Source organism: Nitratidesulfovibrio sp. HK-II (assembly GCF_003402415.2).
Classification (GTDB): Bacteria; Desulfobacterota; Desulfovibrionia; order Desulfovibrionales; family Desulfovibrionaceae; genus Cupidesulfovibrio.
Map to the genome: position 1 here is coordinate 1,172,755 of NZ_AP036014.1, position 57,671 is coordinate 1,230,425.

The following is a 57,671-nucleotide window of genomic DNA, read 5'->3' on the forward strand; positions in this document are numbered from 1 at the left end:
CGGCTGCCGCAAAAGTTTTCCCCCTTCCCCCATATTTTCTTTCCCTTTCTTTTTTACAACGCGGGGCGTTCGCGCAGGTCCTGCACGCGTTGGGCCTTGCCTTCGCTTTTGGGCAGGCTGTTGTGCTGGACCAGGTCCACCTTGGGGGTGACCAGGATTTCGTCGTGGATGCGGCGGGTAATGCGTTCGCGCAGGCCGTGCAGCTTGCGCATGTCTTCCTCGAAGAATTCGTCGCGGATTTCCACCTTCACGCGCAGCACGTCGCGGAAATCGTCGCGTTCCAGCACGATCAGGTAGTTCTGCCCCACTTCGGGGAAGCCCATGAGCACCTGTTCCACCTGCATGGGGTAGATGTTCACGCCCTTGACGATGAGCATGTCGTCGGCGCGGCCCAGGATGCGGTCCAGCCTGCGGTGCACGCGGCCGCAGGGACATTCGCCGGGCAGGAACCGGGTAAGGTCGCGGGTGCGGTAGCGCAGCACGGGCATGCCCTGGCGGCACAGGGTGGTCATGACCAGTTCGCCCACCTCGCCGTCGGGCACTGCTTCGCCGGTGGCGGGGTCGATGATTTCGGCGATGTAGGCGTCTTCCCAGACATGCAGGCCGTTCTGGTGCACGCACTCGAAGGCCACGCCGGGGCCGTTCATCTCGGACAGGCCGTAAGAGTTGTAGGCTTTCAGGCCCAGCATGTCCTCGATGCGGCGGCGGGCCTCCTCGGTGTGGGGTTCCGCGCCAATGAGGGCGATGCGCAGGGGCAGTTCGGCGGGGTTATCGCCCTCGTCGCGCAGCGCGGCGCCCAGATACAGGGCGTACGAGGGGATGATGTGGGCCACGGTGGTCTTGAAGTCGCGCACCAGCTTGACCTGGCGGCGGGTGTTGCCCGCCCCGGCGGGGATGGTCAGGCAGCCCAGGCGCTCGGCCCCGTAGTGGATGCCAAGGCCGCCGGTGAACAGGCCGTACCCGGCCATGTTCTGGAACACGTCCTCGCGGCGGATGCCCACCATGTACATGCAGCGGGCCATCAGGTCCGCCCAGGAATTGAGGTCGGACTGGGTGTGGTAGACCACGGTGGGGGTGCCGGTGGTGCCGCTGGAGGCGTGCATGCGCACAAGCTCGGCCTTGGGCACGCAGAGCAGCCCGTCGGGGTACTGCGAGCGCAGGTCGTCCTTGCTGGTGAGCGGGATGCGCCGCACGTCGTCCAGCGAGCGGATGGAGCCGGGGGTGACGCCCGCCTCCTTCAGCCGCTGGCCGTAGAAGGGCGACTTCATGGCCTGCTCGACGGTGTTGCGCAGGCGGACGATCTGGGCGGCGGAGATGGCCTCGCGGCTCCAGGTTTCGGCGATGTCGAAGAAATCCATGGCACCCCTCTCTTATGGTTGCCCGCGTGGCGGGCCGTGTTGGCCGAAAAAACGTGTGTCCGGGTGGCGTTGCAACCGGCAGGCGTTGCACGTGCCCACCGCCTGCGAACCGGGCAAAGCCGCCGCACGGAGGCTGAAACTTGCCGCTCGGTCGGTCAGCCCGGTCGCGTGGTAGGCATGACGCTGTTAGGCCCCGCCGCGCAGGGCCAGCCCGTGCAGCAGGCCGTGGCAGCCCGCCAGCATCATGTCGCCGTGCGGGGCGATGAACTGGCCGTGCCCGCGCAGCATCTCGCGGCGCGGCCCCAGCACGAAGGCGGGGCGAAAGCCCTCGGTCTCCGGCGGGATGTCCGGGGCAAAGGCGCTGCCGTGGCCCCCGGCGGCCCGCACCTGCTCGTCGGGCAGCCAGCACAGGCGGAATTCGTTCAGGTCGTGCAGCAGGCTTTCGGTGGTCAGCATGCCGGTATGGTGCTCGTACACGCCCCAGACCCGTTGGCGAAACACCAGAAAGGCGATGGTGTGGCTGTTGCCCGCGTTGACCACCAGCACACCTTCGCGGGCGCTGCGGGCCTGCACCTCCGGCAGGGCCAGTGCGCCCAACACGGCGGCCGCGCCGGTATCGGCCACGGGGCCGCCGCCGATGGCCCGCTGCAAGGTTGCCAGGCGGGTGAAGTGGGCTGGGGGCGCGGCGTAGATCAGGCTGGCCGGGTTCGCGCCGGCTTGGCCGTCACCGGACGGGCCGTCCGGGGACGTATTGAGGAAGTCGCGCCATAGCTCGAAGCGGCCCACGGTGTTGGACCCCTGCGGATGGTGCCCGTGGTCCTGCGCGGCGGCCACCACCAGGTGCGGCTGCGGCAGGCCGCAGGTGTCCAGCAGGGCGCGCCAGAAGCCGGGCTCGTAGTCGGCCAGGCGCACCGGCGCGAAACCGGCGGGGCAGGCGTCGGCAATGTCCACGCCCAGGGCGCGCACCCGTTCCGGATTGTCGTGCAGGGCCAGGGCGGCATCGGGATGGGCGACCATGCGCAGCCCGGCGGCCACGTGGGCCTTCACCGCGCCAAAGAACCCGCCGCCCATGTTCTCGCCGTGCAGCCAGATGTGACGGCCTTCGGCGGTGAGTTCGGCGATGCGTTTCGCCACCCGGCGGGCGGGCGTGGGCAGCACGAAGCGCGGCCAGTTCTCCGGGTTCAGGCCGGGCATGGTCAGCAGCACGTCCTGGGTGCCGCTGCCGATGTCCAGGCACAGGATGCTGCCGGTGGCCTGCGGGGCGGGGCGGAAGTTGGGTATGTTCATGCGTCGGTGTGGTTCGCTGGTGTTCGGTGTACCCGTCGTGGCCGGGCCGCACGACAGGGCAGGACGCCATGCCCGTGGCATGGGCGGCCCGCAAGGGCGGCGGCCACCGGAAAAACGGCCGGTGCCGGGGCGGATGAAGGCAGGGCTCGACAGTACATGCAAACCCGCAACCACCGCAAGCCGCTGATGGCGCGATGGAATCGCCACGCGGGGGGGACGGGACTGTCGTGCGCCATGGGCTCCGTACCTCCATGGGAGTGCCGGAAGGGTGGCGCGGGTATCCGGTCTCACGCCGTCCTCGTTCTGCCCTGTGGCGGCTGCCGTGCCGACGTGCGTTCGCCGTGGGCCGGGTGTGAACGGGGTGCGGGCCGGATGCTGGCCCTGTGCACCGGTGGCACGCCCATGTCGTCCGTCTGCCCGTGACAGTCATCGGGGCGCGGAAAAACAGCAGAAAACGCTTGCCAAGCCGGGTTGTCCAAGGCTATACGGTCGTTCCCCGTGCCGAGGTGGTGGAATTGGTAGACACGCTATCTTGAGGGGGTAGTGGGAGAAATCCTGTAAGGGTTCGAGTCCCTTCCTCGGCACCATATTTTGAAGACGCCGCAGTGGAAACGCTGCGGCGTCTTCGTTTGCGTCTGGCGTGCGCAGGGGCCGCCCGCGCTGGCCCGAGGCCGGGTGGGTGAGCGGAGGGTGGGCGGCTACGGTCGGAACACCTCGCGCAGCACCCCGGCGAAGAATACTGCCGCGGCCGCAATGCGCCGCTGCGCGGGCAGGGCCAGCAGCACCGGGGCACGGAGCGGCACGTCGGCCAGGGCGGAGGCGTCCAGGGCAGAGGCGTCCAGGGCGCACAGCACTCCCCGGTCCACCTCGTCGCGCACGGCGCACAGCGGGACCACCGCCGCGCCCAGCCCGGCGGCCACGCAGCGCCGCACGATGGAAATGCTGGAGCATTCCAGCACTGGCCCCGGCTGCACGTGGGCGGCGGCCAGGGTTTGTTCGATGGCGGGGCGCAGGCTCCACACGTGACGGGTGAGCACCAGCGGCTGCCCGGCGAGATCGGCGGGCGTCACCCGGTCCAGCGCGGCCAGGGGCGAACCGGGCGCGGTGATGCACACCAGCGGCTCCTGGCGCAGGGTTTCCATGTTCACTCCTTCGGCGGCGAAGGGGCGGCCCAGCAGCAGGGCCAGGTCCACCTCGCCGTGGCGAAGGTCCGCCGCCAAGCCGTGGCGCGAGGCCGTGGCCACGTGCACCCGAGTGGCCGGAAAGCGCGTGCGGAAGCGGCGCAACGCCTCGGGCAGGCAGAGCATGCCTAGGCTCTGCGACATGCGCACGGAAAGTTCGCCCGAATCCGCGTCGTGGGTCACGGCGCGGCGGGCGTCGTCGGCCATTTCGGCAATGCGCCGGGCGCGGGGCAGCAGCCGCCGTCCGTGGTCGGTAAGCAGCACGCGGCGGCCGGTGCGCTCGAACAGCGGCGTGCCCAGGTCTTCCTCCAGCGCGCGGATCTGCGCGGTGACGGTGGAGGGGGCATAGTGCAGGGCCTCGGCCGCCTTGCGGAAGGAAAGCCCGGCGGCCACGGCCAGAAAGGTCTTCAGGTGGCGGATGTCCATGCGGGGTCTCCGGTGCGTATCGTCCGGTGCACACTGTTCGGGGCGGTGCGTCTGACGACGGTATCATTCGATTTTAATGAACAACGAATTCACGACGATTCGTTTGTCTCGCAGGGTGGCACGGGATATCATGGCAGGCAAGGAGAGATGTGCTCCTTTCATCATTCGGAAAATGCGAATCAAAGGAGAACGCCGTGAACGATCAACTGCGCGCGCTGACAGTGCAGCGCAAGCGCGCCCATTCCCGGCTTGCGGGGTTGCGCGCCCCCGTGTACGCCGCCTTTCTGGACATGGAGCGGGCCGCCTACGCCGACGGGGCGTTGCCCAAGCGACACAAGGAACTGATCGCCGTGGGAATTTCCGTGGTGCTGGACTGCCGCTCGTGCATGCAGTGGCACATCGAACAGGCGACCGCCGCCGGGGCCGACGCCGCCCAGGTGTTGGAGGCGGTGGAGGTGGGCATCGAGATGGGCGGCGGACCGGCCACCGTTTCCGCCCGCTTCGCGCTGGAGGTCATGGACGACGTGTTCGGGCCGCAATGGACGGAAGACGTGAAGCGGCGCATCGGTGAGCGGGCCGCGATGCCCGTCGCCGACGGCGGCGCGGGGGCGGCATGACCGGCCTTGCCGCGCAGGCCGCATCCGTTCTTGCGGGCCTGTCCTCCCTGTTTCCCGGCCTCGCGGATATTGTCGGCACGCTGGACGCCGCCGGGCTGCGCTCCCCGGACGTCATGGGGACCATGGGGACCGTGGGCGCGGTGAGCGCGGCCGCGCTGGCCGCCGGGTTCACCCAGGGCTTTGCCGGGTTCGGCTCCACGGTCATTGCCCTGCCCCTGCTGGTGGCCGTGCTGGGCATGCGGGTGGCCGTGCCGCTGGGCTGCCTGATGGCTCTGGCCATCAACGTGGCGCTGGTGGGGCGCATGCTCGGCCACGTGCGGCGCGGTCCGTTGGCCGTGTTGCTGCTAACGTCGCTGCCGGGCATGGCCGTGGGCGGCAGGCTGTTGTCCGTGGCCCCGGAAGCGTGGCTGGAAGGGCTGCTGGGGGCCATGGTGCTGGCGTTCACCGTGTTCGCCGCCCGGTCCGCGTCCGGCGGGGGCAGCGCCCCGGCACAGGGCGAAGGGGAGGGCGCGGCACCCCCGGCGGGTGGGCCCGCCCCTGCGCAGGATGCGGTTCGCGGATGCGTATTCTTGCGCCACGCGGTCACCGTGGCGGTGGGGCTGGTCAGCGGCGCGCTGGGCGCGGCCGTGGGCATCAACGGCCCGCCGGTCGTCGCGTGGGCCATGCGCCAGGGCTGGGGCCGCCACGCGCTGAAGGCCACCCTGGCCGGATACTTCCTGCTGGCTGGCGTGGGCATCGTGGGCGCGCAGGGGGTGCACGGAGAAATCACCGGGCGGGTGCTGCTGCTGTTCTGCGTGGGGCTGCCCGCCTTGGCCGCCGGACTGTACGGTGGACATCTGTGCTTCGGGCGTCTGGACGAGGCCGCCTTCCGCAAGGTGCTGCTGGGGTTGTTCGCCGTATCCGGGGCGGGCCTTTTGTGGCGCGCGGCAGGGCTGGGGTAGCCGGCATTTTTCCTGCCGCGTGTCTGTAGCCGCAAACGATGAAGGCCGGGAGCGTATTTGCTCCCGGCCTTTGTCGTTGTTGTCGCAGGTGTCTGTCGTACGTGTCTGGCGGCTAGTTGGGGAAGGCCCAGAACATGGTCATGACGGCGCAGACCGTGGTGATGAGCACCGAGATGACGAAGGCGGGCCGGATGGCCTGCGACGCCTCGCGGATCCGGTCGATGCTGGCCGCCGCGTTCTGCAGCTTGGCGGGCGAAATGACGCTGGCCAGCCCGCCGCCGATGCCGCTGGCCGCCGCGATGACCAGCCCCGACGCGCCGATCTTTTCGGCCGTGGACAGGTGCAGCTTGGTCAGCATGGCGATGGACGACGATTCAGAGCCGCTGATGAACCCGCCCAGCAGGCCCAGGTACGGGGCCACGAAGGGGTACATCTTGCCGAACAGCGCGGCCGAGGCGTCGGCCATGACGTAGACCATGTTGTGCAGCGGCTGGGCCAGCGCCCAGTCCGCGCCCTTGCCGGAATGGTTCATGACGTAGGCGATGGCGAAGAACACCGAGGCCGACATGAACGGACGCCCGGCGCGCTTGCCCGCCTTGACCAGCGCGGTGGACACCTGCTGGCGCGTGGCCTTCATGAACGGCAGCGCGGCGGCGGTGCAGACGATCACCCAGAAGTAGGCCTGCCAGAAGATGCGCAGCCGTTCCGGAGACTTGGGGATGATTTCCAGCGGCATGGACCACTGCTTGAAGGTCAGGTCGAAGAACGGCAGGAACGGCGCGTTGAGGATCAGCGAGACCACGGTCAGGATGATCCACGGCGAACAGGCGGCGGCCAGCGAGTGGCGGCGCTCCGCCGCAAGGTCGTTCTCGTTCAGCAGGGTGCGGTCGCGCAGGGGGCGCCCGGTAAGGCGGATGTACAGCATCAGCGCCACGATGACCGCGAGCCCGGCGGCGATGCCGGTGATGGTCACAAGGCCCAGCTTGGCCATGAAGATGGCCACTACCCCGGCGGTGATGCCCGCGATGAGCGCGGGCACGATGCCCTCGCGCACCATCTTCATGCCGCCGGTAAGGTACAGCATGCCCAGTGCGATGCAGGTGGAGATGGCGGGCATGAACCGCGCGAAGTAGCCGCCCACCTCGGTGACCGGCAGGCCCACGAAGTTGGCGTAGACCACGGCGGGGATGCCCAGCAGGGCGTAGGTGCACAGCGCGTCGTAACCCAGCGCGGGCAGGATGATGGCCGCGAAGGTGGAATACCCCAGCGCCAGCATGATGGGCGGCAGGATGGACACCGTCACCGCGCCCAGCGAGGTGAGCAGGATGCCGAAGCCCACGTTGATCAGCATGATCTGCACGGCCTGCTGGCCGGGGGCCACGCTTTTCATCAGGGCCACCACGCGGGATACGGCCCCGGTTTCCTGCATGACGGTGATCTGCAGGATGCTGGCGGACATGACCAGCGCGATGGGCAGCGAGGCCACGAGGCCCGCGATGCTGGAGTACAGGATGACCGTGGGGGCCGTGTCGAAGTACAGCCAGGCGATGGCGGCGGCCACGGCCCAGCCGATGTACCCGGCGGTGTCGGCCGCCACCCGGTACACGAGCAGCAGCACGAAAATGGCGATGACGGGCATGAAGGCGAGCAGAACGGACAGGGCATACATGGGGTGCTGGACCTCCTCCTGAAAAGTGTTCACCGCGTCCGGACGCGGTACGCCGCGATCGGATGTGCTCCGATGCGGGGCGTTTGTCCGGGCCGGTCGGCCCGCCGCGCACCATGCCGGTCACCCGTGGCGGCCAGGGGGCGACGCCTGCCTCGGGGCGGAATGGTGGGCTGCTGTGGCCGTATCCTTGTGGTCATGTCCCTTTCCTTGCGGCGTTCGGCCGCCGTTTCCGTCCGTGTCGTGCCTTGTGGCCGCCGCGCGGCATGAAAAAAAGCCGGGTGCACCTGCGGTGCGCCCGGCCATGCATGCCATGCGAGACGCCCGCCTATGCTGTCCGGCAAAAGTAATAGAAGTAAAAAAACGCCCCGTTGGAACGGGGCGCTAGGAATACTTCACGGGAACCGGCCAAGGTCTGGCGGGACGTTGCGGCCACGGCGCGTTTGGCGCACGGGCGGGAAAGGGCCACGGAAGCCGAAACCGGTCCCATGCCCGCGTCGGCGGGGTCCTGCGCCGGACGAAGGGGGGCGTGCTGCGCGGCGGCCGTGGTGGGCCGCGTTGCGGGGCGGTGTTCGGTGCTGGCGGTCATGCGGTACCTGCGTACGTCGTCGGGGGTCCGTTGCCGTGCCTTCCGTGCCGCGCACCGTTTCGTGATGCTTGCTTCGCGCCGTGCGAGGGCGCGTGCGAAGCGGTGCGGCGGTGTCCCGAGAGCGGCACTGCAAACGTGCGGAGCGCCACCCGGCGGGATGGGAGCGAGAATAGGCGCGCACGCGAGGGAAGGCAAGCGGAAAAGTTCCGGAATCACAAAAACGTGAGAGGTCGCGCGGCGCATCGCGGGTGGAGCATGCCCCAAAATGGGGCGCGGCGCTCCGACCGTCGGAGCGCCGCGCCTTGGCCGTGGCCGGTGCCGCGATCCCGCACGGTGGGATCACGATGCGCCGGACGGCAACACTCCACTGGGCTGCGAGGGGGCGGGGGGCATGTCGTCGCCGGATTCGGGACGGTGGGGCGGCCGGTCGTGTTCCGGGCCGTGGGCAGGTCCCTGCCCTCTGTCCGGCCCTCTGCCCGGCCCCATGCCGGGCCTGCCCCCCAGCAGGCCCAGGGGGCCGGGCACGGGGGTGCGGATGCCGGTTTCCTTGATGATGCGCTGGCGCATCTCGATGGCGAGGTCGTGCTGCTTCGCGGTCACCTCGCGCAGGGCGTGGGCGGTGCGGGCCGTCTCGTCCGCGTCGGGGGTGGCGCGGGTCAGCGCCGCCTCCAGCGCCACCCAGGCGGCGTATTGCTCCTGGCGCAGTGCGTCGAAACGCGCGGCGAACCCGTCGCGAATGCTCCTGACGGCCGAGCGCTGCTCTTCCGTGGGCGGCGCGGGCGGCGGCGGGGCGTCATAGGGGCTGTCCTGCCCCGCACCTGGAGGCGGCGCGGGGGGAAGGCCCATGGCGAAGGGCGGCAACGGGGGCGGCCCGAAATCGGGTCTGGGGCCGGAATGCAGCGGCCCCACGGCGCGGGCGGTCACGGCGGCAAGGGCCATGCCCGCCAGCAGCAGGGCCACGCAGGTCCCTGTACGGACGGTGGCTGGCAACATTTCCATCTCCTGTACCCGGCCGCGCCCAGGGCGTCGGCATGCGCGGATCGCCGCTGCGTCCCGTGGCGGATGGGGCCGGTGCATGGGAATGCTATCGTCCGTTTCCGATGCGGCTCAACCCGTGATATGGTTAAGAAATGTAAAGGAGCTAATGTGCCGTGCCGCGAGCGCTTTTCGCGGCCGCCGGATACATTTTCGCGGTGGTTCGAAGGGGGCAATGCAAACCCCCGTGCGGCTATGCGCACGGGGGCGAGGTGGGGCGGCATGGCGGGTCGGGTCGGCCAGTCAGAAAAGGCCGGACCAGCAGGATAAGGACGGGCAGGGCCGAAGCGGGGCGCGGCCGGAAGCGGATCAGGCGATGGCCGTGGGGGCCTCGCCGTCCAGCGCCTGGTCGTCCTTCAGGTTCACGCCGGACAGGCCCAGGGACAGCGCCTTGCCCAGCAGGTAGTCCAGGGTGCGGGCGGCCTGCGCGGGGGGGAAGCCTTCGGGGCGGATGTTGGAGATGCAGTTGCGCCGCTCGTCGGTCAGGCCCACGCTGGGGGCGTAGGTCATGTAAATGCCCATGCTGTCCGGCGAACTGAGGCCCGGCCGCTCGCCGATGAGCACGGCGACCACCCTGGCCTTCAGGCATTCTCCGGCCTCGTCGCCCACGGCCACCCGGCCCATGTCCACGAAGCAGGGCGGGGCCAGGGCCAGCCCGCGCGCGTCGGCCAGAGGCAGGAACGCTCGCAGGAAGGGGGCTGCCTGCCGCTGGATGGCGGCGGTGGACAGCCCGTCGGCGATGACGATGCCGAGGTCGAACAGGGCGCCGTCGGCGCTGGGCGCTGCGGGGGCGGCGTTGGCCGCCGCCTCGCGCAGGCGTGCCGCGGATGCGTCGTCCAGCCTGCGGCCCAGGTCCGGCCGGACCAGGTATTCCTGCCGGTCGCGCACCCGGCTGCGCACCTCGAGCAGGGGCAGATTCCGTTCGCCGAACAGCGCGCGCAGGTCCGCGAACAACTCTTCGCGGGCCAGCGGCAGGTGCACGGCGTCGCGGGCGCGGGCATGGGCCAGCTGAAAGTCGAGGCAGGCGGCCGTGGGCAGGCTTACCCCGGCCCGGCCCAGGGCAATGCGCGCGTCGGTGTGGGCGCGCAGGGCTGCCCACGCGTCCCGTGTGAGGGCACTGGGGGGCGTAAGGGCCGTGGGGGAAGACGCGGCGGCAGGTTCCGCCACGGGGGCGTTGCCCCGGACTGCGGGTGAGGGGCGATTGTCCGGGCGCGTGTCTGGGCGCGTGTCTGGGCGCGTGGTCATGCCGCACCTCCGCAACTGGTCGTGCCTGGGGGGATGTCCGTGGTGTCTGCATCCGCCAATCCCGCCAGTTCCGGCGGTAGCTGCAGCGGCAGGGGCGCGCCGTCGGCCAGGCTCGGGCGCATGCCCGCGTCGAAGAAGCCCACCGAGGCCAGCCACTTCTCGAATTCCGGCGCGGGCCGCAGCCCCAGCACCCGGCGCAGGTACAGCGCATCGTGGAACGAGGTGGACTGGTAGTTGAGCATGATGTCGTCCGCCCCCGGCACGCCCATGATGTAGGCGCAACCCGCCACGCCCAGCATGGTCAGCAGCACGTCCATGTCGTTCTGGTCGGCCTCCACGTGGTTGGTGTAGCACACGTCCACGCCCATGGGCAGGCCCAGCAGCTTGCCGCAGAAGTTGTCCTCCAGCCCGGCGCGGATGATCTGCTTGCCGTCGTACAGGTATTCCGGTCCGATGAACCCCACCACCGTGTTCACCAGAAAGGGCGCGTAGGCGCGGGCCACGCCGTAGGCGCGGGCCTCCAGCGTCTGCTGGTCCACGCCGTGGTGGGCGTTGGCCGAAAGGGCGGAACCCTGCCCCGTCTCGAAATACATCACGTTGTCGCCCCGCGTGCCGCGCGCCAGCGAAAGGGCCGCCGCGCGCCCCTCGGCCAGCATGGCCAGATCCACGCCGAAGCTGGCGTTGGCGGCCTGCGTGCCCGCGATGGACTGGAACACCAGGTCCACGGGCGCGCCCTTGGCGATGGCCTCGATGGTGGTGGTCACGTGGGTGAGCACGCAGCTTTGCGTGGGGATGTCGTAGCGGGTGCGCACGTTGTCCAGGATGTGCAGCAGGCGCGTCACCGCGTGCAGGTTGTCGGTGGCGGGGTTGATGCCGATGCAGGCGTCGCCGCTGCCGTAGGCCAGCCCGTCGATGACCGAGGCCAGCACGCCCTTCGGATCGTCGGTGGGGTGGTTGGGCTGCAGGCGCACGGCCAGACGGCCCGGCAGGCCGATGGTGGTGCGGAACGCGCTGACGTTGTGGATTTTCGACGCCGCCAGCACCAGGTCCTGGTTGCGCATCACCTTGGACACGGCGGCGGCCATCTCGGGCGTCAGGCCGGGGGCCACGGCGCGCAGGGCGACCCCGTCGGCCAGGTCGGACAGCAGCCATTCGCGCAGCTGCCCCACGGTCATGTGGCGCACCGGGGCAAAGGCCGTGGCGTCGTGGCTGTCGATGATGAGCCGGGTCACCTCGTCCGCTTCGTAGGGGACAAGGGGCTCCTCCAGAAAGGCGGTGAGGGGCGTGTCGGCCAGCAGCAGTTGCGCGGCCACGCGTTCTTCGGCGCTGGCGGCGGCGATGCCCGCCAGCACGTCGCCCGAGCGGTGCGGGGTGGCCTTGGCCATCAGGTCCGCCAGTGAACGGAAGGAAAAATGCCGGGTGCCAAGGGTGCAGGTGCGCATGGGGGCTCCGGGGTTCACCGGCCGGTGTCGGCACGGGGAGGGAAGGCGAAGGCCCCGCCGCCGTGGGGCGGCGGGGCCGGTATGGTCCTTGGGCTTCGGAAGGCCGCAGCGGCATTGCCGCCGGTGCGGTTCCTAGTCCTTGGTGGCGGCTTCGGCCAGCGCCGCGCCTTCCAGGTCGTCCGCTTCCAGCCCGGCGGCGGAACCCGCGAACAGGCGGAAGTAGGCGTAGGACGCGGCCAGGATGGCCGCGTAGATGGCCGCCAGCTTGAGGTTGTAGTACGTCACGGCGGCCAGCGCAACGAGGGCGATGACCAGCCCCACCGTGGGGGCCAGCGGGTACAGCGGGGCCACGAAGGGCCGGGCCATTTTCGGTTCGTTGACCCGCAGCGAGAAGAACGACAGCAGCGAGATGACATACAGGGTCAGCGCGCCGAACACCGACAGGGTGATGATGTCCGCCGTCTTGCCCGAGAGCAGGGCGATGATGCCCACCACCATGTTGGCGACGAGCGCGTTGGCCGGTGTGCGGAACCTGGCGTGCACGCGGCCCAGGATGGGCGACATGTAGCCCACGCGGCCCATTTCCAGCACGGCGCGCCCGGCCGCCAGGATGATGCCGTGGAACGAGGCCACCAGGCCGAACAGGCCGATGAAGATCAGCATGTGGTACAGCACGTTGCTGTCGCCCACCACGCGGCCCAGGGCCAGCGGCAGGGGCGAGTCGGACGGGGCCGCGCCGGGGGTGGGGTAGACGATGGCCTCCCACCCGGCCACGCCCGTGGCGCAGATGAAGGTGAACACGGCCAGGGCTACCAGGGTGATGATGGCCGAGCCGAAGCCGATCAGGATGTTGCGCTGCGGGTTCACGGCTTCTTCGGCCACGTTGGCCACGCCCTCGATGGCCAGGAAGAACCAGATGGCGAAGGGAATGCAGGCGAACACGCCGCTCATGCCGTTGGGCAGGGCGTTCATGGACAGGTTGGCCCAGGTCACGCTGGGCGCGGTGACGCCGCAGAACACCAGCAGTTCGCCCACGGCCAGCACGGTGATGAACAGTTCGAACTGCGCCGCCGCCTTCACCCCGTAGATGTTCAGCGCGGTGAACAGCACGTAGGCCACGATGGCGATGTGCATGGCCGGAACGTCGGGCAGGAACAGGTTGAAGTAGGCCCCGATGGCCGCCGCGATGGCGGGCGGCGCGAACACGAATTCGATGACCTGCGCGATGCCCGCCAGAAAGCCCATCTGGCGGCCGAGGGCGCGGGTGCCGTAGACGAAGGCCCCGCCCGCGCGGGGGATGGCGCAGGCCATTTCGGTGTAGCAGAAGGTGAAGCACAGATACATCAGGATGATGAACAACGTGGCGATGGCGAGGCCCAGCGTGCCGCCCTGCTCCAGCCCCAGGTTCCACCCGAAGTATTCGCCCGAAATGACGTAGCCCACGCCAAGGCCCCAGAGCATCCAGGGGCCCAGCTTGCGTTCCAGCGTTGCCGGTGTGGCGGTGCCGCTCATTGTGTGTCTCCTTCTGGCCGGTTGCGTGTTGCGTGCCGGTTGCGGTTGATGCGTGACCGGCCACGGCAAAGCATCATGCATGCCAGCGGCGGAGGAGGGCGAAAGGTCGGGGGGAATCGGGCGCGGCCAGATGGTGTTCTTGCCGTGCCTTGGGGCTTGGGCCCCAAGGGCGCGGGCTTTGGCCATGACCGAAAGCAGGGAAGGGATGAAAGGGGGTACGGTGTGGAGAGGAGAGGGCTTGCTCTGCCTTTTTGAATACAAAAATGGTATTTTTTTCTAGAAATAAAATGCAAAAAAGTAAAATATGCGATTAGGTGCAGATAGCATGAGTTTCCGGCTGCCAAAATGCGGGTGACGACAAGCGTTCTGGCGCAGCGGCGCGCCACTTCCCCGTGTCTTTGGGTGTGGTGTCTACCCGTCGTTGGTTGGATATGCTAAGATATTAAAGGGTATTGTGAGTATGTATGCGCCCGCTGCAAAGTGACGGCCGCATGCACATGTCGCAATTTCAAAAATGTGAACAGAAGTTCCGGCCACGCACAATCGTTGCCGGTGCGCACAGGGCGGGGCTGGGGAGGGCGCGGGAGAAGTGGCGGGCTGATGGCGAATAACCGCCATGGGCGGAGGACGGAGGGGGCGGGGGCTCCATGCCCGGCTGCGCGTGAAGGCGTGCGCACGGTCGACTTGTCGGGGGGCGGCAGTGGGATTGGTGGGGCAGATGAAAACCGGCGAAAATCGACTGCCCCCGCGCACGGGGTTATCGCATCAGCAGGGTGGCCACGGTGATTTCCAGCAACAGTGCGGCGGTGATGAGCAGGGTCAGGTCTTTCATGGCAGACTCCTGAGCCGGGCGGTGCGGTTGCGCCGCCGCCCGGCTCGGTCGTGTGGGCTGATGGAGGTGGGCGCGGGACGCGCTATGCGTGTTCCGCGCCGGGCAGCACGGAGGACCGGTCCGCCGCGTCCGCGCCGGTGTCGGGGCAACCGCCGTCAAGGCCGGGCCGCGCCGCCAGGGCGAGGTCGTGTTCCCTGCGGTCGTCACTGGTGATGAGGCGGCGCAGCGAACCGGCGAAGCGCCGGGCCACCACGCGGCCGGAACCGATGGAGCAGGCAAGGGTCATGGTCGGGTCCTCCGTGGAATTGTGATGCAGCGGGTTCGTCTGCCGGGTGAGCCCGAAGGGGCCGCCCGGCGGTCGTGCGGGGCCGTGGCTACAGGGCGGCCGTCACGCGGCTGGCCCAGGCCGAGATGTCGTCGCGCATGGTGCGCGGGTCGCCGTCGATCTTCAGCGAATCGGCCACGATGTCCGCGCCGAGGCTGGACAGGCGCTCCTCGATGGCGTCCACCGCGCCGCAGAAGTAGGTGTAGCTGCTGTCGCCGCAACCGAAGCAGGCCGCGCGGCCCTTGCCCGCGCCCGTGGCGTCCAGCGATTCGTACAGGTGGATGAAGTCGTCCTGCAGTTCGATCTCGTCGTCGCCCCAGGTGGAGCAGCCGAACAGCACGAGGTCGCGTCCTTCGCACAGGCCCTCGGCCTCTACCTGGCCCGCGTCGCGGATTTCGACGGCGTGGCCCGCCTCGGCGATGTCGCGGCCGACGGTTTCGGCGACCCAGGATGTGTTGCCGGTGGTGGAGCCGTAGACGATGAGCACGTTGGCCATGGGAATCCTCCGGATGGATGGTGTCTGTGTACGTGCCGTGCCGCCCGTCAGGCGGCCCGACTACACTGTTTCCGAAGGCGCGTGGGGTGTGCGCCCCGTGCTCCCCGCATGGGTGGGGTGACATTCCCCGCCCGCCCCGGGTTGCAAGGCCGAAGCGGACGGGAAATGCCGGAGGCTGGAAGGCTTGGGAGTGTCGTGGGCATGCGTAGGGCGTCGTTGTGGTTGCTCGTTGAGGCGACCATAGTGAAAATGAAAATCCTTTTCAAGATAAAAGCGCGCGGTGTCGCAAAAAAGGCGGGGGTGAGGGATTACGCGTTCCGGTCGCGCTGGCCCAAATTCGGCTGCTGTTCGGGTATGCTCGCCATTGCCTGCCCTTGCTGGCCTTGCGTGGCCGTGCGGCGTGGCGTAAAGAGGCAGGGGCCGCACTCTCACGGCCGATAGGGTCGGGCCGTCATGCCGCCAGACGCTCGGCGGAGCGGCCATATCAACCAGACGCACGGCGTCGTCATGCATACAGACGCCACATCGTCATGCCGCCAAACACGCCGGCCTTGGCCGGTTCCGGAGCCTTCCCTTGGATATCCTGGGCATTCTTTCCACCTTCGCCTCCTTCCTGCTGCATGTGGACAAGCACCTGTTCGAGATGGTCGGGAACTTCGGCGTCTACACTTACGCCATCCTGTTCCTGATCGTGTTCTGCGAGACCGGCCTCGTGGTCACGCCGTTCCTGCCCGGCGATTCGCTGCTGTTCGCGGCGGGCACCATCGCCGGGGCCGGGCACCTTGAGTACTTTCCCCTTGCGTTCACGCTGCTGGCCGCCGCCATCATCGGCGACGCGGTGAACTACCGCATCGGCCGGTACATCGGCCCGCCGGTGTTCGAGAAGAACTACCGCCTGCTCAACCGCCAGCATCTGTACCGGGCGCACGAATTCTACGAGCGCCACGGCGGCAAGGCCATCGTGCTGGCCCGCTTCGTGCCCGTGGTGCGCACCTTCGCCCCCTTCGTGGCGGGGGTGGCGGCCATGGACGCCCGGCGCTTTCTGCTGTTCAACGCCAGCGGCGCCCTGCTGTGGGTTGGGCTGCTGGTGACGGCGGGCTATTTTCTGGGCAACATGCCGGTGGTGCAGCGCAACTTCAGCCTGATCATCTACGGCATCATCATCGTGTCGGTGCTGCCCATAGTTGTGGAATACGCCCGCGCGCTGTTGCGCCGCGAACGATAGCGGCCGCGCCGCGCCCTGCCATCCGTTTCCGCATTCCCGCGCCATGGCGTCGGGGCGGGCCCGCTGCCTTTCTTTGCGGGTTTCCCTTTGACGCCATGCTGCTTTGGAGTAGTGTGGCAGGGTCGGGCATAGCGATGCCGGTTCCGGGGGGAGCGGGGCATCGCAGGACACAAGGGGCCGATGCCATGCAGGATGGAAACGACGCGGGTAGCCGCGAGCGCCCTGACCACAGGCAGTCGCCGGGGGCGCACGAACATTCGGACCGGCGGGGCGAGGGGCCGACGCGGACGAATGACGCGAGAGAACGGGACGGTGCACCGGATGGCGCGCCGCGCGTTGGCGCGGCCGACCCCCAACCGGCAGAGCAGCCGCGCGAGGCCGAGCTGTTCCGGGAAGTGTTCCGCTGCATCGCGGCGGGCGTGGCGGTGCTGCGCCCCATGGACGACTGCGCGGACTTCATCCTGCGGGACATCAATCCGGCGGGCGAACGGCTGAGCCAACTGCGCCGCGACGATGCCGTCGGCAGGCCCCTGTCGGAGCTGCTGCCCGCCCCCCTGGCCAGCGCCTTGCGCGACCCCCTGGCCCGGGCGTGGCGCAGCGGCATCGCCGAGCACCTTCCCTCCTTCCTTTTCAGCGACGATCCCCAGGGCTGCTGGCGGCACTACTGCATCAGCCGCGCCGATTCGGGCGACCTGCTGCTGATCTACGAGGACGTCACCGAGCGCTACACGGCCATGGCCAACCTGGCAGCCGGCGAGGAAAAGTACCGCGCCCTGGTGGAGAACACCCCGGACATCGTGATGCGCTTCGACGGCGACCTGCGCCTTGGCTACGTCAACCACGCCGTGATCCCCTACCTTGGCCAGCCGGATGCGCTGACCGGCCGCGAGGTGACGGCGCTGGGCCTTGCCCCGCAGGCGGCCGAGTTCTGGGCGCGGCAGTTGCGGCGGGTGCTGGATTCGGGCCGGGGGATGCAGGCGGAGTACATCTTTCACGGTCCCGCCGGGCGGGTGCTGTTCGACTGGCGGCTGGTGCCGGAGCTCAACGCCGAAGGTGGCGTTGCCTCGGTGCTCAGCCTGATGCGCGACGTGACCCGCCAGCGCTCCACGGAGCACGATTTCCGCACCCTGTTCCGCTGCCTTATCAACAGCTTCGCCGTGCATGAGATACTGCTTGGCGACGACGGGAACCCCGTGGATTTCCGTTTTCTGGCGGTGAACCCGGCCTTCGAGGCCATGTCCGGACGCCGCGCGGAAGAAGTGCTGGGCCGCACGGCCAGCGAGTTGTTCGGCCCGCAGGACCCGGCCTGGGTGCGGCAACTGGGGCGGGTGGCCCTGACCGGCGACCCGCTGCACGTGGAGCGGTATTCCCCGAACATGGGCAAGTGGCTGGAGATGACCGTCTACCGGCCGCGCGAGCGGCAGTTCGCGGTCATTGCCGCCGACATCACCGAACGCCGCAACGCCCGGCGGGAACGCAGGTTGAGCGCGGCGCGCCTGTCGGCATTGCACCGCCTTTCGCGCATGGACGCCTCGCCGGAACCGTCCATCATGCGTTTCGCCCTGGAGCAGGCGGTGCGGCTTACCGGCAGCGAGTTCGGCTATCTTGCGCTGATGGACGGCGGCCGGGTGAAGCCGGGCGGGGTGTTGTGGTCGCATCTGGTGACCGAGCCGGAGGCGCTTGTCCTTGCCGAGCGGTCCGGCCCGCACGGTTTCCATGATCGGGGGGGCTCGGAGCTTCGGGACGGCCCCTGGGCCGAAACGGTGCGCACCGGCCAGCCGGAAATCCGCAACGGCGAGGCCGAGGGGGATGGGGCGGCGGGGGCGCAACCGGTCCACAGCGTGGGTGGCCTTTTCCTGCGGCGGCACTTGTCCGTGCCGGTGCTGGAAGGCGGCCGCCTGGTGGCCGTGGCGGGGGTGGCCAACAAGGACCAGCCCTACGAACGGGCCGACCGCCGCCAGTTGGAGCTGTTCATGCACGGCATGTGGGAGCACATCGCGCGGCGGCGCTCCATGGCCTCGCTGCAGCGCGCCAAGGAGGCGGCCGAAGCGGCCAACCGCGCCAAGGACGAATTTCTGGCCAACATGAGCCACGAGTTGCGCACCCCGCTCAACGGCGTGCTGGGCATGCTGCAACTGCTGGACGGCACGCCGCTGGACGACGAGCAGCGCGGCTGCGTGCGCACCGCCGTGGAATCTGGCCACGCGCTCCTGCGCATCATCGACGACCTGCTGGACCTTTCCGCGCTGGGCGCGGGCGAATCCGGCTTGCGCGACGAAGTTTTCGACCCGGCCGCCGTGGCGCGCCAGGTGGCCGACATGGTGGACCCGGTGGCCCGGCGGCGCGGGCTGGCGCTGGGGCTGATCACCGATGCGCTGCCCCCGCTTGTTCGCGGCGACGCGGCCCGGCTGCGCCAGGTGCTGTACAACCTTGCCGCCAACGGGGTGAAGTTCACCCACCAGGGCGGCGTGGACATCCTGGCCTGCCCGGTGGGCGGCGGCAGGCTGCTGTTCACCGTGCGCGACACGGGCATAGGCATTCCGGAAGACAAACTGGCCGTGGTCTGCGAACCCTTTGCCCAGGTGGACGGCTCGTCCACCCGGCGCTACCAGGGGGCGGGGCTGGGCCTTGGCATCGTGCGCCGCCTGGTGGCGCGCATGGGGGGAACCATGACCATGGAGAGCGAAGAGGGCGTGGGCACGTCCGTGCACGTCTGCCTGCCCCTGCCCACGGTGGAGGAACCCGCCCCCGGCGGGCTGCGCGGGACTGGGGCGATGGCGGCGACGGATACGACTGACCCGACGGGCCCGACGGGTCAGTCGGGCTCGACAGACGAGATGGACGCGATGGATACGATGGACGCAATGGACGTTACGGGCGCGGTGGGCGTTGCGTCCCCCGTGCCGCCGGATTCGCGGGCGGCCAGCCGCGCGGAGGAACAGGCCGCGTCGACGGCGCTGCGCGTGCTGGTGGCGGAGGACGACCTGATCAACCGGCTTACCGTGCAGCGCATGCTGGAGCGCGAAGGGCACCTGGCCGTGTGCGTGGAAAACGGGGCAGAGGCGGTGCGCGCGGCGGGCGAGGGCGACTACGACATCATCTTCATGGATATCCAGATGCCCGGCATGGACGGCACCGAAGCCGCGCGGCGCATCAATGATCTGGCGCGCAGCACGGGGCGGGCGCGCCCGCCCATCGTGGCCCTGACCGCCCACGCCCTGCGCGGCGACCGCGAACGGTTTCTGGCGGCGGGCATGGACGGCTACCTTGCCAAACCCCTGGACCGCGAGGCCCTGCGCAAGGCGCTGGAGGGCGTGGCGCGCTGACGCCGCGCGGTCCGTGGTCCCGCTCCGCGCCAGACCCGCCGCGCCGCCGCGCATCCTGCTCCGCATCGTTCCCGCATTGTTTGCGCATGGCGGCCGCGCGGTTGCGCCCGGCCGCGCTTTCGCGTACTTCGGGGCCACGCCGGGCGCGCGCCGCGCCCCCGGCCTTTCCATCCGCCCACGCACCCCGCCCGCGTCCCGCCGCCTTTCGTTTCTGGCGCACGGACCGCCGCGCGGGGCGCAACCGCAGGAGACCCGTATGCTCAGAAGCATGACCGGATTCGGACGCAGCTTCCTTGAAGACGCCGACTGGACGCAGACGTGGGAAGTGCGCAGCGTGAACGGCCGCCACCTCGACATGAAGTGGCGGCTTCCCGTTTTCGTGCGCAACCTCGAGCCGCGCTTTGAAAAGGTGGTGCGCAAGTTCGCCACGCGCGGCCGGGTGGACATCTCCCTGGGGCTGCAACTGCGCCGGGGCGACCTTGGCGTGGTTGGCTTCAACGATACCCAGGCCACGGCCATGCTGGACACCCTGTCCGCCTTCGCCGCCGCGCGCGGCGATGCCTACAGCCCGGACTACAACCGCATGCTCGGCCTGTCCTTCTTGTGGGAGGACGCGGGCGCGGAGCCGGACGAGGAACTGCTGGCCGGGCTGGAATCGGGCCTTGCCGCAGCGCTGGCGGACTGGAACGAATCGCGCGCCCGCGAGGCCAAGGCCCTGGCCATGGACATGACCTCGCGCCTCATCCGCATGGATGAATGGGTGGCCCGCATCGAGGAGCGCGCCCCGGACATCAAGGAAGAGCGCTTCCAGAACGTGCGCGACCGCCTTTCCGAACTGCTGGAGCGCGCCGGAAGCGAACTGGACGAAGGACGCTTTCTGCAGGAAATCACCCTGCTGGCCGACAAACTGGACGTGAGCGAGGAGCTTACCCGCCTGCGCGCCCACCTGGACCGGCTGCGCGAACTCATGGCCCAGGGCGGCGACGCGGGCAAGCGGCTGGACTTCACGCTTCAGGAATGCTTCCGCGAGATCAACACCTGCGGCAACAAGATACAGGACGCGCAGATCTCGCGCCTGGTGGTGGACTTCAAGAACGAACTGGAAAAGTGCCGCGAGCAGGTGCAGAACATCGAATAGACCCGCCGCGCCCGACGCCGCGCGCCGCGTATTCGCGGGGCGGCGCGCCGGGCACGGCGGCAACGGGGCACGCCGGAACGCCATGCAGCAGAAACCGTCATCGCAAAAGCTCATCAACGTGGGCTTCGGCAACTTCGTGGTGGCCTCGCGCGTCGTGGCCATCGTCAACCCCTCGTCGTCGCCCATGCGCCGCCTGCGCGAGGACGCGCGGCAGGAGGGGAGGCTGGTGGACGCGACGCAGGGCCGCAAGACCCGCTCCATCATCATCACCGACTCGAACCACGTCATCCTTTCGGCCATCCAGGCCGAGACCGTGGGGCAACGCTACACGCAGGAGGACGCCGACTGATGGCCCGCCAACGCTCCGGCATCGTGCTCGTGCTGTGCGCCCCCTCGGGCACCGGCAAGACCACGCTTACCAAACGCCTGCTCGCGGAATTTCCGCGCTTCGCCTACTCCATCTCCTACACCACCCGACAGCCGCGCCCGGGCGAGGTGCATGGCAGCGACTACCATTTCGCCACGGTGGAGGAATTCACCCGCCTGCGCGACGAGGGCTTCTTCGCCGAGTGGGCCGAGGTGCACGGCAACTTCTACGGCACCCCGCTGCAAGCCACCCTGGACATGCTGCGCGACGGGCGCGACGTGATCTTCGACATCGACGTGCAGGGCGCAAGCCAACTGCGCGGCAGCCTGCGCCAGGGATGCTACGTGTTCATCCTGCCGCCTTCGCGGGCGGAACTGGAACGCCGCCTGCGCGCCCGCGGCGCCGACGACGAACCCACAATCCAGCGCCGCCTGGCCAACGCGGCCAAGGAACTGGACCAGGCCCACTGGTTCAACGCCTGGATCGTCAACGAAGACCTGGACACCGCCTACGACGAACTGCGCGCCGCGTACATCGCGGCCACGCTGTCGCCCGCATGCAGCCCCGACCTGGTGGGGGGGCTCATGGAGGGCTGGCGGGAAGGACGGTGAGCCGCATGGCCGAACTGGTTGTCGCACTGGACTACCCGGCCATGGACGCCGCCCTGGTCACGGCGCGCTTGCTGCGCGGCGTGGCCCAAACGGCCCATGCGGCCCAGGCGGCAGACGCCGGGGGCCGCCTGTGGATGAAGGTGGGGCTGGAACTGTTCACCGCCTCCGGGCCGGAAGTGGTGGCCCGCCTGAAGGACATGGGCTTTCCCGTGTTCCTGGACCTGAAGTTCCACGACATCCCCAACACGGTGCGCGGCGCGGTGCGTTCTGCCGTGGCCACCGGGGCGGACATGTGCAACATCCACCTTTCCGGCGGCGAGCGCATGTGCCGCGCGGCGGTGGAGGGCCTGGCCGAGGGCGCGGCGGCGCGCGGCCACGGTGTGGCCCCGATCCTGCTGGGCGTTACCGTGCTGACCAGCGTGGGGCCGGGCGAACTGCCCGGCGGCGCGGACCCTTCGGCCGAGGCGGCCCGGCTGGCCGTGTGCGGCCGCGAGTGGGGCTTGAGCGGCGTCGTTTGTTCGGGGTATGAAGCGGAAGGCATCAAGCGGCGTTGCGGGCGGGACTTCATCTGCCTGACGCCGGGCATCCGCCCCGCCGACAAGGATGGATCCGGGGCTGGCGGCGACGACCAGCGCCGGGTGATGACCCCGGCCGAGGCCGTGCGGGCCGGTTCGGACTACCTGGTGGTGGGCCGCCCGGTGACGGGCGCGACAGGCCCCGATGGCCCGGCCGACGCCGCGCGCCGCATTCTGGCCGAGATGCACGGGGCCGGGACGCGGGAGCCTTGAGCGGCATCGCGGCGGTCTGATTTCCGCATGGCGGCGTTCTGCTCTCAAGGCATGGCGGTTGTTGCCGATATGTGAGAAAAGGGGGATAAAGATAGCTGGTACGGTCGCGCGCGGTGCGGTCGGCCTGCCGCGCCCGGCATGAATCTGTTCCGGATACCCGGACAAATGCAAGACATGCGCCCCCTTTGGGAGGCCCCAAATGACCGACGTGATCCGCGACGACCCCTTGCCCACCAACCCCACGGCGCATGCCCCGCAAGGCGGCCAGCGCGGCAGGGAGCGCATCAAGGGCGTGTTCTCGACGCAGGAAGTGAAGAAGGTGGGCACCGGCACCACCACACGCAAGACCATTCAGAAAGGCTTCTGGTACGCCGAAGAGTCCGAGAAGGGCGATGTTGAGGTGCAGCCCCTCAACAACAATTATATCCCCTCCGGTCCCAAGCGGCGCATCACCATGGATGAACTGCTGGAAAAGTTCGCCCCCGAGCCGGAATTCTACGTCCAGACCGTCTTTCCCCGCATGCGCGAGCTGAACAAGACCGTGGCCCGCGCCGACCGCCACCGCCAGAAGGGCGAGACCTTCAGCGCGGAATACGAATACGGCAACGCCCTGCAGGTGGACGAAGAGAACGTGCGCGCCAACTTCGGGCTGGGGCTCACCTATCTTTCGCGCGGCGAAACGGGCAAGGCCGACGATATTTTCGAACGGCTTGTGAAGCTGGAGGCCGCCTTCGACGAGGAGCACAAGCACCTCTTCAACGAGTTCGGCATCAACCTGCGCAAGAACCAGATGTTCGACCAGGCCGTGACCTACTATTCGCGCGCCCTGGAGCTGACCCGCAAGGACGAGAACCTGCACCTGAACATGGCCCGCGCCATGCTGGAGAAGAAGGACTTCGCCGGTACGGTGGAGCACATCCTGAAGGCGCTGGAGCTTAACCCCGCCATCGACGCGGGCATCAAGTTCCTGCAATGGATGCAGGCCAAGAAGCTGGTCCCCGCCGAGCAGCAGGACGTGGTGCGCGAGGCGCTGGCCCGCATCGCCGGGGGGGGCAAGGCGGCGGCCTCGGCCGATACGGGCGGAGGCGGGTCGTGAGCCCCGCGGCCGGTTCGGGCGGCGCACCCCCCGACCCTGCCGAGCCTGGGTCCAGCGCCCCTGCGGGGCTGGACGCGGCGCAGGCGCTGCTGGACGAACTGCTGCGCCGCCCGCCGGAACTGCCCTACGACCCCGGCCTGCTGCGTGAATTGTTCGACACCACCCGCGATGATTCCCTGGCCCCCCTGTCCGCTGTGGCCGGGGTGGTCAACAAGGCGCAGGGGCTTGCCACCCGCGTGCTTTCCCTTGCCAATTCCGCCTATTACGGCCTGCAGTCGGAGGTGACCTCCGTCCAGCGGGCCGTGGCCGTTCTGGGCATGGCCGAAATCCGGGCGCTGGTGCTGGCCCTGGGCGTTTCGCGCATGATCGACCGTTCGCGTCTGCCCGCAGGGTTCGACCTGCGCGAGTACTGGATCCACCAGCTTTCCGTGGCCGCCGGATGCCGTCTGCTGGCCCGACGCCTGCCCGGCTGCGACGCGGAAACCTGCTACACCGCCGGGCTGCTGCACGATCTTGGCAAGCTGCTCATCGCCGCGTACCGGCCGGACGACTGGGCGGCCATCCGCCAGTTGGCCAGAGATGAAAAACTCATGGATTCCGAAGCGGAAGAGCTGCTGCTGGGGTTGGACCACGGAGTGGTGGGGGCGCGCCTGCTGTCGTTCTGGGATTTGCCCATGGCCCTTACCGAGCCCATCAACTGGCACCATGCCCCGCACCTTGCGGGCGAGCACGAGCGCGCCGCGCTGGTGGTGCACGTGGCCGACGCCACGCTGCGCCTGCGTGAACGGTTGGCCGGGCGGGATACGAACGGCATGCCGGGCAGCCTGCCCGACGGGTTGCCCGAGGATTTGCTGATTCCGCAATGGCTGGACGACGCAGCCCGCAAACTGGGGGTTGACGTGACGGCCTTCATGGCCGAAATCGAAACCCTGCTCGAAGGCGAGCGGATAGGGCAGTTTGTGTCGCAACTGGCTTGAGGGCGTTCTCCAAATTGTCTTTTCGCCCGTTGGCTTCCGACCCGAAGGGCGCGAAGCGTGGCCGTTGGGCGAGCTTGCGAACCCTACGGACATCGTGCGCAACGCGGTCGAACTTCGCCCGCCATTTCGGTCGAATACGATTGGAGTACGCGCTGCGGTCCCTATCCGTAAGGTTCGCTGCGCTCACCCAACGGCTAGGGCGCGTTGCGGACGCCATCCGTAAGACTCGCGCTACGCGCTCGTCTAACGGATGCCGCACTCCCTCATGGCGGGCTCGTTCTCCTCGCCACCGAACGAAAATCCTGCTTTGGAGAAAGCCCTCGGCGTCGCGCGGAATGCGACGGGCCAGACAATGCCTACTGCAACAATGCTCTTTCCCGACCTTATCACTTCTGTACAGTCTTTTTTCCCGGAGCATACGTGACCCGCAACTGGATATTCCGCCCGGAGCCCGAGGCGGCACCGCCGCCGTTTTCGGCATGGGCAGAGCGGCTGGAAGTGTCGGAACTCATCGTGCGCCTGCTGTGGCGGCGCGGCGTGGGGTCCGTGGATGCAATGGGCCTGTACCTTTCGCCCAACCTGCGGCATCTGGCCCCGCTGGCCGAATGGCCGGGGCTGGAGCAGGCGGCCCGCACCCTGGCCGATGGCTTGCTGGCCGGGCTGCCGTTTGCCGTGTGGGGCGACTACGACGTGGACGGGGTGACCTCCACGGCGCTGGTGAAGGGCGTGCTGGCCCACCACGGCATCGAGACCGCGCACCATATCCCGGACCGGCGCGAGGAAGGCTACGGCCTGAACGTAACGTGGGTGGAGCGGCTGGCGGCTCAAGGAGTGCGCCTGCTGCTGACCGTGGACTGCGGCATCTCGGACGTGGAGCCGGTGCGCCGGGCGCGCGAACTGGGCATGACGGTGGTGGTGACCGACCACCACATGCCGCCCGAAGGCCTGCCGGATGCCGACGCCATCTGCAACCCGCGCCTGGCGGAATGCCCGTGCCCGGCCCTGGCCGGGGTGGGGGTGAGCTTTCTGGTCATGGCGGCGGTGAACGCGGTGCTGGCAGAGCGCACCGGCAAACGGGCCGACATGCGCGAATTCCTCGACCTGGTGGCGCTGGGCACCCTGGCCGACGTGGTGAGCCTGCACGGGCAGAACCGCATCCTGGTCAAGAACGGCCTGCTGAAGATCGCCGAGGCCCGGCGGCCCGGCATGGCCGCGCTGAAGGCGGTGAGCGGGTACAACCCCTCCGCGTCCATCGGGGCGGGGCAGGTGGTGTTCGGCCTTGCGCCGCGCATCAACGCGGCCGGGCGCATGGGCAAGGCGGAACTGGCCCTGCAACTGCTGCTGACCGACGACCACGCCGAGGCGGCCCGGCTGGCCCAGGAACTGGACGAGGAAAACGCCCGGCGCAGGGCAGAGGAAGACCGTATCCTCGATGCCGCCAAGAAGCAGGCCGAGGGGCAGTTGCACCGCATGGGCCTTGTGCTGCACGGCGACGACTGGCACCCCGGCGTCATCGGCATCGTGGCCTCGCGCATCGTGGACGAGTTCTACCGGCCCACGCTGATTTTGAGCCGCGACGGCGAATCCATGAAGGGGTCCGCCCGCTCGGTGGCGGAATTCGACCTGCACGCGGGGCTCAGCCGCTGCGCCGACCTGTTCACCAGTTTCGGCGGGCACCACCAGGCGGCGGGCATGAGCATGGCCGCCGCCCACGTGGACACCCTGCGCGACCGGTTCGACGCCGTGGTGCGCGCGGAACTGGGCGACACCCCGCTCACCCCGCGGCTGAAGCTGGACGGCGAACTGGGCTTTGCCCTGGCCGGGGATTTCACCCTGCTCAAGGAACTGGAAATGCTCCAGCCGTTTGGCATGGGCAACGCCGAGCCGGTGTTCGCCTCGCCCCCGGTGCTGGTGCGCGACCTGCGCCGCTTTGGCCCCACGCGCGACCACGTGGAACTGCAACTGACCGACGAAAGCTGCGGCATCACCCTGCGCGCCAAGGCGTGGCGGCAGTCGGGCCAGTTTCCCGATTCGCTGCGCGGCACCCGCGTGCGCCTGGCCTACACCCCGCGCATCGACCGGTACAACGGCGCGGCGTCGGTGGACCTGCGCATCAAGGATTGGAAGAAGGAATAGCCGGGCGGCCGCTGTCGCCGCGCATCCCGGACCCGTTGCCCTGCGCCCCGCGCGCGGCTATCGTCTGTGCGTGGCGGCGACGTGCCGCGCCACCGCATTCCTTCGGAGCATGCATGGACGAAAACCCGCACCCGCAGGGCGGCAATGTGCCGCCAGCGGAAGGACACGACGCCGGAGACGGCATGCCACCCCCCCGCCGCAACGGGCGCGCCCCGCTGGAACGCCTGTGGCGGGCCGTGCGGCTGCACCGGCTGCGGCTGGTGCGGCTGCCGTCCACGCCGCACCGCATCGCGCTGGGCGTGGGCCTTGGCATGCTCATCGGGTCCATTCCGCTGATTCCCTCGCAGATGGTGCTGGCGGGCGTGGTGGCGTGGCTGCTGCGGGCCAGCCCCACGGCGGCGGTCATCGCCACGCTGTATTCCAACCCGGTCACCTTCGGGCCGCTGTACGCCATCTTCTTCGCCATTGGCTCGTTTCTGCTGCCCTCCATGCAGGTGGCCCTGCCCGATGACGCGGCCAACCTCACCTCGCTGCTGGCCATGGGCTGGGACGTGTACCTGGTGCTGTGCGCGGGCGGAGCGGTGTTTGGCGCGGTGACCGGGGTGCTGGCCTACGTGGTCACGCACCGCATGGTGACCGCCCATCAGCAGCGGCGGGTGCGCTGGCTTACCGGGGCGCGCGGCGCGCCGCCCGTGCTGGCGGCTTGCGTGCCCTCGGCGGATGGCGAGGGGTGCGAGGGCAGCGGGGATGGTTCCGGTACGGCGGTTGCGGACGAGGGGCGTGACGGCGCGGACGAGCCCGTTAAGGGGCCGGGAGCGCGTGATGCCGCTCCACGGGATGCGCGGCCACCAGGCGAACACGGGTAGCGGGCGGAGAACATCCCTAGTCTGCCGCGCGGGGAGCGCTGCGGCGGGCATCGCGCCGACGCGGGCGGGCCAGGGCGCGCGGGCGGGAACGCGACTGTTGGCCGGTGGCGCGGGAAACTGGGGACCAGAAGGGGTCAGGAATCGAGGCGGTACGCGGCGCGTGCCGCCTCTTGCAGTTCCGGGGGCAGCACATGCAGCCACGGCGGTGGGCAGGCGGCGCGGAAACCGGGCAGTTCGGTGCGGGCGTGGTGCAGGTACAGTGTGGGGGCGGCGTGCGGCACGGCCTGCCGGGCAGCAGGCGATGGGGCTGCCGGGAGATTTCCCTCGGCTTCGGCGCACCCGCCGTAGCGGACGTCACCCACGATGGGATGGCCCAGCGCGGCGAGGTGCGCGCGAATCTGGTGCCGCGCGCCCTTGCGGATGACGCAGCGCACCAGCGTGCAGGGGGTGTTGGACAGGCTGGCGCCCGCCGTCGCGTTTTCGCCGCACGGCAGCGCCGCGCCCATTGCGTTCATTGTGCCCAGGGGCATCACCTCGGTGTGGCGCAGCGGGTCGGGGGTATCGTCCGGCAGCACGCGGGTGGTGGCCCGGTTGGCCGTGTCCAGCGCGCGGCGCACCGTTACGGGTTGCACCAGCGTCCCATGCACCAGGGCAAGGTAGGTCTTGGCCACCTGGCCGGAATCCTCGGCCGCGTGAAAGCGTTGCGCGGCCTGCGGGGTGCGGGCCGCCAGCAGGATGCCCGAGGTGGGTCCGTCCAGCCGGTTGAGCAGGCGCGGAAACCCCTCGTGCTCAGGCCCCTTACCCAGCAGTGCGGGCAACCGGGCCTCCACGCAGGGAGCCACGCTGCCCGCGATGGCTGCGGAATGCAGCCCGCCGGGCTTGTACAGGGCCACCAGGCCGTCGGCTTTGGCCAGCACTCGTAGGGCTGGCGCGGCGTTATCCGCGTCGCCGGGGGGTACGCCGTGCGCCGGGCCACGCAGGCCATGCGGTGACCCGTCTGGCAATGCATCCGGCGTCCCGTCTGGTTCCCCATAAGGGGGGCCGCCCTTATGTCCGTCCTGTAGCCCGTCTTGCCGGTCATCCAATGGGCGCAGTTCCACCCGCTGCCCGGCCCGCACGCGCGCGCCGGGTGGGGCGGCCCGTCCGTCCAGCAGCACGGCGTGGGTCAGCCACAGGCGGCGGCGCGCCCGCAGACCCGCGTCGGGCGGTAGGCCGCAGGACCGCGAAAGCTGGGGAAAGAGGGGCAGCAGGCGCGCCAATGCCGCGTCCAGCCGCGCCCCGTGGTCTTCGGGGGCGATCAGGACCGGTTCGGCGCGCCGGGGGGAACCGAGTTCATCGGGCCCGTCGAGCCCGTCGGGCGCATCATGGGGGAGTCGTGGGGCGGTCATGGTCCGCTGCCTGCGGGCGTGATCGGTTGTTCGTCGGTGTCCGTGACGGACGCCGCCGGGGTCAGCGGCCGATGGCGGCGGCAGCCAGGGCGCGTTCCGCCGTGGTCGTCGCGCCCACGCGCAGCGGCACGGCCACCCGGAAGGTGGAGCCCTGTCCGGGCTCGCTTTCCACCCACACCCGGCCGCCGTGGGCGATGACGATGCGCTTGACGATGGTCAGCCCAAGGCCGGTGCTGGCCTCGCCCCCGGTGGGTCGGGCGCTGAGCTTCTCGAACGAGCGGAACATGCGTTCGCGCTCTTCGGGCAGGATGCCGGGCCCTTCGTCCGTCACCTCGAACACCGCCTCGCGGCCGTCCACGCGCACGGCCACGGCGATACGCGTCTGCGGGGGCGAGAACTTCACCGCGTTGCTCAGCAGGTTGTCGAACACCTGGGCCATGCGGCGCGGGTCGAACATGCACTGGGCGCGCTCGAACTGCTTGTCGATGCGGATGTTCTTGGCCCCGGCCGCCAGCGAGGCGAAGGACAGCCGTTCGGCCGCCAGCACCGCCAGGTCGCCGGGTTCCAGCACCAGGTCCAGCCTGCCGCTTTCGATGACGGTGACGTCCAGCAGGTCGTTGACCAGTTGGAGCATCTCGTTGCTGGCCTGATGCATGGTGCCCAGCACGCTGCGCTGGTCTTCGGTCAGCGGGCCCAGCACCCCGTCCAGCAGCAGGCGGCTGAACCCCCGGATGCCGTTGATGGGGTTGCGCAGGTCGTGCGCGGCCATGCCCAGGAAGCGGCTCTTGATGTCGTTCAGTTCCACCAGTGTGCGCGAGCGCTCCACCGTCTCCACGTTCTGGAGCACGCGGCAGTACAGTTCCTCTCGCAGGAAGGGCTTGGTGATGAAGTCGTCGGCCCCGTTCTTGATGAACTCCACGGTCAGCGGGCGTTCGGCGTGCACCGAAACCCCCATGATGGCCATGGTCTCGCGCGGGTAGCGTTCGCGGATGCGGCGGGTGAGTTCCAGCCCGTCCATGTCGGGCATCATGAAGTCGGTGATCACCAGCATCACGTCGGGGTTGCGTTCCAGCACGCGCAGGGCCGTGGGCCCGCCAGAGGCTTCGTACACCTGGAACATGTAGCGGCGCAGTTCTTCCTTCATGAAGGTGCGCATGGAGGGCGAATCGTCCACCACCAGGATCTTGGCCGCGCGGTTGCGGTGCAGCCGGGCCACGGCGCGGACCACGTTGTCCACGGCCAGCTCGTCCTTGATGATGTAGTCGATGACGTCCTTGGACAGGATGTACCGGCGGGTGGTGTCGTCCAGGCGCGAGGTGAAGGCCAGCGAGGGCACCTTGCGGGCGCGGGCCTGGTCCACCACCTCGCCGTCGGGCGCGTCGGGCAGGATGAGGTCGAGAATGGCGAGGAACAGGTTCGGTCCCTGTTCGTCCATGATGCGGACGGCTTCGGCGCACGTGCCCGCCGTGACCACGGAAAACCCGAGGCGTTCGGTGATGCGCGTGCGCAGTTCATCCGCGCTGGCGCGGCTGTCCTCGACGATGAGGATGAGCGGGTGCGTCATGATGCTCCGTGCGTGAGGGACGGCTTGCCGGGGCCTGGCGGTTCCCGGCACCGGCAGGGTGCGTCATTTCACACGGATTTGCAAGCGTCCGCGAGGGGGCGGGACGGTGGGCACATGCGCCCCCGAAGGTGCTGGCAGGCCACCGGATACGTGCACGTGGCGGGGCGCTTCCGTGCGCCCCGCGTGCGGGTTGCCCAGTCTGCCGGGGCGGTTCGCAAGGCCGCGCGGGCCTAGCGTTCGCCTCCTCCGTCCCGGCCGTTGCCGGGCGCGTCGCCCTGGCGCGGCGTGAGCTGGTAGCCCATTTCGCTGGCCATGTACTCCAGGGCCGCCACGTCGCGCGTTACCCGCATGATTTCCAGCAAGGTGTCCGCGCCCAGCTTGGCGCTGTGGTCGTGCGGATTCAGTTCCCGCATCATGGTGGGGTAGGGCTTGCCGATCTGCTGGGCGACCCACTTGGACCGACGCGCGCCGAGGACGGCGTTCTGGGTGATGCTGGTCACGTTTCTGCGCATGGCGCTGCCTCCTGGCTGTGGTGTCTGGGGCGGGCGCGCCGCTGGCGGCGCGCGGAGGGCACTGAACCATGCTACCTCGGAACCATGAAGGGCGGGGGGTTGTAAACATGGTGATATGGTATTTTGGGCGTTGAGCGTGACGGTATTTTCATGGTAGTGTTCCTACGAAATGATGTAGGGTGACACTCTATCCGGTGGGGGTTGCACGCCCGTGGCGAGAGATGAGCACTGTCGGTGACGGCTGTGGGCAGCGCCGGGAACCACCGCTGGCCGGAGGAAATGGAGAAATAGGGTCCAGACGGCAGGGGCGGCAGGGGTGCCTGCCTTGCGCGGTCGCCGCGACACCTGGGCTGGTGGGGCTCAGGGCGCGGGACAGGCGGGGCACTGCCGGGCATGCGGGAGGACTGGCGGGCGTGGGCAAGCCCGGACGGGACAAGGTGGCGGCTGTCGAAGCTGACGATGCCGCCGGGGATACGTCGGAGCATGGCGGGGTTTGCCGCCGGGCGCGAGGGCGCGTGGCGGCAGGGCAAGAGGGAGAAACATGGACAACGGGCGAAAGGTGTTCATCGCCGCGCATCAGCCGCTGATGCGCGAAGGGCTGAAGGTGCTGTTGCGCGGGCTGGACGGCGTGCGCGTGTGCGGCGAGGCGTCGGACGGACGCGCCGCGCTGGAGGGATGTGAGCGGCTGGCGGCGGATCTGGCCGTCATCGAGTGCGGGTTGCCGTTGCTGGACGGGGTGTGCGTGATGCGCCTGCTCAAGCGCCGCCACCCGGCCCGGCGCGTGCTGGCCATTGGCGGGGGCGACCAGGCCATGCTGCGGCCCGCGCTGGAGGCCGGGGCGGATGGCTACCTGCTGCCCGAGGCCAGCGCGGATGAGGTGCGCCTTGCGGTGCAGGCCGTGCTGGCGGGCGGGGGGTGGCTGTCGCCATGGGCGGCGCGCGAGGTGCTGCGCGACAGGCTGGTCGCCGCCGAGGCCGAACCGGCGGACAGGCAGCGCGACGCACTGACCCTGCTGACCCCGCGCGAGCGCGAGGTGCTGCACCTGGTGGCCGAGGGCTACCGCAACCGCGAGATCGCCGGGTTGCTGGTGGTCAGCGACAGGACCGTGGAAAAGCACCGCGCCAACCTGTTCCGCAAGCTTTCGCTGCATTCGCAGGCCGATGCCAGGGCATGGGCAGAGGCGCGCGGCTTCGCGCTGCGGCCAAGGCCGCGCGGCGGGCAGATGGGGCTGGGCTGAACGGGGACGGATGCGCCGTCACGCCACAGGGTGGCCAGTGCGGCCAGACGGACAGTGGACATGTGACAGGGGAGCAAGAGCTCAAGGCGGGCCGCTCGGCCCGCCTTGGCGTGTGCGTGGAAATCAGTCCTTGCCGCCCCCGTGCATCATGCGGATGTCCATGATGTCCTTGGCCGGGTAGACGCCGCTGGGACAGGCCCGGCTGCACGCCAGATGGCGGCGGCAGTGTTTCTCGCCCTGCGGCCCCTTGCCGATGTGCAGCAGCGCTTCCCGCTGTTCCGGGTGGCGGGCCAGTTCGCGGTTCAGGGCGGCCAACGGCGCGGGCCCCATGAACATGCGTTCCTGCGGGGCGTCGGCAATGTGCGCGCCCGGTGCGGCCTGGGCGGGGGCCTCGTGCCCGCCGCGCCTGGCTTCGGGCGGCGGCATGTCGTCCGTGCCGCTGCTCACCGGGCAGGCGGACATGCACGCCCCGCACTCGATGCAGTTCTCGAGCCGGGTGTAGCGCGCCACCCCGTGCGGCACCCCGGTGGAGGCCTTTTCCACCGGGCGCACGTAGCCCCAGTCGTCGCCGATGTGGGCGAACATGGGGCGCATGTCCACCATCAGGTCGCCCAGCAGGGGCAGCGCGCGCAGGGGCTCCAGGGTCACCACGTCGGTTCCCAGGGCCAGCATGCGGGTGATGCAGGCCAGACGTTCGCGACCGTTGATGCGCATGGCGCAGGTGCCGCAACTGGAATGGTGGCAGGAATGGCGGTAGACCAGCGTGGGGTCCGTCTCCACGCGGATGCGGTCCAGCACGTCCAGCACCGAATCCTCCGGCCGCACCGGCAGCCGGAAATCGTCGAAACGGGCGTTGGCCCCGCCGGGGCCGCAGCGGTGCACCCGCACGGTGAGCGTGCGCGGCGCTTGCCGTTCGGGCGCGGATTCCGGCGCGGCGGCGTCGGCGGGTTCGGGCACGGTCTTCTCGGCGTCGCTCATGGGGTCAGCTCCTGTAGAAGGCCCGCGGGGGCAGCAGGGGCGTTTCACGCGTGCGGCAGGGCGCGTCGCGCCCGGTGAGGCGGCAGATGATGTCGGCGGTCTTTTCGGCCATGGCGCGCAGGGTCATGCCCTTGCCGCCGATGATGGACAGCAGGCCGGAAACGTTGTCACGCGTGCCGTGGTCGTAGCAGTCGAAGGTGCGGCTGATTTCCTGCGGGCGCGTGGCGTCGGCGTTGCCGATGAGCGGCCGCGCCGCCGACCACGCCGAGCGGATAACCGCCCCGGCGCAGGCGGGCACCATTTCCGAGCACAGGCGCACCATGCGCTGCACGTGCTCTGGCGGGATGTCCAGGTGGTCCGGGTCGTCGGTGAGCCACATGGAGGTGCCCAGCACCGAAAGGCGGCGCTGGGGCACGATGATGTCGCCCTCGCTGGCCTTGCGCATGCGGTTGATGACCATGTTGGTGACGCGGCCCTCGATGGCCACCAGCACCCCCGGCCCCGGCTGGATGGGCACGTGCACGCCCGCCAGTGCCGCCACCTTGCCCGCCCATGCCCCGGCGGCGTTGACCACCATGTCGGCAGGGGCCGACCATTCGCGGCCGCGCTCGCCGTGGGCGTCCTCGGCCAGGCTGCGCAGGCGCAGCCCGCGCACCGCGCCGTCCCGCACGTCGATGCCGATCACTTCCGTGAAGTTGTGGGCCGTGGCCCCGCCCGCGCGGGCCGTGGCCAGAAAGGGCAGGGCCAGCCTCCAGGCGTCGAAGGTGGCGTCCGGCACCTGCATGGCCGCCAGCACCCCGTCGGCCAGGCCGGGCTCCAGGTGGCGGGCCTGTTCGGGCGTGTAGTCGCGCGTGGGGATGCCCGTGGCCGCGCATGCGTCCTTGAGGCGCTGGCGGTAGTCCATGTCCTCGTCGTCCAGCGCCACGAACAGCCCTTCGTTCTGCTCCATGGCCTGCGGCACCAGGCGGCGCAGGATCATGTTTTCCTCGATGCATTCGCGCGCGGCCTCGGGGTCGTGCACCGCGTAGCGCGCGCCGCTGTGCAGCAGCCCGTGGTGGCGGCCCGTGGCCCCGCTGAAGAATTCGCCCCGCTCGTAGATGGCGACGGAAAAGCCGCGCAGGATGAGGTCGTGCGCGAGGGCCGCGGCCGTGCCGCCCCCGCCGATGATGGCGATACGTTCCATGCGTGCTCCGCTGTGGTATGCTGCCGCCCCGGTCTGGCCGGGGCGGGCGGAAAATCGGGACGGTCACCCCCGCTTGGCCGACGCCGCGCCCTTCGCGGGGCTTGCGGGCTGGGAACCACGGCGTGCGGGACATGCCGCTCACCCCATGGTTCCAAAGCCATGGAACTACCTAGCACGAATGAGCACCGATGGTACAGCGCGCGGGCATGATTGGCGAAAAAATCCGGCCCGGCGGCAGTGCCCTGTCGTGAATGTCGTGTAATGTCGTGAATGCCCTGAATGCCGCGTGAAGGTTTGGCGGACGGTGCGGTTCGCGGCACGGCGGAAGACGGCGGGCGCTTTACAAGCGGTGGCGGGCGGGGTAGCCAGTGTCTTTCCCATCACGACGGTCCGGTATCGGCATGACGGAGCCCACCGGGTGGACGGAACCCGAGGGCCTGTGGGCGTCGCGGGGCAAGGGCCGCGCCGTGGGGCTGCCGCAGTGGGAGCCCCCTTTCTGAATGCCAGGGATGTTCGCATGCCCTGACGTGCCCTGACGTCGCCTGACGTCGCCTGACGCCGCTGGCGCCCTGATCGCCATGCGTCACGCCCGTCCGCCCTTTTTCGCGCAACCGGTCGTCGTCTTTCGCAAGGAGCCGCCATGCACAGCAAAGAAACCGCTCTCGTGGTCCTGTCCGGCGGACAGGATTCCGCAACCTGCCTGGGCTGGGCACTGGAACGCTTCGGCCGGGTGTCCACCATCGGCTACCATTACGGCCAGCGCCACACCGTGGAGATGGACTGTCGCCTGCGCCTGATGGACGAGGTGCGCCGCCTGTCGCCGGTCTGGAACGAGCGGCTTGCCGACGATACCACCGTGGAGCTGGCCCTGTTTCGCGAGTTGGGGCGCACCGCGCTGACCCACGACGTGGCCATCGAAATGGGCCGCAACGGCCTGCCCACCACCTTCGTGCCGGGGCGCAACCTGGTGTTCCTGACGGCGGCTGCGGCCCACGCCTACCGGCAGGGCATCCGGCACATCATCATCGGGGTGTGCGAGACCGACTATTCCGGCTACCCCGACTGCCGCGACGACACCATCAAGGCCATGCAGGTGGCCCTTAACCTGGGCATGGAATCGCGCTTCGTGCTGCACACCCCGCTGATGTGGCTGACCAAGGGCGCCACGTGGGAGCTGGCCCGCCAGGTGGGCGGCGACGCCTTTGTCGAGGTGGTGCTGGAGCACACCCACACCTGCTACAAGGGCGTGCGCACCACCCGCCACCCGTGGGGCTACGGCTGCGGCGAATGTCCGGCCTGCGAACTGCGGCGGCACGGCTGGGCCGACTACCTGCGCAGTTGTTCCGGCGGCACGTGCTGATGGCCCTGCGAGTCAAGGAAATCTTTCACACCCTGCAGGGCGAGGGCGTGCACGCCGGGCGGGCCGCCGTGTTCTGCCGTTTTTCCGGTTGCAATCTGTGGACGGGGCGCGAGCAGGACCGGTCGGACGCCGCGTGCCCCTTCTGCGATACCGATTTCACGGGCACCGACGGCCCGGGCGGGGGCGTGTTCGAGAGCGAAGGTAAATTGGCCGAGGCCATCGTGGCCGCCTTTCCCTACCCCCTGGCCCCCCCGGACTCCCTGGACCCGCTGGACCCGCTGGACCCCCTGGCCCCCCTGGACCCACTGGACGGGGACCGCTGGCGGCCCTATGTGGTGTTCACCGGCGGGGAACCCGCGCTGCAACTGACGTCGGGGCTGCTGGACGCCCTGCATGCGCGCGGTTGCCAGTGCGGGGTGGAGACCAACGGCACCCTGCCCCTGCCCGCCGGGCTGGACTGGGTGACCGTAAGCCCCAAGGCCGACGCCCGCCTTGCCGTGACGCGGGGCGACGAACTGAAGCTGGTCTGGCCGCAGGATGGGGTGGACCCCGCCGATTTCGTCGGGCTGGACTTTCGGCATTTCATCTTGCAGCCGCGCGATGATTCCGCAGGCGGCAATGCAGGCGGCGCGGACCACGTGGCCGCCTGCGTGCGCTACTGTCTGGCCCATCCGCGCTGGCGGCTGGGGTTGCAGACGCACAAGTTTCTGGGCATCCGCTAGCCGGTCTTTCCGCCCTGGCGGAACCAGCCGGGCCCATCACATCGACACCACGCCGTGCCCGCACGGCGGACACACAGGCAGGACGGCAATGGACATCTTCGTGACGCTTACCTTCGACGCGGCGCACCGGCTGCCGTGCGTGCCGCAGGGGCACAAGTGCGGCAACCTGCACGGCCACACCTTTACCGTGGAAGTGCACGCGCGCGGCCCCGTGGGCGGCGATACCGGCTGGGTGATGGATTTCGGCGACCTGAAGCGGCTGGCGAAGCCGCTCATCGACCGGCTGGACCACGCCTACCTCAACGACATCCCCGGGCTGGAGAATCCCACCAGCGAGTGCATCGCCCGCTGGCTGTGGGGCGAACTGAAGCCCGCGCTGCCCCAGTTGTGCCGCCTGGTGGTGCGCGAAAGCCCCACGTCCGGCGCGGTGTACGAAGGGGACGGCGCCGCGGCGTAGAGTCCGCCGGGCGCGGTTTTCGGCGGTAGCGGAGGCCTGGTCGCCATTTCCGGCGCAGTCGTCGCTGGCAGATCCACGCACCGCCGGTAGCCGCAAGAGCATGTTACGCAAGAAGGGCGTCCCTGCGGGACGCCCTTCTTGCGTACGAGTGCATGAAAATGCGTGGCGGTCGGCGCGTGCGCGTCGCGCTTCCTGCCCCAAAGAACGAAAACGGGGGCTAGCCCTGCTTGTCGGCTGCCTCACGCGGGGCGGCCTTTTTGCTCGGCGCGGGGGTCTTGTCCGCCGTGGATCTGGTGGCGGAAGACTTCTTCTTGGATGCCTTGGGGGCCGGTTCCTGTTCTTCCGCCTTGGCCGTGGCCTTGCCCGTGGTTTGGGACGCCGCGACCTTGGGGGTCTTGGCAGCCGTGGCCTTGGAAGTTCTGGCCGCCGCGGCCTTGGCCGTGGTCGTGGACGCGGCCTTGGCGGGCGCTGCCTTTTCCGCCGTGGCGGTGGCCTTCTTCTTTTTGGAAGAAGACTTCTTCGTGGCCTTGGCGTCCTTGACCTCTGGCGTGCTCTTGGCGGCGGTCAGCGCCGCCTTGCGCGCCTTGCTGGCGGAATTTCCGGACTTGCGCAGTTCCGCGTAGGCTTCGCTGTTGGTCTTGTGCAGGTTCAGCCCGTAGTCGGAGGGCTTCATCTCGGCCAGTTGCGAGGAAACGGGCTTGCCGCCGCCCGCCGCCACCGTGCGGAACCCCGCCTCCACCAGCCGGTTTACCTCCTGGGCGCGGGCCTGGGTGGTTTCCGCGCCCAGCACCACGGCCAGCAGGCGGGTCTTGCCGCGCTTCACCGTGGAAATGAGGTTGTAGCCGGAGGCGAACACCCAGCCCGTCTTGAGGCCGTCGGCCCCCTCGCAGTTGCCGAGCAGGGGGTTCTTGTTGGTGGTGATGACCTTGTTGTGCTTGATGTACCGGGTGGAGTGGTAGCGCAGGGCTTCCGGGTACTGGGCGAGATAGGCGCGTGAAAGGACCAGCATGTCTCTGGCGGTGGTGTGCTGCCCGGCGGCGGGCAGCCCGTGCGGGTTGCGGAACACGCTGTTCTTCATGCCGAGGGCCCTGGCCTTGGCGTTCATCATCTGCACGAAGTTGTCCACGTTGCCGCCGATGTGCTCGGCGGTGGCAACGCTGGCGTCATTGCCCGAAGACACGGCCATGCCTTCCAGCAACTCGTCGAGGGGCAGGGTTTCGCCCTGCTTCAGGAACATGCGGGAGCCGCCGGTGGAGAAGGCGCGGCGGCTGACCTTGACGTTGTCCCGCAGGGAGGCCTTGCCCGCGCGCACCTGATCCATGGTCACGTACATGGACAGCACCTTGGTCAGCGACGCAGGGGGGATGGGTTCGTCGGCGTTCTGTTCATACAGGATGCGCCCGGTGCTCATGTCCAGCAGGATGGCCGAGCGCACGTCGAGCGTTTCGTGGCTTGCGGCGCGGGCCACTGGCGCTGCAAGCAGCAGGATCAGTGCCAGCGCGGCGAGGGACACCAGGGCGGCCGGAGCGTTGAGCCGGGCAGCACAGGCCGGGCGGGTGGATGCGGGGTGCGGGCGGTGGGCCGGGTGGCCTGGAACGATGGTGTGCATGCGCATGCGCTGTTTCGCCTTTCCGAGCCGACCACTCCGGGCCGGGCAATCCGGTGCTGTTCCGGGCAGCATTGTGCGGCCCTTTGCGATGCGTCGCCAGGGGCGGCGGTCGCGCCCGATTCCCCATGTCTTCGCGTCTCCGCGTCCGGGAAGGGGCATGGCGTCCAGCGGCTCTTCCGGCCTGCCGGGCGCGCGGCGCTGCACCAGTTTTCCTCGGGCGGATACCGCCCTGCCACTAGTCGTTTCCACCGTCCGTTGCACTCGCTGTGTGTTCAGCGCGTGCATGGCCCGTGCTACGGCTGCATTCCGTCAGGTGACGACCGGTGACGACCGGTGCGCAGGGGGCGGCGTTCTTGCGCCGATGCCCACAACGAGCATTACTGTAGAGGGCTCGCCATGACAAGCATTCTCTCGCGGATGCGCAGAGAATTGCACGCGACCGATGTTCTCGACAGGCGCGGGAAGGATAAAGGGGAGGGGCAGCGCGTATTCTGGAGGCCCGCAGGTCTGCTCCTGAGCGTAGCGAAGGGAGAAGTTGCACTCGATTGTGGTGGTACTGCATACCATGCCTTCTTCGGTCAGTGGTGGCGGAATTTCGGTATGTTGAATATTTTCTAGAGTTTGGCGTCTCGTGAGGATGCCCGGGAAGGCCGCGCTCCTGCTTGGTTGCCAGCCAAACGATCATTTCTGGTGGGGCGTTCGCCTGAAGCCTGCGGCACATGTCGCGTCGCAGTCGTTATGCAGAGCGCTGCATCCATGCTGTGCTATCATGCAGTGCGGCGCCCTGTGGCAACCCGGTGAACGTGCATCGGTGGGAAGGGGCACGTCAGCCGACGAGCCCAACATGTCCACCTCACGAAGGTTGTGCGACGGCTTGGCGAGGCGCGGGGAAGGGAAGCAGGTGCGTGCTCCCGCATACATCAGATAAATAATGTTAACACACTGTTATTTTTGAATGTTGCACAGGCGCTGCGTGGGCGCTGTCGATTGCGCAAGTAAGTGGTCGCTTCTGGCGATATCGCGCTAGTTGAGCGACTAATCGCGCAATCATGCAAGGTTGAGCAGTCAATCCGCGCAAGGTCGCGCGAGAGTGTTTTTTTGGCCGTGAAGTTTGTGAGAAAAATATTTATTTGATATTTTAATATATTAACTTGCTGTGCACGTGGTTCTGCTTGCTTGTGGTTCGCGCAATGGCACGGGCTGTGCTCAAGAGGGGGCATGGACGTCACGGCGGACCGGCGATCCGGCCAGCAAAGATGTCTTGCGGAAGCGTCACCACGAAGCGCAAACCTCCAACGGAGAGGACCGTCATGAACATCACCTTCGAAATCATCGGACAGAGCTGCGACCTCGCGTTGCACCCGGTTTCCCCGCAGACCGCCGAGGCCATCCGCACCAAGGGGCGCGAAATATACGCCGAGAAGTACATGAACTGGTGGCGCAAGGGGAACACCCGCACCTTCGGCATGCGCCTTGGCCCCGACAGCCTGGTCCGTCTGTTCGTGGATGGCCGCCAGACAGACCTGGACGAAAACCTGCTGTTTCGCGACGTAACCACCATTCGCCGCCGCATGTATCTGAACAGCAAGGCCAAGTATCTCGCCGTTCTCGGCTATGACGACGAGTGGTGCGCCTTCAAGTGGATATGGCACGACGTGAAGAATTTCGACCCCGCCAGATTCAGCTTCCAGGTGCTGAACTGGGACCGCGTCATGAAGACGCAGGGGTACAACGTGGTGGACAACGTGTTCTACGACGGACACCTGGCGGACGATGATTCCTGGTGCAACCCCAGTGGCTTCACCCTCATCGATCCGATGGTCATCGACCTTGCGGACGTGCGCCGCGAGGTGGAGGCCGAACAGGCCGATGGAGCAAAGAAGGCGGCATAACGCCGCCATGGACAGGCACTTCCGGTTGGGGTTCCCGCCCGACCGCTCGTCAGACCCGCACCCGTAGTAGCCCTACCCCTCCCTGCCCCGAGAACGGAGGCTCCCACACCCTCCGCTCTCCCCCTCCCTCAGGGCCCGCCGTCCGTAAGCGGCGGGCCCCGTCTTTTTTTTATGCCGGATGCCGCACCGCCCGCGGCGCTTGGCGGCCATGGCTGCGGTTGGCAATGTCGAAAATGGTGTGAGCACTCACCTGTTTTTTTGTTAAATGAAAAAAATCACAATAAACCCGAAAATATTCCGGGAAGTCGCGGATTTCCGTCCTGAATGGGTTGTGCGCGCAATGTGTAGCCGTGGTGCATGAATGCCGACTTTTTTAGGATGAGTTAAGCGTAACATCCCATAATAGCTTATGGTATTGTGCGTCGTCAAAATGGAGTGCGTACTCGTCGTGCGGTGGTGAGTACGGGGTTTTGCGATAGGTTGAGTTGACAAACAAGGCGTTGCGAGGCAGTGTCGGGCTGTCGTCGCTGTGTGAACAACCAATACAAGCGACCCCAGCCTGTCCCTTCATCGGAACCTGCCCGTTCATCACGATGAAGGCGACGCCCCGGAGGACGGCCAAGCGCCGAGCCGGGTGGAGCGCCGGAACGACCAAGGCGAAACGCGGTGCGCGGCATGCATCCTTTACGGAGTGCCGGGCCGAAGATGCCGGAAACGGACCAGCGGGGCTGCGGGTGGCGGAAGGTGTTCGGAACACGGCCAGACGACGCGGTGCGCGAGAGCGGCGCGGGGCACAGGCGGCGCGCCATCCCATGGGATGGCGGACGGGCCCACCCCACATGCGATCTCACGGAGGGATCGCACGGCATCCGGGCGGCCGCACCGGATGCAGCCGGAAACCGAGAGGGCGCATCGGCAACGAAATGGAGTCAAGCACATGAACGTTACCCTTACCATCACCGGCAGAAGCTGCGACCTTGCGCTACATCCCGTTTCCCCCCGCACGGCGCTGGCCATCCGCGCCAAGGGGCGCAAGATTTACGCCGAGAAGTACATGGACTTCTGGCGGCGCGGCAACACCCGCAATTTCGGCATGCGCATCGAAGCCGACACCAAGGTGGAGCTCTCCATCGACGGGTCTGAACAGGCCTTCGACATGGGCGCGCTGCTCGGCAACGTGTCCACCAGCATGAGCAACCTGTACCTGGACAGCAAGGCCAAGTACCTGGCGGTCATGGGCTTTGCCGAAGAGGTGTGCAGCTACACCTGGACCTGGAACAACGTGCAAAGCTTCGATGCCGCCCGTTTCATGACCTGCATCACCGACTTCGGTCCGGTGCTGGGCAGCACCATGCGCGCCATCGACGAAGTGCGCTACGACACCCTGTGTGCCGACGACTTCGCGTGGGGCAACCCCGGCGGCTTCACCCTCATCGATCCGGTTGTGCTGGACCTCGACCAGCTTCGCCGCGTGGCCCGCGCCGCCTAGCGCCACCAGGCAGCGGACACGCCTGCGCCGCGCACCGCGCGCCGCGCCAGGCAAAAGCCTTCGGGCGCATCGTCATCACCAGGGGGGAGCCACCGGCTCCCCCCTTTCACGTTGTATGACCGCTACCGGTCGCGCCTGCCACGCGCTGCCATGGCCAGGCACGGCAGGCTTGCCTGTAGCACCTGGCCCGTGCCACTATATGTCACCGGCGACACGTGAAGCCGCGTGGTGTGCCCGCCAGCGCGGACGGCGCATCAGGCCCGGCACGTCCGCACTATCCCGCATTGCACGGACGGTACGATGGAACTGCCTCTGCTCAAGGAATTCGTGGTCATCTTTGGACTTTCGGTGGCCGTCATCTATTTGTGCCACTACGTGAAGGTGCCTGCCATCGTCGGTTTTCTGCTGACCGGCGTGGTGGCCGGGCCGCACGGCCTGGGGCTGGTCAAGGCCGTGCACGAGGTCGAGATAATGGCCGAGGTGGGCGTGGTGCTGCTGCTGTTCACCATCGGGCTGGAGCTTTCCCTGGGCGAGCTGATGCGGCTGCGCAAGCCGGTATTCCTGGGGGGGCTGGCGCAGGTGGCGCTGACCATCCTGGCCTTCGCGGGCGGGGCGGAACTGCTGGGCATGCCGCACGGCACGGCGGCGTTCGTCGGCTTTCTGGCTGCGCTGTCGTCCACGGCCATCGTGCTCAAGCTGTTGCAGCAGCGGGCTCAGATGGACAGCCCGCACGGGCGCATCTCGCTGTCCATCCTGATCTTCCAGGACCTGGTCATCGTGCCCATGATGCTGCTGGTGCCGTTTCTGGCGGGCAAGGGCGGCGAGGCCGGGCCTTCGCTGCTGTTCACCATGGCCAAGGGGGCGGGCATCATCCTGTTGGTGTTCCTTCTGTCGCGCAAGCTGGTGCCCGCGCTGCTGCACCGCATCGTGCGCACCCGCAACCGCGAGGTGTTTCTGGTCTCCACCCTGGCCTTTTGCCTGGCCATCGCTCTGCTTACCTCGTCCATGGGCCTTTCGCTGTCGCTGGGCGCGTTCCTGGCCGGGCTGATCATGGCCGAATCGGAGTACAGCCACAGCGCGCTGGAAGGCATCATGCCCTTCCGCGACGTGTTCACCAGCCTGTTCTTCATTTCCGTCGGCATGTTGTTGGATCTCGGCTTCGTGCTTGACCATCTGCCGCTGGTCATCGGCGCGACCCTGTCCGTGCTGGCGGTAAAGTGCCTGCTGGGCGGCGGGGCCACCCTGATGCTGGGTTACCCGCTGCGCCCCGCCCTGATGGTGGGGCTGGCCCTGTGCCAGGTGGGGGAATTCTCGTTCGTGCTGGCCAAGGCGGGCGTCTCGTACGGCCTGTTCGACCGCAGCCAGTACCAGTTGTTCCTGGCCGCCAGCATCATGACCATGGCGCTGACGCCGTTCCTCATGGCGGGCGCGCCGCGCATGGCTGACGCCGCCGTGCGGCTGCTGCCCGCCGGGGCGCGGTTGGCCCGGCGCGGGGAGGAGGCGGCGGCGGAAGAGGCGGGCGGGGCGCACTGCGGCATGGACCTGACCAACCACCTGATCATCGTGGGCTTCGGCATCGGCGGGCGGCACCTGGCCCGCGCGGCCAAGGCGGCGGGCATCGGCTACACCATCCTTGAGATGAACCCCGACACGGTGCGCACCTTTGCCGCCAAGGGCGAGCCCATCGCCTACGGCGACGCCTCGCACATCGCGGTGCTGGAACACGCGGGGGCCTGCGCGGCGCGGGTGCTGGCCATCGTCATCTCCGACCCGGCCGCCGTGCGCAGCATCACCGACACGGCCCGCAAGCTGAACCCTTCGTTGCACATCGTGGTTCGCACCCGGTTCATCAGTGAGATCGCGGCGCTGCGCGAACTGGGGGCCAACGACGTGATCCCCGAGGAGTTCGAGACCTCGGTGGAAATCTTCACCAGGGTCATGAGCCGCTATCTGGTGCCGCGCGCGGAGATTGAACGTTTTGTGGAGGAAGTGCGCACCGAAAGCTACGACATGCTGCGCCAGGTGGACATCCGCACCGAGCCGCTTGCCGCCCTGTCCACCTACTTCACCGATTTCGACCTTAGCGCCATGACCGTGGAGGCGGGCTGCATGCTGGACGGCACGACCCTGCAACAGGCCGACCTGCGCCGCCTGCACGGCCTGACCCTGGTGGCGGTGAAGCGCGGCGAGGAGGTGCTGCCCAACCCCGACGGCACGCTGCGCCTGATGGCGGGCGATGTGGCCTACGTGTTCGGCCCGCACGCGGACATCGCGGCCAAGGCCGGGCTGTTCGCGGCGCGACGGCGCGCCTGGGAAACTGGGAGCGCAGGCGGGACAGCGGACGGCGGGGGCGGACTGGATGCCACGCTGGCCGATGGCTCTGAGCCGGAGGACGGTGGAGCGGATGGCTCGATGAAAAGTCCGGCGGAACATAGGGAGGACGATGAAGACGGCGCGCCGGGTGAAGATGTCGCCGCCGTGGCGGGCGAGGCCACGCCCGGCGACAAGGCCTGACAGCCTCCTGCTTTCTGCTTGCGCCCGGCACCCTCGAATCACGCAGGGCAGGACGCCATTCCTGAACATGACAGCCCCCGCGAAGTGGTTCTTCGCGGGGGCTGTTGTTTTGCGTGTTGATAATCAATTGAAAGTTTTAGGGGGAGGGGGTGCGGGGGAGGAGACCCTTTTCCAAAAGGGTCCCTCCCCCGCGAAAAGGGCTTTCAAATTCTTTGCGACTTCTTTCTATCCCTCGCGCAGGGCGGAGATGAGTCGCTGCAACTCCTCAGCCTGGGCGGCAAGGCCGGAAATGGCCGTTTCGGCCCGTTCCATGCCCTCGGCCGTGCGCGCGGCCACCTGGTTCACCTCGCCCACGGCGCGGCCCACCTGCTCGCTGGCGGCGGACTGCTGCTCGGCGGCGGTGGCGATGGAGCCTACCCGGTCCGCCGTGCCGGTGACGATGGTCACGATGCGGTCCAGGGTGTCGCCCGATTCACGGGCCAGCCCCACGGATTCGCGCACCGCCTCGCCCGCCTGGCGGGCTCCGTCGATGGACCGCGCGGCCCCTTCCTGAATGGCGCGAATGGCCCCGCCTACCTCGTGGGTGGCCTGCATGGTCTTTTCGGCCAGCTTGCGCACCTCGTCGGCGACGACGGCAAAGCCGCGCCCGGCGTCTCCGGCGCGGGCCGCCTCGATGGCGGCGTTCAGCGCCAGCAGGTTGGTCTGGTCGGCGATGTCGCTGATGACGCCAAGCACGTTGCCCACCGCGTCGGTGCGCTGGCCAAGGTCGCCCATGAAGGATTCCAGCGCTTCGGTCTGCGCGCGGATGGCGGTGATGGCGCCCACCAGCCGGGTGACCGACCCGGCCCCCTCGGCGGCGCGGGTGCGTGCCTCGGCCGCGCTTTCGGCGGCTTCGGCCGCATTGCGGGCCACGTCGGTGGAGGCGGCGTTCATCTCGTCCATGGCGGCGGCGGTTTCGGTGGCGCGGGCCGACTGCATGCGCGCCCCGCCCGCCGCGTCCTCCACCTGGGCGGCCAGCACCCCTGCGGATGCCGCCACCTCGCGGGCAATGCCCACGGCCTGCGCGGCCACGGCGGCGATCTTCTCGTTCTTGGCGCGGATGTCCGCCTCTTGCCGCCGGATGGTGGTCAGGTCGAAATACAGGGTGAAGGCCCCTGTCTGGTTGCCGTCCAGATCGAACACGGGGTTGGCGTTGACCTGCAGGATGTGCTCGCCGCCATCACCGGCAACGGTCATCTCGCCTTCCACGCGGGCGCGGTTTTCCAGCGCCTCGTCCGAGCGGGTGCGCCGGCTGGCGTCGCCGAAGAAGAATTCGCCCACCCGCTGGCCGTGGTAGTCTGCGGGCCTGCCGGGCTTGCCCGCAAGGTCGAGCAGTATCTGTCCCACGAAGGTGATGCGCCCCGCGTTGTCCAGGGTCATGCACGGGAAGGTGCCCGAAATGGAGTCCAGAATACCCTGCGCGAAACCCAGGCGGTCCTTCAGTCGGGTCACCATGTTGCGGATGGAGCCGCGCAGGGCGTCCAGTTCCGCCGGAAAGCTGCCGTCGATGGCGGCGTTGAAGTCTCCCCCGGCCACGGCCTCCGCGTAGCTGCCCAGACGGTCGATGGGGGTCATGATGCGCGCCACGATGCGGAAGGCAACGGCGCAGGCGGCGGCCAGGAACACGCCCAGCGCCACCACGGCGGCCCCGGCCATGCGGGTGCCGGTGGCGCTGGTCATGCGCTCCACCTCGGCGCTGGCGGCCAGGGCCTCGGCCGATTCCATCTGGGCCACCAGCGCCCAGCGGGCGCCCAGCACCTGCACCGGCTGCCACGCGGCCAGCACTGCGCGGCCGCGCGAATCGGTGGTCAGGGCCTGGCCGGTGTTGCCTTCCAGCGCGGCGCGCACGGCGTCGGTGCCCACCTTGTCGCGCAGCACGTCCAGTTCGTCGGGCGAGGTACGCAGCGAGGTGCGCAGCAGACCGTCCGGCCCCGCCAGATAGGTTTCGCCGGTCTTGCCAAGGCCGAACGCCTCGAACCGGCCGCCGGACAGCATCAGACCGTTCAGTTTGGCCACGGGCAGGCTGAAGGCCAGGACGGCCACGTACTTGCCCCCTTTGCCGCCATCGAACACCGGCGCGGCCACGAAGGCGCGCGGCGCGTTGCCCGCCGGTTCGTAGGGGGCGAAGTCGGCGTGGGCCACCTCGCCCGCGCGGCCCGCCTTGCCCGCCGCGTCCGCCAGGCGGAACACGGCGGCGAGCCCGGTCTTGGAGAAGGGACCGTCGGTGACGCGTTGGGCGAAATCGGGGTTCTTGCGCACCGAATAAAGCACCCGTCCGCTTTCCGGGGCCAGCAACAGCACGTCGGCATAGCCGAACCGCTCGGCGAAGTCGCGGAAGGCCGGGTGGAATTTCAGGTGGTTGTCCACGTAGCCGCAGATGAGCTCGGCGGGCTCGTCCAGCTTCTGGCGTTCGCCGGGCGCGGCCGGATTGCGGCGGATGTAGTGCTCCCACAGCAGTTGGGCGTTGGGGTCGGCGGGCACGTAGTCTGCCGCAGGGCGCGGCGTGTAGCCGGGCGCGACCGCGCCGTACCGGGCGAAGGCGTTCCATTTCAGGAAGGCCGGGCCAGCCACGGTCTCGGCCAGGGCCGGGCGCAGGGCGGCCAGCGCCTCCGGCGGGGTTTCCGATTCATGGCGCACCAGGTCCACGTCGTAGGCAAAGGCGAGGCTGGCGTCGATGGCGGTGCGGTCGCTGGCGTACACCGCTAGCTGGTCGGCCACCAGTTCCATCAGGTCGGCCACCTGGGCCGACTTCACGCCGCGCAGGGTGGCCAGCTGGCCTTGGGCGCGCTCTTGCATGGCGGCGGCGCTGGTGCGCCCCACCTCGTGCATGCCGCCCGCGCCCACCCACCACAGGGTGGCCGCGATGCCGAAGCCGCTGGCCGCCAATACAGAAAGAAACCCCAGAAGCAACTGCCGTTTGAGGGTCATGACCGCACCTTGATCCCTTGTGGTCCCTGGACGCTGCACAGTGAACATGTTCCGGATGCGGGCATGGTGACCCTTGTCCGGCGACCGCGCGCGGGTCCCCATCGATCCGGCGCGGTGCGGGCGCGGGACCGGCGGGTTGCGGCCCTCACGCCACGTACGCCCGGCGATACGGGCGTACGGAGCGGGCGGCGCGGTGTGTTCGTCCTGAAGTCCGGGGTGCCGCCCACGGGAGCATCGTTCACATTTTTGGAGGTGGTGTCAAAGCGGGAAAGGGGTGCCGCTATGCGAATATTGTAAAATGCGGACAGGCGGGGAGGACGAAAAACGGGAAGATGGCGGAGTTGACGGGGGTGGGGCTTCTTTCTGGAAGGCGTGGAGGCGTGTCCGAGTGCGGCGGATGGGCGAAGCGCGCTTCGCGGCAGGTGGTGCTCGGTTATGCCGTGGAGAGCGTGCCGTGCATGAAGTCGAGGATGCGCCGGGCGCGGGCCTGCCAGGTGAATCCTGCGGCAAGGGCGACGTTGGAGGCGCGCATGGCGGCCATGCGGCCGGGGGCGTCCGGCCCGTTGGTGAGGGCCAGCACTGCCTCGGCCAGATGGCTGCCGTCCGGACCGGAGGCGGTGACGTGGTGCACCCCTTCGCGCATGCCCTCGGCCAGGCGGGTGCGCGGCGAAACCGCCAGCGGCAGGCCAAGGCCCAGAGCTTCGTAGATCTTGATCTGCGAAAAGTATTCGCCGCCGGGCGGCGCGGGGATGACGGCCACGTCCGCGCCGCGCAAGGCAGAGGCGACCTGCGTGGGGGCAACCCGGCCCGCGAGGATGACCCGTTGCTCCCAGCCGGGCACGGCTTCCAGCCTGCGGCGGAAGTCGTCGGGGTCGGGCCAGGCCACGCCGCCCACCAGCAGCAGCCGGTAACGTTCGGGCAGGCGGGCCAGCATGTCGAAAAGCTGGGCCACGCCCTTTTCGGGGGTCAGCGAGCCGAAGTGGCACAGGGTGATGGGGGCATCTCGGCCCGCCGGCGCGGCATCGCCTGCGAGATGCGCGAAAATGCGCGGGTTGAAGCCGGAGGGGGCCACCACGCCCGGTCCGGCATAGCCGAACCGCTCTCGTGCCCAGATCTGCAACGCCTCGTCGATGAAGATCACGCCCGTCGCTTCGGCCAGTATCCGGCGGGTGAGTTCCTCGTGCCGTTGCTGATGCATTTCGAAGAACACGGGAGCCCGTCCGCCCGTCAGTTGGCGCAGCCGCAGCAGCAGGGCGGCGGGCTTGGCCTCGCGGGCCAGCAATGCGGTGCCCGTCGTGCGCACGGCGTGCAGCAGCCGCCAGTGAAACACCGCGTCATACAGGGTGGGTCCATGGAAGGGGATGGCGCGCACCCGCAGGGCGGAGGGCAGGTCCACGGCATAGTCATCCGCAAGATGCGCCGCCAGAGCCCGTGTGTCGCCGCCGCGCAGGGCCGGGTATATCTCCGTTTCCACGCCGCAGGCGGCGAAGGCGGAGGCCATGTTCACGGCCTGGATGTGATTGGCGGCGGTCTGGGGAAAGCGCAGCTTCTTGGCGATGACGAGGCGCATGGGGATGTGGGGGTTGGGGTGCGCGGCGCATTGGCCGGGGAAATGTGGTGCGGTGATTTCACGCGGCGGGGGGAAAGTCAATGTGCCGGAGGAAGGGAAGGACGCCGGGGGGCGCGCGCATGCGCCAAGCGCCCCGCGAACGAAAACGGGCGAGGGGCTTCGCCCCCCGCCCGCAGGATGGTGCATGTTCCGCCGTTGCGGCCTACAGCTTCTTGACTTCCGCGTACCAGCCGCCCGCCTGTTCCAGCAGGCCGTACAGGCGGCCCACCAGCGCGTGCGGGTCGGCCAGGTAGCCTTCCAGCAGCAGGCTGGCCTCGAACAGCTGCAGGGTGGCGCTTTCCACCATGGGGTCGGCCGGGTCGGCCTTGTGGATGCGCAGCAGGTTGCGCAGGATGGGGTGGTCGCGGTTCACTTCCAGCACCTTTTTCGGGATGGTCTCGTCGCGCTGCATGACTTTCAGCAGCTTTTCCATGGACGAGGTGACCGAGCCATCGGGGCTGACCAGGCAGGCCGGGCTGTCGGACAGGCGGTGCGACACGCGCACCTCGGTCACCTTGTCGCCCAGCAGTTCCTTCATGCGGGCCAGTAGCGCGTCGAAGGCGGGAGAGTCGGATTCCGCCAGCGGTTCCGGTTCCTTGCGCTCCTCCACGGTGGGGAAGGCGTCCAGCGTGGCAGCGTCGGCGTGCTCCACGGCCTTCAGGGCGAAGTCCTTGTAGCTGCCCAGCGCGTCCATGACGAATTCGTCGATGGGCTCGTACAGGAACAGCACCTCCAGCCCCTTCTTGCGGAAGATTTCCAGGTGCGGGTTCAGCCGCGCGGCCTCGCGGTTGGGCGCGGAGATGTACCAGATGTCCTTTTGGCCTTCGCGCGCGCGGCCGATGTAGTCGTCCAGCGACGAAAGCCCCTTGGCATCGTCATGGTGCGAGGTGTTGCAGCGCAGCAGGCCCGCGAACTTTTCGCGGTTGGCCCAGTCGGTGTGGCCCAGCTTGAAGACCTTGCCGTGCCCGCGCCAGAATTCGGCGTACCTGTCCGCGTCGGACGCGGACAGCTTTTCCAGGTGGCCGAGCACCTGCTTCGTCACCGTCTGGCCGATCTTGCGGATGACCACGTTCTCCTGCAGCGTTTCGCGCGAGATGTTCAGGGGCAGGTCTTCCGTGTCCACCACGCCCTTCACGAAGCTGAGGTATTCCGGCAGCAGGTCCTTGTTCTCGCGCTGGATGAGCACCCGGCGCACGTACAGGTCGAGGCCCCAGCGGTCGCGGCCCATGCCGAACAGCTCCTGCCCGCGCGGCGGCACGAACATGAGCGCGGTGAACTGCACCGGCGCATCCACGGAAACGTGGATGGTCTCCAGCGGGGCACCGCTGTCGAAGGTGAGGTACTTGTAAAAGTCCTCGTACTGTTGCGGGGTGACCGAGAACTTCGGTTCGCGCCACAGGGCCGGGGTGGTGTTTACCCGTTCGCCCTCCACCATGATGGGGAAGGGCAGGAAGTTGGAATGGGTGCGCACGATGGCTTCCAGGCGGTGGCGTTCCAGGAATTCCGCCGCGTCTTCCTTGATGTGCGCCTCGATGACCGTGCCGCGCGCCGGGGCGTGGGCATCACCCTCGGCCTCGACCTCGGCCACGCTGAACGAGCCGGAACCATCCGATTCCCAGACGTGGGCGATAGCGCCGGGCTGGCACGAGCGCGAGGTGACGCGCACCTTGTCCGCCACCATGAACACCGAATAGAAGCCCACGCCGAAGCGGCCAATGATGGACGCGGCGTCGGTGGGCGCGCCCGGCGCGGAGGGGGATGCGGCCTCGCCCTCGGCGGCTTCTACGGTGTCGGAACCCTCGGCTTTGGCCCCGTTGTTCAGGCCGTGCTCGGTCATGAACCGTTCCGAACCGGAACGGGCGATGGTGCCCAGGTTGTCGATGAGTTCCTGCCGGGTCATGCCCACGCCCGTGTCGGCGATGCGCAGGATGCGGGCGTCCTTGTCCACGGTGATGGTGATGTCCAGCGGCAGGTCGGGCGCGGTCACGGCATCGCCCCGGCTCTGGAAGAAGCGCAGCTTGTCCAGGGCGTCGGAAGCGTTGGAGACCAGTTCGCGCAGGAAAATCTCGCGGTTGGTGTACAGCGAGTGGGTGATGATGTGCAGCAGTTTCTGCACCTCGGTGCGGAATTCATGGGTCTCGTGCGCGGCGGCTGTCATCGTCTCCTCCTGTGAAGTCGTGGTCTGGTGAGCGAAAGGGCGCGCCCGGCGTGTCTGGCGCGGCTGGGCGGCCCGAATCTTGTACAATCGTTCCGTGCCGTTGCGGCAGGAAATTCCCATGTGCAGATAGTGCCGGTGCGGCGCGTGTCAAGACGGCGGGGCGATGACGGGCGGGCGGTGGATGCCGGGGGTGCAAAGCGCCACGGGCCGTTCGCACGACAGCGGGCGGCCCGTGGCGGAAAAGGCGGAGGGGAAGAAAGCGGAGGGACGCGCGGGGGCGGCCGGACATTCCCGCCGGGGTGGGCTGCCGGGCTACGTTGCCGGGGTGTCCAGCTTGAAGCGCACCCGCAGCACGCCGTTCTCGACATCGTGCGAGATGATCCGGAACGCGCCCACTTCCGATGTGTTGCCCACGTGTGCGCCGCTGCACGGGCAGGCGTCGAACTCGCCCACGCGCACGATGCGCAGGGTGTCGCCCGCGTCGTCCGGCAGGCGGCCCAGGTCGAAGCGGCTGGCGGCCTCGGCGCGGTCCATGTCCACGGCGGTGACCGGAAGGTTGCCGGACAGCACGCGGTTCACCTCCGCCTCCACGGCGCGGGCGTCCGCATCGTCGAAGGGGCGGTCGAAGCTGTAGTCGCACTTGGATTTCTTGGGGTTGATATGGGCGCTGAAGCAGCGCCCGCACCCGTAGCGGGCCACCATCACGCCGTTCAGGACGTGTTCGGCGGTGTGCATGCGGGGGGCTTCGTCCTTGCTCATGAGTGTCTCCGTGGGTGTGGCGTCTGGCTGGCGTTGGCGCGGGTGGCTTTCGGGCCGGGCTTGGAGTAGGTGTGTGTCGTGCTCCCCGTGGCGGCAGTAAATGCTCTCGCGTCGTGGCATTCCACATGAACCGGCCGGTGCGCCGGGCGAAGATACAGGAGAGGTTGCATGGATTTCACGGCGCTGGCCGACCTGGTGGAAAACGGGCTGCCGTTCCAGAAGCTGCTGGGCATCAGGGTGGCGGAGATGGAGGCGGGCCGGGTGAAGCTGTTCATTCCGTTCCGCGAGGAACTCATCGGCGATGCGCGGCGTCCCGCCCTGCACGGCGGGGTGATTTCGTCGCTGGCCGACGTGTGCGCGGGGTTCGCGGTGTGGACCAAATGCCGCATCGACGACCGCATCGCCACCATCGACCTGGTCATCGACTATCTGCGTCCGGCTTCCGCCAGCGACCTGTATGCCGAGGCCACGGTGAAGCTGCTGGGCAACCGGGTGGGCAACGCGCAGGTGGTCATCTGGTCCGCCGACCGGCCGGACAGGCATGTGGCCGAGGGGCGGGGGGTGTACAACATCAGACGGGGCTGACTGCGGTTTGAGCTGAAGCTGGCACTGCGACGGGCAGCTTGCGGGGCACGCGGACAGCCTGTCGGAAAAATCCGCCTTTTGCCGCCGGGCTGCGTTGGATCGACACTTTTGATGCTCACGTACAAAAGTACGTTGCGCTCAAAAGTGTCGATCCGCCTTGTCCGGCGGGCAAAACTCGTAATTTCTCCGCATCCTGTCCGCACCAGCCACCCGCGCCGGGAGACCGGCGCGGGGCATAAGGAAAGAGATATAATCCTGCGGGAGGCTGCCGGGCAGGGCGTCGTCTACTTCGACAGCGACTGTTCCTGCACGCGGGGGCCGGCCGCGCCGGGTGCGCCCGCCGGGGCGGGGGTGTTGGGCGGCAGCACGATCTGCTGGCCCGGCTGCGATTCCACGAAGTTGGCCGGGGCCTTGTCGGTGCTGCGGTCGGGGTCGAAGCCCAGCGCCTTGGTGCGCGCCTTGCCCACCAGCACGGTGCATTCGTTGTTGGCGCAGTCGCGGATGGCCAGCAGGGTGGGCTTCAGCACGCCCTCGGGCCCCACGTTTTCCACCGCCAGGTAGTATTCGCGCGGCCCGTTGCCGAACAGCGGGGTCACCGTGCAGGTCACCAGCCAGTCGTTTACGCCGTCGCCGTTCCAGTCGGTGATGGCCGTGAGCGACACGGAAATCACGTCCATGCCCTGGCCCAGGGCAAACCCCACCTTGCCGATGCGCACGTTGGCATCCGCGGTCGCGCCGTCCGCGAAGGTTTCACCCGCAAGGCCGTTGCGCGCCTCCGCCGAACGAAACCGCGTGGACAGGCGGCGGTACAGTTCCTCGCCGTACGAGGCGGGGCGGTAGTCGCGGTTGTCGCGGATGGCCGCCTCCATGTAGTTGCCCTCGGCGTCCAGGATGTTGCGGCGCACCATCTCGTCGCGCAGGTAGATGGCGTAGTTGCGGAACACGTCGGGCCGCACCACCTCCACGGGTTGCAGCGCGCAGCCGGAGACCAGGGCCACGGCCAGCAGCAGGAGAAGGACGAGGACGGCGCGGCCGCGCGCGGGGGCGCGGCGCAGGGCGGTGTGGGGGCGGGTGCGGTGCATGGCGGGTGGTGCCCGGCGGGCGGTTTGGGGTGTCGGGCGCGGCGTGCGCCACGGATTCCGATTATTTTTTCAGGATGGCCCTGATGGTGGCTTCGTCGGCGGCCTTGCGCGCGGCCTCCTGCGAGGCGGGCAGCACCTGTTCGCGCAGCAGCTTGTCCAGAAAGGCGCGCGCCTCCTCGCCGGTGCGGGTGACCGGCGCGCCGATGCCCCGGTACTCGTCCAGCGAGAGCAGCCGGGCCTGCAACAGGCCCTTGGGCGCGGGGTCTTCCACCACCAGCCAGTAGCCCAGGTAGAAGCCCTCGTCGTGCGGGGTCTTCTGGGTAAGCAGCACCAGCCAGTCGCGCACGCCGTTGCCGTTCCAGTCCATGGTGGCGAAGACCACCAGCGAGTTCATGAGGTCCGGCGAGGAAACGTGCAGCGAGGTGCGGTCCAGCGCGTTGACCGTCCACTGCTTGGGCGAGGCGAAGGTGCGCCGCGAATCGTCGGTGAAGCCCAGCAGCAGCGAGGGAAACGAACGCAGGTTCAGGCGCAGGGCCAGTTCCAGCCCGCAGGATTCCGGCTGGTAGTCCTGCGGGACGAGATCGCCGGAAGGTTCGGCCCGGCCGTCGGGCAGCACGACGAGGCCCGCGCGTTGCGCGGCGTCGGGGTGGCGCTGGGCGAAGGATGTCAGCAGAAAGCGGTCCAGCACCCGCACGGGCGTGGCGCCGGGGTAGATGCGTTCGGGCTGCGGGCTGGGATAGTCCTTGGCGCCGTCGTCGGTGATGCGCGGGGCGCAGGCGGTCAGCAGCAGCGCGGCGGCCAGCAGGACGGGCAGGCCCCGCAGCAGGGCCGGGGCGCGGAAACGGCGCGGCAAGGCGGCCGTTGCGGGCCGCCGGGTGGGCGGGGCTGGCCGGGCCGTGGAATGGACGGGCATGGAATCCTCCGGATGGGGCCGCTCCGGGCGGCCGCACCCGCGTCTTATGACCGGCCCGTGCGGCTGTCAACGGGCATGTGCGGAGCGCGCGGGGCGTGCCCCGGCGGCGGTCCCGACTGCCCGTGCGTGTGTCCGCATGCCTGGACACACCTGCCGCATGGGGCACGGCAGGAAAATCTGGGCGCATCCTCCTGACTGGCGGTCTCGACGGCCCGTGCGGCACGCAGCGTTGCCCCCGCGTGCCACCGCCGGGGTGGCGGGCACGCGGGGGCGGCCGAGAAAGACGGGCGGGCGGCCCGCCGCATCAGAAGTTCAGCACCCTGTCCGCCTTCAGCAACTCGTCGTACAGGAACTGCTGGTTGCCCCGGGCCACCATGTCGTCCGCATCCACGCCGTGGATGTCCTGGCACTTGCCTCAGGCGGCCAGCACGCCCTCGCTGAGGGTGAACAGGCGGGCCTGCTCGCGGATGGGGAACGATGGGCCGTCGCCGGTTGCGTAGGCTGCCGCCGGGCCGTTGAGGAAGATGGTCACTTCCTCGCCCTTTTCGAGCAGGAAGTTGCCGAAGCGAAAGGTGTTCCAGCGGATTTCCGGGTCCGCGCTGGAAAGGACGATCAGTATTTGCATCGCAAATGCTCCGCCTGATTATTGATAGATGAAATCTATCATAGGTGGCGTCATGCACGGATGCAAGCCGATGGATGTGCTGTTCCGGGAATGGGGGGGGGACGCAACCACGGCGGGGAGGGCCGCGCCGTGAACGCATCCGTCGCCTAGGGCCGACAGGCGGGAAAGGCGGTGACGGGACGATGCAGCATTGCCCCGTGGTCTGCCTAGCCGAAGGGGTTCAGCGGCTTCAGGCCGAAGCCCACGGCATGCGCCGGGGCGGCCAGGGGGCGGCCGTCCTGCAGGCTGGCCAGGGCCTTGGCCAACTGGTCGGGACAGGACGTGGGCTTGTTGCCGCAAGTGATGCCGGACATCTTGTCGATGGCGTCCTGCACGGGCATGCCGTCGAGCAGGCGGCCGAGGGCTTCGAGGCTGCCGGGGCAGCCCCCGGCAAAGCGCACGTCGTGCAGCGCGCCCTCGCGCACGTCGAACTGGATCTGCTTGCTGCAAACGCCGCTGGGAACATGAACATGCATGGCGAAACTCCGTGGGCGCGGCCCGCTGGGGGCGTTGCGCCGGTATGCCGTTGGCCGGATTGCCGGTATGGTCCGGTGGGGTGTGGGGCCAGACATAGGCCCGGCGAACCGCGCTGTAAAGGGGGCGACCCTACGCCACCGCGCGGCGTCTTGACGGGGGAACGGGCGCTGTGTATGTGAACAGGCAGCAAGGGGAGTAGCCAGCAAGGGCAACGTCAACAGCATGGCGCACGCGCCTGGCGTTGCCGTTGGGACGGACCCGCAAACCGGACCAATTGGCGAGACCTTCACGGCAGGAATGCCGGAGGTCTCGCCTTTTCTTTTTGGCCTCTGGCGATTTGTGAATTCTCAAATGGTATCGAGAGGTTGACTGTGAGACACGCGTTCCGCGACTGGTACCCCTTCCTGCTGGCCGTGCTGGCCACGCTGCCGGGCCTTGCCATGCGCGCCCTGCACCCCGAGATCAGCCCCCTGGTCATGGCGGGCCTTACCGGCGGGGCCATCCTGGCCGCATCGTTCATGCTGATGTGGGCCTGCGAGGTGGCGCAACTGGACATTCCCCAGACCCTGGCCCTGGCGGTGGTGGCGCTCATCGCCGTGCTGCCGGAATACGCCGTGGACATGTACTTCACCTGGATGGCCGGGCAGCACCCCGAAAGCGAATATTCGCACTACGCCATCGCCAACATGACCGGGGCCAACCGCCTGCTCATCGGGGTTGGCTGGAGCGCCATCGTGCTGGTGTGCTGGATGCGCTTTCGCAGCGCGGTGGTGGTGGAGGCCGAGCGCCGCACCGACCTGGTGTTCCTGGCCATGGCCACCGCGTATGCGTTCATCATCCCCATCAAGGGTTCGCTGGCGTGGTACGACGGCGTGGCTCTGGTTTCCATGTACGCGTGGTACATCTGGATCGTTTCGCGCAGGCCCTGCACCGAGTTCGAGGCCGAAGGCCCGGCAGAGGTGCTGGCCAGGCTGCCCAAGGGTCACCGGCGCATCGCCACCCTGTCGCTGTTCCTGTTCGCCGCCGTGGTCATCCTGGCCGACGCGGAACTGTTCAGCGAAAGCCTGGTGGCTTCGGGCAAGGTGCTGGGCATCAACGAATTCCTGCTGGTGCAGTGGCTTGCGCCCATCGCCTCGGAAGCGCCCGAGTTCATCGTGTCGCTGATGTTCGCCATGCGCGGCCACGCCAGCATCGCCCTGGGCAGCCTGATCTCGTCCAAGCTGAACCAGTGGACGCTGCTGGTGGGCATGATTCCCGGCGTGTACGCGGCGTCTTCCGGTTCGATGCACCCGCCCATTCCCATGGATTCTCATCAGTTGAACGAAATACTGCTGACGGCGGCGCAGTCGCTGTTCGCCATCTGCCTGCTGCTGCGCATGCGCATCGGCATGAAGGGGGCGGCGCTGCTGTTCGTGCTGTTCCTGGCCCAGTTCGTCTCGCCGTTCATCCAGGCGCCGGTGGAGGCGGCCATGGGCCTGCCCCACGTGCCCGACAGGCTGCATGTGTGGTTCAGCCTGGTGTACGTGGTGCTGGCGGGCGGCTTGCTGCTGCTGCGCCCGCGCACCCTGCTGGACCTGCGCTACGGCTTTCGCGTGTAACGTGCGCGCCGGGTGACGGCGCGCATGCGGACATGACGTGACCCCTTCGCGGCCCGTCGCGCCCTTGGCGCGGCGGGCCGCCCGTGCTAGGAAGCAGGCATGAATGACGGCAAATGGTTTACTGCGGCATGGTGGCCGCACGGCGTGGCGGTACGCGTGCTGGCGGCGGTGGCGATTGTCGCGGCGGTGCTCTGCGCCACGCCCGTACGGGCGGCAGAGCCCGGCGCGCCCCGCGACGACGAGGCCTCCATCACCCTGCGCGAGGACGATTTCGACATCGACGTGCGCTACCCCCGATTCGGCCAGCCCGCCGTGGACGACGACCTGGCCCGCTGGGCCGCGCACATCGTGGCCGCGTTCCGGCAGGGACTGGCCGAGCCCGAGCCCCAGCCGGTTGTCGGCGCGCCAGACCCCAACGCGCATCGCTTCGTCAACGAACTGAAGGTGACCTACGAGGTCTCGCGGGCCTCGG

At 68.7% G+C, this 57,671-nt stretch carries 46 protein-coding genes and 1 tRNA gene (1 of these 47 running past the window's edge); 23 read left to right on the plus strand and 24 right to left on the minus strand.

All coding sequences use genetic code 11. The features are described from left to right. Positions 1-53 precede the first annotated feature (53 nt). Positions 54-1,358 carry a phenylacetate--CoA ligase family protein gene (locus RVX_RS04700; protein ID WP_116304931.1) on the minus strand — a complete coding sequence of 435 codons (1,305 nt, stop codon included), beginning with the start codon at positions 1,356-1,358 and terminating at the stop codon, positions 54-56. A gap of 186 nt (positions 1,359-1,544) precedes the next feature. Then, a complete protein-coding gene (locus tag RVX_RS04705) occupies positions 1,545-2,645 on the minus strand; it encodes a DUF1786 domain-containing protein (protein WP_116304932.1) in 1,101 nt (366 codons plus the stop codon). A gap of 500 nt (positions 2,646-3,145) precedes the next feature. On the opposite strand from RVX_RS04705, the gene RVX_RS04710 reads away from it, so the two are divergent. Then, a tRNA-Leu gene (locus tag RVX_RS04710) sits at positions 3,146-3,232 on the plus strand. Between the two features lie 111 nt (positions 3,233-3,343). On the opposite strand, the gene RVX_RS04715 is transcribed toward RVX_RS04710, so the two are convergent. Next, complete coding sequence (locus RVX_RS04715) at positions 3,344-4,252, minus strand: LysR family transcriptional regulator (protein ID WP_116304933.1); 909 nt, start codon at positions 4,250-4,252, stop codon at positions 3,344-3,346. A gap of 194 nt (positions 4,253-4,446) precedes the next feature. Here RVX_RS04715 and RVX_RS04720 point away from each other — a divergent pair, with 194 nt between their 5' ends. Further along, on the plus strand, positions 4,447-4,869 hold the full coding sequence (locus RVX_RS04720; RefSeq protein WP_116304934.1) for a carboxymuconolactone decarboxylase family protein: 423 nt from the start codon (positions 4,447-4,449) through the stop codon (positions 4,867-4,869). Then, positions 4,866-5,810 (plus strand): sulfite exporter TauE/SafE family protein, encoded by a 945-nt coding sequence (locus tag RVX_RS04725; protein WP_116304935.1) that lies wholly within the window; start codon positions 4,866-4,868, stop codon positions 5,808-5,810. Before RVX_RS04720 ends, RVX_RS04725 begins: the two co-directional genes overlap by 4 nt. A 112-nt stretch (positions 5,811-5,922) precedes the next feature. Here RVX_RS04725 and RVX_RS04730 read toward each other — a convergent pair whose 3' ends face one another. The 7 genes from RVX_RS04730 to RVX_RS04760 form a co-directional block, all read right to left on the minus strand. After that, the gene (locus RVX_RS04730) at positions 5,923-7,479 is read right to left on the minus strand and encodes an L-lactate permease (protein WP_116304936.1); all 1,557 of its coding nucleotides are present in this window, start codon (positions 7,477-7,479) and stop codon (positions 5,923-5,925) included. A 925-nt stretch (positions 7,480-8,404) separates the two neighbouring features. After that, positions 8,405-9,058 carry a hypothetical protein gene (locus tag RVX_RS04735; protein WP_116304938.1) on the minus strand — a complete coding sequence of 218 codons (654 nt, stop codon included), beginning with the start codon at positions 9,056-9,058 and terminating at the stop codon, positions 8,405-8,407. A 351-nt stretch (positions 9,059-9,409) separates the two neighbouring features. Next, positions 9,410-10,345: an ethanolamine ammonia-lyase subunit EutC gene (gene eutC / locus RVX_RS04740; protein ID WP_371682092.1), complete on the minus strand. Its 936-nt coding sequence runs from the start codon at positions 10,343-10,345 to the stop codon at positions 9,410-9,412. After that, positions 10,342-11,787 carry an ethanolamine ammonia-lyase subunit EutB gene (locus RVX_RS04745; protein ID WP_116304940.1) on the minus strand — a complete coding sequence of 482 codons (1,446 nt, stop codon included), beginning with the start codon at positions 11,785-11,787 and terminating at the stop codon, positions 10,342-10,344. The genes eutC and RVX_RS04745 overlap by 4 nt, the downstream gene beginning before the upstream one ends. A 132-nt stretch (positions 11,788-11,919) precedes the next feature. Beyond that, entirely contained in the window at positions 11,920-13,299 is a 1,380-nt protein-coding gene (gene eat, locus RVX_RS04750; RefSeq protein WP_116304941.1) for an ethanolamine permease, read from the minus strand. Positions 13,300-14,213: 914 nt separating this feature from the next. Further along, on the minus strand, positions 14,214-14,417 hold the full coding sequence (locus tag RVX_RS04755) for a hypothetical protein (RefSeq protein ID WP_116304942.1): 204 nt from the start codon (positions 14,415-14,417) through the stop codon (positions 14,214-14,216). Between the two features lie 88 nt (positions 14,418-14,505). After that, complete coding sequence (locus RVX_RS04760; protein ID WP_007523307.1) at positions 14,506-14,952, minus strand: flavodoxin; 447 nt, start codon at positions 14,950-14,952, stop codon at positions 14,506-14,508. A 574-nt stretch (positions 14,953-15,526) separates the two neighbouring features. On the opposite strand from RVX_RS04760, the gene RVX_RS04765 reads away from it, so the two are divergent. The 10 genes from RVX_RS04765 to RVX_RS04810 all read left to right on the plus strand — a co-directional run bounded on the left by RVX_RS04765 (position 15,527) and on the right by RVX_RS04810 (position 27,482). After that, positions 15,527-16,177: a DedA family protein gene (locus RVX_RS04765; RefSeq protein ID WP_116304943.1), complete on the plus strand. Its 651-nt coding sequence runs from the start codon at positions 15,527-15,529 to the stop codon at positions 16,175-16,177. A 185-nt stretch (positions 16,178-16,362) separates the two neighbouring features. After that, entirely contained in the window at positions 16,363-19,503 is a 3,141-nt protein-coding gene (locus RVX_RS04770) for a PAS domain-containing protein (RefSeq protein WP_230404384.1), read from the plus strand. Positions 19,504-19,759: 256 nt separating this feature from the next. Beyond that, the gene (locus RVX_RS04775) at positions 19,760-20,641 is read left to right on the plus strand and encodes a YicC/YloC family endoribonuclease (protein ID WP_116304945.1); all 882 of its coding nucleotides are present in this window, start codon (positions 19,760-19,762) and stop codon (positions 20,639-20,641) included. An 82-nt stretch (positions 20,642-20,723) separates the two neighbouring features. Beyond that, entirely contained in the window at positions 20,724-20,990 is a 267-nt protein-coding gene (locus RVX_RS04780; protein WP_007523300.1) for a DUF370 domain-containing protein, read from the plus strand. Next, positions 20,990-21,619, plus strand: coding sequence for a guanylate kinase (gene gmk, locus RVX_RS04785; protein ID WP_116304946.1), 630 nt, complete (start codon positions 20,990-20,992; stop codon positions 21,617-21,619). The genes RVX_RS04780 and gmk overlap by 1 nt, the downstream gene beginning before the upstream one ends. Before the next feature lie 5 nt (positions 21,620-21,624). Then, a complete protein-coding gene (pyrF, locus tag RVX_RS04790) occupies positions 21,625-22,407 on the plus strand; it encodes an orotidine-5'-phosphate decarboxylase (protein ID WP_116304947.1) in 783 nt (260 codons plus the stop codon). 199 nt (positions 22,408-22,606) lie between these two features. After that, complete coding sequence (locus RVX_RS04795; RefSeq protein WP_116304948.1) at positions 22,607-23,503, plus strand: tetratricopeptide repeat protein; 897 nt, start codon at positions 22,607-22,609, stop codon at positions 23,501-23,503. Next, positions 23,500-24,480: an HDOD domain-containing protein gene (locus RVX_RS04800; RefSeq protein WP_116304949.1), complete on the plus strand. Its 981-nt coding sequence runs from the start codon at positions 23,500-23,502 to the stop codon at positions 24,478-24,480. The genes RVX_RS04795 and RVX_RS04800 overlap by 4 nt, the downstream gene beginning before the upstream one ends. Positions 24,481-24,900: 420 nt before the next feature. After that, a complete protein-coding gene (gene recJ, locus RVX_RS04805; protein WP_116304950.1) occupies positions 24,901-26,616 on the plus strand; it encodes a single-stranded-DNA-specific exonuclease RecJ in 1,716 nt (571 codons plus the stop codon). 182 nt (positions 26,617-26,798) lie between these two features. After that, positions 26,799-27,482: a DUF2062 domain-containing protein gene (locus RVX_RS04810; protein ID WP_230404385.1), complete on the plus strand. Its 684-nt coding sequence runs from the start codon at positions 26,799-26,801 to the stop codon at positions 27,480-27,482. Between the two features lie 134 nt (positions 27,483-27,616). Here the strand turns inward: RVX_RS04810 and RVX_RS04815 are convergent, their stop codons facing one another. The 3 genes from RVX_RS04815 to RVX_RS04825 form a co-directional block, all read right to left on the minus strand. Beyond that, the gene (locus tag RVX_RS04815; RefSeq protein ID WP_116304951.1) at positions 27,617-28,870 is read right to left on the minus strand and encodes a pseudouridine synthase family protein; all 1,254 of its coding nucleotides are present in this window, start codon (positions 28,868-28,870) and stop codon (positions 27,617-27,619) included. 61 nt (positions 28,871-28,931) lie between these two features. Continuing rightward, positions 28,932-30,434 (minus strand): response regulator, encoded by a 1,503-nt coding sequence (locus RVX_RS04820; RefSeq protein WP_116304952.1) that lies wholly within the window; start codon positions 30,432-30,434, stop codon positions 28,932-28,934. A 230-nt stretch (positions 30,435-30,664) separates the two neighbouring features. Further along, the gene (locus RVX_RS04825) at positions 30,665-30,946 is read right to left on the minus strand and encodes a phage regulatory CII family protein (RefSeq protein WP_007523290.1); all 282 of its coding nucleotides are present in this window, start codon (positions 30,944-30,946) and stop codon (positions 30,665-30,667) included. Positions 30,947-31,487: 541 nt separating this feature from the next. Here RVX_RS04825 and RVX_RS04830 point away from each other — a divergent pair. Then, entirely contained in the window at positions 31,488-32,183 is a 696-nt protein-coding gene (locus RVX_RS04830) for a LuxR C-terminal-related transcriptional regulator (RefSeq protein ID WP_116304953.1), read from the plus strand. Between the two features lie 123 nt (positions 32,184-32,306). On the opposite strand, the gene RVX_RS04835 is transcribed toward RVX_RS04830, so the two are convergent. Next, positions 32,307-33,161, minus strand: a complete 855-nt coding sequence (locus RVX_RS04835; protein ID WP_116304954.1) for a succinate dehydrogenase/fumarate reductase iron-sulfur subunit — start codon at positions 33,159-33,161, stop codon at positions 32,307-32,309. A gap of 4 nt (positions 33,162-33,165) precedes the next feature. Continuing rightward, positions 33,166-34,344 carry an FAD-dependent oxidoreductase gene (locus RVX_RS04840; RefSeq protein ID WP_116304955.1) on the minus strand — a complete coding sequence of 393 codons (1,179 nt, stop codon included), beginning with the start codon at positions 34,342-34,344 and terminating at the stop codon, positions 33,166-33,168. Between the two features lie 640 nt (positions 34,345-34,984). Here RVX_RS04840 and queC point away from each other — a divergent pair. The 3 genes from queC (at position 34,985) to queD (ending at position 36,883) form a co-directional block, all read left to right on the plus strand. Continuing rightward, positions 34,985-35,704, plus strand: coding sequence for a 7-cyano-7-deazaguanine synthase QueC (gene queC / locus RVX_RS04845; RefSeq protein ID WP_116304956.1), 720 nt, complete (start codon positions 34,985-34,987; stop codon positions 35,702-35,704). Further along, on the plus strand, positions 35,704-36,426 hold the full coding sequence (queE, locus tag RVX_RS04850) for a 7-carboxy-7-deazaguanine synthase (RefSeq protein WP_116304957.1): 723 nt from the start codon (positions 35,704-35,706) through the stop codon (positions 36,424-36,426). Before queC ends, queE begins: the two co-directional genes overlap by 1 nt. A gap of 88 nt (positions 36,427-36,514) precedes the next feature. Continuing rightward, positions 36,515-36,883: a 6-carboxytetrahydropterin synthase QueD gene (queD, locus tag RVX_RS04855; protein WP_116304958.1), complete on the plus strand. Its 369-nt coding sequence runs from the start codon at positions 36,515-36,517 to the stop codon at positions 36,881-36,883. A gap of 217 nt (positions 36,884-37,100) precedes the next feature. Here the strand turns inward: queD and RVX_RS04860 are convergent, their stop codons facing one another. Further along, complete coding sequence (locus RVX_RS04860; RefSeq protein ID WP_116304959.1) at positions 37,101-38,498, minus strand: D-alanyl-D-alanine carboxypeptidase family protein; 1,398 nt, start codon at positions 38,496-38,498, stop codon at positions 37,101-37,103. Between the two features lie 1,304 nt (positions 38,499-39,802). On the opposite strand from RVX_RS04860, the gene RVX_RS04865 reads away from it, so the two are divergent. The 3 genes from RVX_RS04865 (at position 39,803) to RVX_RS04875 (ending at position 44,387) form a co-directional block, all read left to right on the plus strand. Further along, positions 39,803-40,384 (plus strand): hypothetical protein, encoded by a 582-nt coding sequence (locus RVX_RS04865; protein ID WP_116304960.1) that lies wholly within the window; start codon positions 39,803-39,805, stop codon positions 40,382-40,384. A 937-nt stretch (positions 40,385-41,321) separates the two neighbouring features. Further along, on the plus strand, positions 41,322-41,873 hold the full coding sequence (locus RVX_RS04870) for a hypothetical protein (protein ID WP_116304961.1): 552 nt from the start codon (positions 41,322-41,324) through the stop codon (positions 41,871-41,873). A gap of 300 nt (positions 41,874-42,173) precedes the next feature. Beyond that, the gene (locus RVX_RS04875) at positions 42,174-44,387 is read left to right on the plus strand and encodes a monovalent cation:proton antiporter family protein (protein WP_116304962.1); all 2,214 of its coding nucleotides are present in this window, start codon (positions 42,174-42,176) and stop codon (positions 44,385-44,387) included. 225 nt (positions 44,388-44,612) lie between these two features. On the opposite strand, the gene RVX_RS04880 is transcribed toward RVX_RS04875, so the two are convergent. From RVX_RS04880 to RVX_RS04895, 4 genes are all read right to left on the minus strand, one after another. After that, positions 44,613-47,354 carry a methyl-accepting chemotaxis protein gene (locus RVX_RS04880; RefSeq protein WP_116304963.1) on the minus strand — a complete coding sequence of 914 codons (2,742 nt, stop codon included), beginning with the start codon at positions 47,352-47,354 and terminating at the stop codon, positions 44,613-44,615. A gap of 433 nt (positions 47,355-47,787) precedes the next feature. Then, positions 47,788-48,924 (minus strand): glycosyltransferase family 4 protein, encoded by a 1,137-nt coding sequence (locus RVX_RS04885; protein ID WP_172596521.1) that lies wholly within the window; start codon positions 48,922-48,924, stop codon positions 47,788-47,790. 202 nt (positions 48,925-49,126) lie between these two features. Continuing rightward, positions 49,127-51,121: a molecular chaperone HtpG gene (gene htpG, locus RVX_RS04890; RefSeq protein WP_116304965.1), complete on the minus strand. Its 1,995-nt coding sequence runs from the start codon at positions 51,119-51,121 to the stop codon at positions 49,127-49,129. A gap of 312 nt (positions 51,122-51,433) precedes the next feature. Continuing rightward, positions 51,434-51,880 carry a hypothetical protein gene (locus RVX_RS04895; protein WP_116304966.1) on the minus strand — a complete coding sequence of 149 codons (447 nt, stop codon included), beginning with the start codon at positions 51,878-51,880 and terminating at the stop codon, positions 51,434-51,436. A 168-nt stretch (positions 51,881-52,048) separates the two neighbouring features. Here RVX_RS04895 and RVX_RS04900 point away from each other — a divergent pair, with 168 nt between their 5' ends. Continuing rightward, positions 52,049-52,465, plus strand: a complete 417-nt coding sequence (locus RVX_RS04900) for a PaaI family thioesterase (protein WP_116304967.1) — start codon at positions 52,049-52,051, stop codon at positions 52,463-52,465. 284 nt (positions 52,466-52,749) lie between these two features. Here the strand turns inward: RVX_RS04900 and RVX_RS04905 are convergent, their stop codons facing one another. The 4 genes from RVX_RS04905 to RVX_RS04920 all read right to left on the minus strand — a co-directional run bounded on the left by RVX_RS04905 (position 52,750) and on the right by RVX_RS04920 (position 55,600). Continuing rightward, on the minus strand, positions 52,750-53,547 hold the full coding sequence (locus RVX_RS04905) for a hypothetical protein (RefSeq protein ID WP_172596522.1): 798 nt from the start codon (positions 53,545-53,547) through the stop codon (positions 52,750-52,752). A gap of 61 nt (positions 53,548-53,608) precedes the next feature. Further along, positions 53,609-54,460 carry a hypothetical protein gene (locus RVX_RS04910; protein ID WP_116304968.1) on the minus strand — a complete coding sequence of 284 codons (852 nt, stop codon included), beginning with the start codon at positions 54,458-54,460 and terminating at the stop codon, positions 53,609-53,611. Positions 54,461-54,764: 304 nt separating this feature from the next. After that, on the minus strand, positions 54,765-55,085 hold the full coding sequence (locus RVX_RS04915) for a DsrE family protein (protein WP_230404386.1): 321 nt from the start codon (positions 55,083-55,085) through the stop codon (positions 54,765-54,767). Between the two features lie 206 nt (positions 55,086-55,291). Continuing rightward, on the minus strand, positions 55,292-55,600 hold the full coding sequence (locus tag RVX_RS04920) for a TIGR03905 family TSCPD domain-containing protein (protein WP_116304969.1): 309 nt from the start codon (positions 55,598-55,600) through the stop codon (positions 55,292-55,294). A gap of 372 nt (positions 55,601-55,972) precedes the next feature. Between RVX_RS04920 and RVX_RS04925 the strand changes: the two genes are divergently transcribed. Further along, positions 55,973-57,199, plus strand: coding sequence for a sodium:calcium antiporter (locus RVX_RS04925; RefSeq protein WP_116304970.1), 1,227 nt, complete (start codon positions 55,973-55,975; stop codon positions 57,197-57,199). Between the two features lie 99 nt (positions 57,200-57,298). Further along, positions 57,299-57,671, plus strand: partial view of a DUF3298 and DUF4163 domain-containing protein gene (locus RVX_RS04930; RefSeq protein WP_116304971.1) — the 5' portion only. Its footprint extends 413 nt past the window's final position; only the first 373 of its 786 coding nucleotides appear in the window; the start codon lies at positions 57,299-57,301; its stop codon lies off the right edge, out of view.

Coding starts and splice junctions, on each gene's coding strand:
- RVX_RS04700 (WP_116304931.1), bottom strand. CDS start 1,358: ATGGATTTCTTCGACATCGCCGAAACCTGGAGCCGCGAGGCCATCTCC.
- RVX_RS04705 (WP_116304932.1), bottom strand. CDS start 2,645: ATGAACATACCCAACTTCCGCCCCGCCCCGCAGGCCACCGGCAGCATC.
- RVX_RS04715 (WP_116304933.1), bottom strand. CDS start 4,252: ATGGACATCCGCCACCTGAAGACCTTTCTGGCCGTGGCCGCCGGGCTT.
- RVX_RS04725 (WP_116304935.1), top strand. CDS start 4,866: ATGACCGGCCTTGCCGCGCAGGCCGCATCCGTTCTTGCGGGCCTGTCC.
- RVX_RS04730 (WP_116304936.1), bottom strand. CDS start 7,479: ATGTATGCCCTGTCCGTTCTGCTCGCCTTCATGCCCGTCATCGCCATT.
- RVX_RS04735 (WP_116304938.1), bottom strand. CDS start 9,058: ATGTTGCCAGCCACCGTCCGTACAGGGACCTGCGTGGCCCTGCTGCTG.
- eutC (WP_371682092.1), bottom strand. CDS start 10,345: ATGACCACGCGCCCAGACACGCGCCCAGACACGCGCCCGGACAATCGC.
- RVX_RS04745 (WP_116304940.1), bottom strand. CDS start 11,787: ATGCGCACCTGCACCCTTGGCACCCGGCATTTTTCCTTCCGTTCACTG.
- eat (WP_116304941.1), bottom strand. CDS start 13,299: ATGAGCGGCACCGCCACACCGGCAACGCTGGAACGCAAGCTGGGCCCC.
- RVX_RS04755 (WP_116304942.1), bottom strand. CDS start 14,417: ATGACCCTTGCCTGCTCCATCGGTTCCGGCCGCGTGGTGGCCCGGCGC.
- RVX_RS04760 (WP_007523307.1), bottom strand. CDS start 14,952: ATGGCCAACGTGCTCATCGTCTACGGCTCCACCACCGGCAACACATCC.
- RVX_RS04770 (WP_230404384.1), top strand. CDS start 16,363: ATGCAGGATGGAAACGACGCGGGTAGCCGCGAGCGCCCTGACCACAGG.
- RVX_RS04775 (WP_116304945.1), top strand. CDS start 19,760: ATGCTCAGAAGCATGACCGGATTCGGACGCAGCTTCCTTGAAGACGCC.
- RVX_RS04780 (WP_007523300.1), top strand. CDS start 20,724: ATGCAGCAGAAACCGTCATCGCAAAAGCTCATCAACGTGGGCTTCGGC.
- gmk (WP_116304946.1), top strand. CDS start 20,990: ATGGCCCGCCAACGCTCCGGCATCGTGCTCGTGCTGTGCGCCCCCTCG.
- pyrF (WP_116304947.1), top strand. CDS start 21,625: ATGGCCGAACTGGTTGTCGCACTGGACTACCCGGCCATGGACGCCGCC.
- RVX_RS04795 (WP_116304948.1), top strand. CDS start 22,607: ATGACCGACGTGATCCGCGACGACCCCTTGCCCACCAACCCCACGGCG.
- RVX_RS04810 (WP_230404385.1), top strand. CDS start 26,799: ATGCCACCCCCCCGCCGCAACGGGCGCGCCCCGCTGGAACGCCTGTGG.
- RVX_RS04815 (WP_116304951.1), bottom strand. CDS start 28,870: ATGACCGCCCCACGACTCCCCCATGATGCGCCCGACGGGCTCGACGGG.
- RVX_RS04820 (WP_116304952.1), bottom strand. CDS start 30,434: ATGACGCACCCGCTCATCCTCATCGTCGAGGACAGCCGCGCCAGCGCG.
- RVX_RS04825 (WP_007523290.1), bottom strand. CDS start 30,946: ATGCGCAGAAACGTGACCAGCATCACCCAGAACGCCGTCCTCGGCGCG.
- RVX_RS04830 (WP_116304953.1), top strand. CDS start 31,488: ATGGACAACGGGCGAAAGGTGTTCATCGCCGCGCATCAGCCGCTGATG.
- RVX_RS04835 (WP_116304954.1), bottom strand. CDS start 33,161: ATGAGCGACGCCGAGAAGACCGTGCCCGAACCCGCCGACGCCGCCGCG.
- RVX_RS04840 (WP_116304955.1), bottom strand. CDS start 34,344: ATGGAACGTATCGCCATCATCGGCGGGGGCGGCACGGCCGCGGCCCTC.
- queC (WP_116304956.1), top strand. CDS start 34,985: ATGCACAGCAAAGAAACCGCTCTCGTGGTCCTGTCCGGCGGACAGGAT.
- queE (WP_116304957.1), top strand. CDS start 35,704: ATGGCCCTGCGAGTCAAGGAAATCTTTCACACCCTGCAGGGCGAGGGC.
- queD (WP_116304958.1), top strand. CDS start 36,515: ATGGACATCTTCGTGACGCTTACCTTCGACGCGGCGCACCGGCTGCCG.
- RVX_RS04860 (WP_116304959.1), bottom strand. CDS start 38,498: ATGCGCATGCACACCATCGTTCCAGGCCACCCGGCCCACCGCCCGCAC.
- RVX_RS04865 (WP_116304960.1), top strand. CDS start 39,803: ATGAACATCACCTTCGAAATCATCGGACAGAGCTGCGACCTCGCGTTG.
- RVX_RS04870 (WP_116304961.1), top strand. CDS start 41,322: ATGAACGTTACCCTTACCATCACCGGCAGAAGCTGCGACCTTGCGCTA.
- RVX_RS04875 (WP_116304962.1), top strand. CDS start 42,174: ATGGAACTGCCTCTGCTCAAGGAATTCGTGGTCATCTTTGGACTTTCG.
- RVX_RS04880 (WP_116304963.1), bottom strand. CDS start 47,354: ATGACCCTCAAACGGCAGTTGCTTCTGGGGTTTCTTTCTGTATTGGCG.
- RVX_RS04885 (WP_172596521.1), bottom strand. CDS start 48,924: ATGCGCCTCGTCATCGCCAAGAAGCTGCGCTTTCCCCAGACCGCCGCC.
- htpG (WP_116304965.1), bottom strand. CDS start 51,121: ATGACAGCCGCCGCGCACGAGACCCATGAATTCCGCACCGAGGTGCAG.
- RVX_RS04895 (WP_116304966.1), bottom strand. CDS start 51,880: ATGAGCAAGGACGAAGCCCCCCGCATGCACACCGCCGAACACGTCCTG.
- RVX_RS04900 (WP_116304967.1), top strand. CDS start 52,049: ATGGATTTCACGGCGCTGGCCGACCTGGTGGAAAACGGGCTGCCGTTC.
- RVX_RS04905 (WP_172596522.1), bottom strand. CDS start 53,547: ATGCACCGCACCCGCCCCCACACCGCCCTGCGCCGCGCCCCCGCGCGC.
- RVX_RS04910 (WP_116304968.1), bottom strand. CDS start 54,460: ATGCCCGTCCATTCCACGGCCCGGCCAGCCCCGCCCACCCGGCGGCCC.
- RVX_RS04920 (WP_116304969.1), bottom strand. CDS start 55,600: ATGCATGTTCATGTTCCCAGCGGCGTTTGCAGCAAGCAGATCCAGTTC.